Origin of the sequence: Oribacterium sp. P9, from assembly GCF_046365365.1 — a bacterium.
Classification (GTDB): domain Bacteria; phylum Bacillota; class Clostridia; order Lachnospirales; family Lachnospiraceae; genus Oribacterium.
The window spans coordinates 1-57,671 of record NZ_JBKEIS010000008.1; the positions used below are offsets into that span (position 1 = coordinate 1).

General features: G+C 51.2%; 55 protein-coding genes, 5 pseudogenes and 1 other annotated feature (1 of these 61 running past the window's edge). Of the genes and pseudogenes, 50 read left to right on the forward strand and 10 right to left on the reverse strand.

All coding sequences use genetic code 11. The features are described from left to right. Positions 1–421: 421 nt before the first annotated feature. The 18 genes from hisH (at position 422) to acrA (ending at position 17,996) form a co-directional block, all read left to right on the forward strand. Positions 422–1,030, forward strand: a complete 609-nt coding sequence (hisH, locus tag ACK8P7_RS06295; protein WP_410043375.1) for an imidazole glycerol phosphate synthase subunit HisH — start codon at positions 422–424, stop codon at positions 1,028–1,030. A 9-nt stretch (positions 1,031–1,039) separates the two neighbouring features. Continuing rightward, positions 1,040–1,756, forward strand: a complete 717-nt coding sequence (hisA, locus tag ACK8P7_RS06300; RefSeq protein WP_410043376.1) for a 1-(5-phosphoribosyl)-5-[(5-phosphoribosylamino)methylideneamino]imidazole-4-carboxamide isomerase — start codon at positions 1,040–1,042, stop codon at positions 1,754–1,756. 125 nt (positions 1,757–1,881) lie between these two features. After that, positions 1,882–2,640 carry an imidazole glycerol phosphate synthase subunit HisF gene (gene hisF / locus ACK8P7_RS06305; protein ID WP_410043377.1) on the forward strand — a complete coding sequence of 253 codons (759 nt, stop codon included), beginning with the start codon at positions 1,882–1,884 and terminating at the stop codon, positions 2,638–2,640. 112 nt (positions 2,641–2,752) lie between these two features. Then, positions 2,753–3,130: a phosphoribosyl-AMP cyclohydrolase gene (hisI, locus tag ACK8P7_RS06310; RefSeq protein ID WP_410043378.1), complete on the forward strand. Its 378-nt coding sequence runs from the start codon at positions 2,753–2,755 to the stop codon at positions 3,128–3,130. A gap of 74 nt (positions 3,131–3,204) precedes the next feature. Continuing rightward, positions 3,205–3,729 carry an NUDIX hydrolase gene (locus ACK8P7_RS06315; RefSeq protein WP_410043379.1) on the forward strand — a complete coding sequence of 175 codons (525 nt, stop codon included), beginning with the start codon at positions 3,205–3,207 and terminating at the stop codon, positions 3,727–3,729. A 142-nt stretch (positions 3,730–3,871) separates the two neighbouring features. After that, positions 3,872–4,681: a spermidine synthase gene (locus tag ACK8P7_RS06320; RefSeq protein ID WP_410043380.1), complete on the forward strand. Its 810-nt coding sequence runs from the start codon at positions 3,872–3,874 to the stop codon at positions 4,679–4,681. 11 nt (positions 4,682–4,692) lie between these two features. Further along, the gene (locus ACK8P7_RS06325; RefSeq protein ID WP_410043381.1) at positions 4,693–5,646 is read left to right on the forward strand and encodes a PHP domain-containing protein; all 954 of its coding nucleotides are present in this window, start codon (positions 4,693–4,695) and stop codon (positions 5,644–5,646) included. A 100-nt stretch (positions 5,647–5,746) separates the two neighbouring features. Beyond that, on the forward strand, positions 5,747–7,369 hold the full coding sequence (locus ACK8P7_RS06330) for an AMP-binding protein (RefSeq protein ID WP_410043382.1): 1,623 nt from the start codon (positions 5,747–5,749) through the stop codon (positions 7,367–7,369). Positions 7,370–7,489: 120 nt separating this feature from the next. Then, positions 7,490–7,966 (forward strand): PaaI family thioesterase, encoded by a 477-nt coding sequence (locus ACK8P7_RS06335; RefSeq protein ID WP_410043383.1) that lies wholly within the window; start codon positions 7,490–7,492, stop codon positions 7,964–7,966. Between the two features lie 151 nt (positions 7,967–8,117). After that, on the forward strand, positions 8,118–8,786 hold the full coding sequence (locus tag ACK8P7_RS06340; protein WP_410043384.1) for a GntR family transcriptional regulator: 669 nt from the start codon (positions 8,118–8,120) through the stop codon (positions 8,784–8,786). A gap of 335 nt (positions 8,787–9,121) precedes the next feature. Further along, positions 9,122–9,901, forward strand: coding sequence for an acyl-CoA dehydratase activase (locus ACK8P7_RS06345; protein ID WP_410043385.1), 780 nt, complete (start codon positions 9,122–9,124; stop codon positions 9,899–9,901). A 14-nt stretch (positions 9,902–9,915) separates the two neighbouring features. After that, a complete protein-coding gene (locus ACK8P7_RS06350) occupies positions 9,916–11,151 on the forward strand; it encodes a 2-hydroxyacyl-CoA dehydratase subunit D (protein WP_410043386.1) in 1,236 nt (411 codons plus the stop codon). A gap of 2 nt (positions 11,152–11,153) precedes the next feature. Further along, entirely contained in the window at positions 11,154–12,266 is a 1,113-nt protein-coding gene (locus ACK8P7_RS06355; protein WP_410043387.1) for a 2-hydroxyacyl-CoA dehydratase subunit D, read from the forward strand. Between the two features lie 128 nt (positions 12,267–12,394). After that, positions 12,395–13,546: a hypothetical protein gene (locus ACK8P7_RS06360; RefSeq protein WP_410043388.1), complete on the forward strand. Its 1,152-nt coding sequence runs from the start codon at positions 12,395–12,397 to the stop codon at positions 13,544–13,546. A gap of 38 nt (positions 13,547–13,584) precedes the next feature. After that, positions 13,585–14,817 carry a CaiB/BaiF CoA transferase family protein gene (locus ACK8P7_RS06365; protein WP_410043389.1) on the forward strand — a complete coding sequence of 411 codons (1,233 nt, stop codon included), beginning with the start codon at positions 13,585–13,587 and terminating at the stop codon, positions 14,815–14,817. 80 nt (positions 14,818–14,897) lie between these two features. Continuing rightward, positions 14,898–16,040 (forward strand): acyl-CoA dehydrogenase family protein, encoded by a 1,143-nt coding sequence (locus tag ACK8P7_RS06370; protein WP_410043390.1) that lies wholly within the window; start codon positions 14,898–14,900, stop codon positions 16,038–16,040. Between the two features lie 15 nt (positions 16,041–16,055). After that, the gene (gene acrB / locus ACK8P7_RS06375) at positions 16,056–16,856 is read left to right on the forward strand and encodes an acryloyl-CoA reductase electron transfer subunit gamma (protein WP_410043391.1); all 801 of its coding nucleotides are present in this window, start codon (positions 16,056–16,058) and stop codon (positions 16,854–16,856) included. A gap of 33 nt (positions 16,857–16,889) precedes the next feature. Further along, on the forward strand, positions 16,890–17,996 hold the full coding sequence (acrA, locus tag ACK8P7_RS06380) for an acryloyl-CoA reductase electron transfer subunit beta (protein WP_410043392.1): 1,107 nt from the start codon (positions 16,890–16,892) through the stop codon (positions 17,994–17,996). Between the two features lie 249 nt (positions 17,997–18,245). Here acrA and ACK8P7_RS06385 read toward each other — a convergent pair whose 3' ends face one another. Both ACK8P7_RS06385 and ACK8P7_RS06390 read right to left on the reverse strand, forming a co-directional pair. Continuing rightward, positions 18,246–19,508 (reverse strand): cysteine desulfurase family protein, encoded by a 1,263-nt coding sequence (locus tag ACK8P7_RS06385; RefSeq protein ID WP_410043393.1) that lies wholly within the window; start codon positions 19,506–19,508, stop codon positions 18,246–18,248. Positions 19,509–19,638: 130 nt separating this feature from the next. Then, entirely contained in the window at positions 19,639–20,484 is an 846-nt protein-coding gene (locus tag ACK8P7_RS06390; RefSeq protein WP_410043394.1) for a Uma2 family endonuclease, read from the reverse strand. A 320-nt stretch (positions 20,485–20,804) separates the two neighbouring features. Then, positions 20,805–21,075, forward strand: a binding site (T-box leader). A 45-nt stretch (positions 21,076–21,120) separates the two neighbouring features. Between ACK8P7_RS06390 and pheS the strand changes: the two genes are divergently transcribed. Together pheS and pheT are read left to right on the forward strand one after the other, a co-directional pair. After that, the gene (gene pheS, locus ACK8P7_RS06395) at positions 21,121–22,143 is read left to right on the forward strand and encodes a phenylalanine--tRNA ligase subunit alpha (RefSeq protein ID WP_410043395.1); all 1,023 of its coding nucleotides are present in this window, start codon (positions 21,121–21,123) and stop codon (positions 22,141–22,143) included. Between the two features lie 17 nt (positions 22,144–22,160). Next, entirely contained in the window at positions 22,161–24,599 is a 2,439-nt protein-coding gene (gene pheT, locus ACK8P7_RS06400; RefSeq protein ID WP_410043396.1) for a phenylalanine--tRNA ligase subunit beta, read from the forward strand. A gap of 56 nt (positions 24,600–24,655) precedes the next feature. Here pheT and smpB read toward each other — a convergent pair whose 3' ends face one another. From smpB to secG, 3 genes are all read right to left on the reverse strand, one after another. Further along, positions 24,656–25,138: an SsrA-binding protein SmpB gene (gene smpB / locus ACK8P7_RS06405; protein WP_410043397.1), complete on the reverse strand. Its 483-nt coding sequence runs from the start codon at positions 25,136–25,138 to the stop codon at positions 24,656–24,658. A 78-nt stretch (positions 25,139–25,216) separates the two neighbouring features. After that, the gene (gene rnr, locus ACK8P7_RS06410) at positions 25,217–27,391 is read right to left on the reverse strand and encodes a ribonuclease R (RefSeq protein ID WP_410043398.1); all 2,175 of its coding nucleotides are present in this window, start codon (positions 27,389–27,391) and stop codon (positions 25,217–25,219) included. A 73-nt stretch (positions 27,392–27,464) separates the two neighbouring features. Further along, the gene (secG, locus tag ACK8P7_RS06415; RefSeq protein ID WP_410043399.1) at positions 27,465–27,692 is read right to left on the reverse strand and encodes a preprotein translocase subunit SecG; all 228 of its coding nucleotides are present in this window, start codon (positions 27,690–27,692) and stop codon (positions 27,465–27,467) included. Between the two features lie 206 nt (positions 27,693–27,898). Here secG and murI point away from each other — a divergent pair, with 206 nt between their 5' ends. The 21 genes and pseudogenes from murI to ACK8P7_RS06520 form a co-directional block, all read left to right on the forward strand. Then, positions 27,899–28,720 carry a glutamate racemase gene (murI, locus tag ACK8P7_RS06420; protein ID WP_410043400.1) on the forward strand — a complete coding sequence of 274 codons (822 nt, stop codon included), beginning with the start codon at positions 27,899–27,901 and terminating at the stop codon, positions 28,718–28,720. A 186-nt stretch (positions 28,721–28,906) separates the two neighbouring features. Then, positions 28,907–29,842 carry an HPr(Ser) kinase/phosphatase gene (hprK, locus tag ACK8P7_RS06425; RefSeq protein WP_410043401.1) on the forward strand — a complete coding sequence of 312 codons (936 nt, stop codon included), beginning with the start codon at positions 28,907–28,909 and terminating at the stop codon, positions 29,840–29,842. A 3-nt stretch (positions 29,843–29,845) separates the two neighbouring features. Then, positions 29,846–30,847, forward strand: coding sequence for a UDP-N-acetylmuramate dehydrogenase (gene murB / locus ACK8P7_RS06430; protein WP_410043402.1), 1,002 nt, complete (start codon positions 29,846–29,848; stop codon positions 30,845–30,847). Continuing rightward, positions 30,832–31,695, forward strand: coding sequence for an RNase adapter RapZ (rapZ, locus tag ACK8P7_RS06435; protein WP_410043403.1), 864 nt, complete (start codon positions 30,832–30,834; stop codon positions 31,693–31,695). The genes murB and rapZ overlap by 16 nt, the downstream gene beginning before the upstream one ends. 204 nt (positions 31,696–31,899) lie before the next feature. Then, a complete protein-coding gene (gene whiA, locus ACK8P7_RS06440) occupies positions 31,900–32,499 on the forward strand; it encodes a DNA-binding protein WhiA (protein ID WP_410043404.1) in 600 nt (199 codons plus the stop codon). A gap of 89 nt (positions 32,500–32,588) precedes the next feature. Next, complete coding sequence (locus ACK8P7_RS06445) at positions 32,589–32,849, forward strand: HPr family phosphocarrier protein (protein ID WP_410043405.1); 261 nt, start codon at positions 32,589–32,591, stop codon at positions 32,847–32,849. Between the two features lie 122 nt (positions 32,850–32,971). Beyond that, positions 32,972–36,457 (forward strand): DNA polymerase III subunit alpha, encoded by a 3,486-nt coding sequence (locus ACK8P7_RS06450; RefSeq protein WP_410043406.1) that lies wholly within the window; start codon positions 32,972–32,974, stop codon positions 36,455–36,457. A gap of 90 nt (positions 36,458–36,547) precedes the next feature. Then, positions 36,548–37,525: a 6-phosphofructokinase gene (pfkA, locus tag ACK8P7_RS06455; protein WP_410043407.1), complete on the forward strand. Its 978-nt coding sequence runs from the start codon at positions 36,548–36,550 to the stop codon at positions 37,523–37,525. Positions 37,526–37,639: 114 nt separating this feature from the next. Then, on the forward strand, positions 37,640–38,224 hold the full coding sequence (locus ACK8P7_RS06460) for a DUF6145 family protein (protein ID WP_410043408.1): 585 nt from the start codon (positions 37,640–37,642) through the stop codon (positions 38,222–38,224). A 3-nt stretch (positions 38,225–38,227) separates the two neighbouring features. Beyond that, positions 38,228–39,181 carry a tRNA dihydrouridine synthase DusB gene (dusB, locus tag ACK8P7_RS06465; RefSeq protein WP_410043409.1) on the forward strand — a complete coding sequence of 318 codons (954 nt, stop codon included), beginning with the start codon at positions 38,228–38,230 and terminating at the stop codon, positions 39,179–39,181. Between the two features lie 146 nt (positions 39,182–39,327). After that, positions 39,328–39,825, forward strand: a complete 498-nt coding sequence (greA, locus tag ACK8P7_RS06470; protein WP_410043410.1) for a transcription elongation factor GreA — start codon at positions 39,328–39,330, stop codon at positions 39,823–39,825. Positions 39,826–39,847: 22 nt separating this feature from the next. After that, positions 39,848–41,824: a lysine--tRNA ligase gene (gene lysS, locus ACK8P7_RS06475; protein WP_410043411.1), complete on the forward strand. Its 1,977-nt coding sequence runs from the start codon at positions 39,848–39,850 to the stop codon at positions 41,822–41,824. Between the two features lie 332 nt (positions 41,825–42,156). Further along, positions 42,157–42,450: a DUF6462 family protein gene (locus ACK8P7_RS06480; RefSeq protein ID WP_270441751.1), complete on the forward strand. Its 294-nt coding sequence runs from the start codon at positions 42,157–42,159 to the stop codon at positions 42,448–42,450. Next, positions 42,447–42,722, forward strand: a complete 276-nt coding sequence (locus tag ACK8P7_RS06485; protein ID WP_410043412.1) for a DUF6462 family protein — start codon at positions 42,447–42,449, stop codon at positions 42,720–42,722. Before ACK8P7_RS06480 ends, ACK8P7_RS06485 begins: the two co-directional genes overlap by 4 nt. 154 nt (positions 42,723–42,876) lie before the next feature. Further along, on the forward strand, positions 42,877–43,080 hold the full coding sequence (locus ACK8P7_RS06490) for a DUF6462 family protein (protein ID WP_106612541.1): 204 nt from the start codon (positions 42,877–42,879) through the stop codon (positions 43,078–43,080). Continuing rightward, the gene (locus ACK8P7_RS06495; protein WP_410043413.1) at positions 43,080–43,658 is read left to right on the forward strand and encodes a ParB/RepB/Spo0J family partition protein; all 579 of its coding nucleotides are present in this window, start codon (positions 43,080–43,082) and stop codon (positions 43,656–43,658) included. Before ACK8P7_RS06490 ends, ACK8P7_RS06495 begins: the two co-directional genes overlap by 1 nt. Next, positions 43,639–44,013 (forward strand): TnpV protein, encoded by a 375-nt coding sequence (locus tag ACK8P7_RS06500; RefSeq protein ID WP_001129922.1) that lies wholly within the window; start codon positions 43,639–43,641, stop codon positions 44,011–44,013. The genes ACK8P7_RS06495 and ACK8P7_RS06500 overlap by 20 nt, the downstream gene beginning before the upstream one ends. 366 nt (positions 44,014–44,379) lie before the next feature. Next, a complete protein-coding gene (gene tet(O), locus ACK8P7_RS06505; RefSeq protein WP_410043414.1) occupies positions 44,380–46,299 on the forward strand; it encodes a tetracycline resistance ribosomal protection protein Tet(O) in 1,920 nt (639 codons plus the stop codon). Positions 46,300–46,350: 51 nt separating this feature from the next. Continuing rightward, a complete protein-coding gene (locus ACK8P7_RS06510) occupies positions 46,351–46,524 on the forward strand; it encodes a cysteine-rich KTR domain-containing protein (RefSeq protein ID WP_002779755.1) in 174 nt (57 codons plus the stop codon). 550 nt (positions 46,525–47,074) lie between these two features. Continuing rightward, positions 47,075–47,170 (forward strand): annotated as a pseudogene (locus ACK8P7_RS06515) (ParB N-terminal domain-containing protein); the annotation flags it as partial. Next, a pseudogene (locus ACK8P7_RS06520) lies at positions 47,170–48,543 on the forward strand (recombinase family protein); the annotation flags it as partial. The pseudogenes ACK8P7_RS06515 and ACK8P7_RS06520, both read left to right, overlap by 1 nt. Before the next feature lie 61 nt (positions 48,544–48,604). Here ACK8P7_RS06520 and ACK8P7_RS06525 read toward each other — a convergent pair. Next, positions 48,605–48,724 (reverse strand): annotated as a pseudogene (locus ACK8P7_RS06525) (helix-turn-helix domain-containing protein); the annotation flags it as partial. Positions 48,725–49,553: 829 nt separating this feature from the next. On the opposite strand from ACK8P7_RS06525, the gene ACK8P7_RS06530 reads away from it, so the two are divergent. The 4 genes and pseudogenes from ACK8P7_RS06530 to ACK8P7_RS06545 all read left to right on the forward strand — a co-directional run bounded on the left by ACK8P7_RS06530 (position 49,554) and on the right by ACK8P7_RS06545 (position 52,302). Then, positions 49,554–50,126 carry a type IV toxin-antitoxin system AbiEi family antitoxin domain-containing protein gene (locus ACK8P7_RS06530; RefSeq protein WP_410043415.1) on the forward strand — a complete coding sequence of 191 codons (573 nt, stop codon included), beginning with the start codon at positions 49,554–49,556 and terminating at the stop codon, positions 50,124–50,126. Next, positions 50,123–50,968, forward strand: a complete 846-nt coding sequence (locus ACK8P7_RS06535) for a nucleotidyl transferase AbiEii/AbiGii toxin family protein (RefSeq protein WP_410043416.1) — start codon at positions 50,123–50,125, stop codon at positions 50,966–50,968. The genes ACK8P7_RS06530 and ACK8P7_RS06535 overlap by 4 nt, the downstream gene beginning before the upstream one ends. Before the next feature lie 368 nt (positions 50,969–51,336). Further along, positions 51,337–51,849, forward strand: a pseudogene (locus tag ACK8P7_RS06540) (lysine--tRNA ligase); the annotation flags it as partial. Between the two features lie 189 nt (positions 51,850–52,038). Continuing rightward, positions 52,039–52,302: a hypothetical protein gene (locus tag ACK8P7_RS06545; protein WP_410043417.1), complete on the forward strand. Its 264-nt coding sequence runs from the start codon at positions 52,039–52,041 to the stop codon at positions 52,300–52,302. A 19-nt stretch (positions 52,303–52,321) separates the two neighbouring features. On the opposite strand, the gene ACK8P7_RS06550 is transcribed toward ACK8P7_RS06545, so the two are convergent. Together ACK8P7_RS06550 and ACK8P7_RS06555 are read right to left on the reverse strand one after the other, a co-directional pair. Beyond that, entirely contained in the window at positions 52,322–52,609 is a 288-nt protein-coding gene (locus tag ACK8P7_RS06550; protein ID WP_410043418.1) for a hypothetical protein, read from the reverse strand. Between the two features lie 30 nt (positions 52,610–52,639). After that, entirely contained in the window at positions 52,640–52,981 is a 342-nt protein-coding gene (locus ACK8P7_RS06555; protein WP_410043419.1) for a MoaF-related domain-containing protein, read from the reverse strand. 335 nt (positions 52,982–53,316) lie between these two features. Here ACK8P7_RS06555 and ACK8P7_RS06560 point away from each other — a divergent pair, with 335 nt between their 5' ends. The 3 genes and pseudogenes from ACK8P7_RS06560 to ACK8P7_RS06570 form a co-directional block, all read left to right on the forward strand. Next, a complete protein-coding gene (locus ACK8P7_RS06560; protein ID WP_410043420.1) occupies positions 53,317–55,053 on the forward strand; it encodes a [FeFe] hydrogenase, group A in 1,737 nt (578 codons plus the stop codon). A gap of 73 nt (positions 55,054–55,126) precedes the next feature. Beyond that, on the forward strand, positions 55,127–55,354 hold the full coding sequence (locus ACK8P7_RS06565) for a hypothetical protein (RefSeq protein WP_410043421.1): 228 nt from the start codon (positions 55,127–55,129) through the stop codon (positions 55,352–55,354). A gap of 138 nt (positions 55,355–55,492) precedes the next feature. Beyond that, positions 55,493–55,714 (forward strand): annotated as a pseudogene (locus tag ACK8P7_RS06570) (VOC family protein); the annotation flags it as partial. 66 nt (positions 55,715–55,780) lie between these two features. Here the strand turns inward: ACK8P7_RS06570 and ACK8P7_RS06575 are convergent. Beyond that, positions 55,781–56,176, reverse strand: coding sequence for a pyridoxamine 5'-phosphate oxidase family protein (locus ACK8P7_RS06575; protein ID WP_410043422.1), 396 nt, complete (start codon positions 56,174–56,176; stop codon positions 55,781–55,783). A gap of 11 nt (positions 56,177–56,187) precedes the next feature. Then, positions 56,188–56,688, reverse strand: a complete 501-nt coding sequence (locus ACK8P7_RS06580) for a DODA-type extradiol aromatic ring-opening family dioxygenase (protein WP_410043423.1) — start codon at positions 56,686–56,688, stop codon at positions 56,188–56,190. Between the two features lie 268 nt (positions 56,689–56,956). Between ACK8P7_RS06580 and ACK8P7_RS06585 the strand changes: the two genes are divergently transcribed. Next, complete coding sequence (locus ACK8P7_RS06585) at positions 56,957–57,340, forward strand: winged helix-turn-helix transcriptional regulator (protein ID WP_410043424.1); 384 nt, start codon at positions 56,957–56,959, stop codon at positions 57,338–57,340. Between the two features lie 144 nt (positions 57,341–57,484). Then, a protein-coding gene (locus ACK8P7_RS06590; RefSeq protein ID WP_410043469.1) for a histidine phosphatase family protein crosses the window boundary here: on the forward strand, positions 57,485–57,671 show its start. Its footprint extends 362 nt past the window's final position; 187 of the gene's 549 nt are visible here — the first part of the coding sequence; it begins with the start codon at positions 57,485–57,487; its stop codon lies off the right edge, out of view.

Here is a 57,671-nt window from a genome sequence, read left to right on the forward strand (position 1 = left end):
TCTAAAACGGAACAGCGGTACTGTGGCGCCGGAACGGCGGTTCAGAATCGCCCGGAATACTCATTTTTCGCAAAACAGCATTAAATAGATGAGATGACATTATCTATTTTGAAATTTGACACAATAAGGTACTTTTAAAAATTTCGACATTACCTGGTTTGACGCAATAAAGGTTCTAAAGAAATATTGACATTATATTTGACGCAATAGAGCTTGTTTAAAAATAATGACATTAGCTATATCCTTAAATATTTTGCATATGTGTAAGAATTTAACGATAGAGGTAATGTCGAATTTTTCACAAGGCATGTATTGCGTCAAACTTGAAATTACATAATGTCATTCATTCTATAATATGCAGTATTGCGAAAAAGGAAGTACCAGAAAAACCGATTGGGAGAATCAGATTGAAAGGACGACTATGATTGCAATCATCGAATATGGCGTGGGAAATCTCTTCTCGCTGCAGAGCTCTCTCAGAGCGATCGGCGAGGAGGTGGTGGTGACGGCGGATCAGGAGGTCATCCGGCAGGCGGATCATGTGATCCTGCCGGGGGTCGGTGCGTTCGGTGACGCCGTGCAGAAGCTGCGCGACTGCGGGCTCTTCGATTTCGTGAAGGCGCAGGCGGCGACGGGGAAGCCGTTTCTCGGGATCTGCCTCGGCATGCAGCTGCTGTTCGACCGCTCCCTCGAGTATGGGGAGCATGAGGGCCTCGGGCTGATTCCGGGTGAGGTGCGTCCGATCGAGGGTGTGATCCCGGCGCATCTCGACATCCCGCACATGGGCTGGAATGCGTTGCACTTCGTGGATGACTGCCCGCTCTTCCGCGATCTCACGGAGGGCGACTGTGTGTACTTCGTGCACAGCTTCGCGGCCTTCGACTGTGACGCGCATCTGACGGCGACCGCGGAGTACGGTGTGCCGCTGACCGCCGCAGTTCAGAAGGGCAATGTCTATGGCACGCAGTTTCACCCGGAAAAGAGCGGGGCTGTCGGCCTGAAGATCCTGAAGGCGTTTGCTGCACTGTGAGGAGGAACTATGCTGCTGTTTCCAGCGATTGATTTATATGACCATAAGGTAGTACGGCTTCTGAAGGGCGACTACCAGAAGATGACAGTGTACAGCGAGGACCCGGTGGCGACAGCCCGGGGCATCGAGGCGGACGGCGGACGCTGGCTGCATCTCGTGGACCTCGAGGGCGCGAAGGACGGCACGACGCCGAACTTCGATGTGGTGGCGGCAATCTGCCATGAGACGAAGCTCCAGGTGGAGATCGGCGGTGGGATCCGCAGTCTCGAGATGATCGAGCGCTATCTGAATGCCGGTGTCGCGCGGGTCATCCTCGGCACGAAGGCCGTGACGGATGAGGATTTCCTGCGGGATGCGGTGGGGCGCTGGGGCGAGCGGATCGCCGTGGGCGTCGATGCGAAGGATGGCCGGGTGGCCGTCAAGGGCTGGGTCGAGGTCCTCGATGTCGATATGTTCGACTTCCTGTGGAAGCTGCGAAGCCTCGGTGTGAAGACCGCGATCGTCACGGATATCTCGAAGGACGGCGCGATGAAGGGCACGAATCTGCCGTTGTATGAGCGCCTGAGCCGGCTTGACGGCATCGACATCACCGCGTCCGGCGGCGTGTCGACGCTCGAGGACATCCGGGCACTCCGCGACATGGGGCTCTATGGCGCGATTCTCGGCAAGGCGATGTACAACGGCGCCATCAAGCTGAAGGATGCGCTGGACGTCGCACGCGGATGATGTGTCGGGCAGTAGGGATGCTTTGGCAGGCGACATCGGGAGATCGGTGAAGTCTTGCTGACAGAACGCAGCGGACGGTGCCTGTGAAAGTGCATTGGCCGAAGGCAGATGATGAGGTAACAGAGATGATTACGAAACGAATTATTCCGTGCCTGGATGTGCGCGACGGGCGCGTGGTGAAGGGCGTCAATTTCGAGGGACTGCGCGATGTGAGCAGCCCGGTGGAGCTCGGGAAATACTACAGCGATGCGGGCGCGGATGAGCTCGTGTTCTATGACATCACCGCGAGCTTCGAGGGGCGGAAGCTCTTCACGGACATCCTGACCGCGGTCGCGCGGCAGATTTTCATCCCGCTGACCGTGGGCGGCGGCATCAACACCGTCGATGATTTCGACCGTGTGCTGAAGTGCGGTGCTGATAAGGTGTCGGTGAATTCGGGCGCGATCAGGAATCCGGATCTCATCAATGCAGCGGCAGAGAAGTACGGTAATCAGTGTGTGGTGCTGTCGGTGGATGCGAAGCGCGTGGACGGAAGCTATCATGTGTTCCTGAACGGCGGCCGCATCGATACTGGCATGGATGCACTCGAGTGGATCCGGGATGGCGTGAAGCGTGGTGCGGGTGAGGTCGTGCTGAACTCGATCGACACCGACGGGGTGAAGCAGGGCTTCGACCTCGAGATGCTCGCGGCGGTGAATGAGCTCGTGAAGGTGCCGGTCATCGCATCCGGCGGTGCCGGCTCTATCGAGGATTTCGTGAAGCTGTTCCATGAGATTCCGGACATCTCTGCCGGCCTCGCCGCCTCGATCTTCCACTTCGGCGAGGTGAAGATCGGAGACCTGAAGGAGAGACTAGAGGCGGAAGGCATCCCGGTCAGACGTTGATTCACAGAAAGATGGGGGCACATTTTGAAGTGTACATTCAGAGTGTTGCTTCCATTTTTTACGTTCTATAGTACAATGTTGGCAGCGTATCACAGATGAGGAGAGGACAGGAATGGCAGTCGAAACATTTGATATCGAGAAGGTGAAGTTTGACGAAAAGGGGCTGGTGCCGTGCATCGTACAGGATTTTGAGACGAAGCGCGTGCTGACACTGGCGTACATGAACAGGGAGTCGCTTCGTATCTCACTGGAGAAGGGGCTCACCTGCTTCTGGTCCCGCTCGCGGCAGGAGCTCTGGCTGAAGGGCGCGACGAGCGGAAACTACCAGCACATCGTGACGATGGAAGCGGATTGTGACCGTGACGCGATTCTCGTGCAGGTCCGGAAGGATGGCCCGGCGTGCCACCGCGGGAATGACAGCTGTTTCGATGATTCTTTATATAAAGAATGGGCGGAGAACCGGTCGAAAGATAAGCCGCTCGGGAAGTGAAGAGCTGACGCCAGAGGCATTGGCCGAAGAACATGAGATGTGGGGAAGAAGAGATGGATTCAAAAGACGAGCGAATGGATATATATGACAGCGAGAAGCGCCGGACGGGCCGTGTCGTGCCGCGTAGCAGCTTCCTGCAGGCGGGCGAGTTCATGCTCTACGTGCTGGCGCTGATCGAGCGCCCGTCAGACGGGCGTTTTCTCATCACGCAGCGTGCGCTCACGAAGAAGTGGGCGGCGGGGGCCTGGGAGGTTTCCGGTGGCGGAGCACTGGCAGGCGAGGACAGCTTCACCGCGGTGACGCGCGAGGTGCGCGAGGAGACCGGACTCGATATTTCAGCGGTGCCGGCGGTGATGCGGACGCCGATCTACGGGTACCGCAACGAGGACCTGAAGCGCGGCGACAACTATTTCGTCGATATCTATCATGTGAAGCTGGAGTTCGCGGATGCGGACGTGACGATCGAGCAGTCGGAGGCCATCGACTTCCGCATGGCGACGATGGACGAGATCCGCGCGCTGCACGAGGCGGATGAATTCCTGCATTATAAGCGGATTCAGGAAGCACTCGCGGCGGAGAAGAAGGTGACGCAGGCATGATGCCTGGTTTTTGAAGGAAACGTGCCTGCGGTTCATGATGGTGAATTTCGGGAGTGTAGGCATGTTCTGCGGTATTTTCAGGTATCATGCCTGCCAGGCGAGTACCAAGGGGCAAAATCTGTGGGAGAACGAAGAGCTGTACATGGAAGAGTTTATCAAGGAAAAGAAAACAGTTTATAAAACGCGGGACCCGCTCGGGCAGTCGATCGAGGTCTGTGAGGGGCTCTACAACGAGGAACACATGCGGCTGCTGCTCGTCGATGGGGCGATGCAGTCGGCGCAGTACCTGGATCCGCTGCGTCCGGATGAGCTCGCGTTCGAGTATATGCGCGAGTTCGAGTGGGCGTTCCGCCTGCATCCGTCGGCGCGGCGGGTACTGCTGATCGGGGGCGGCGGCTTTGCCTACCCTCGGTTTTTTCTGAAGCAGTATCCGGAGAAGTCGATCGACGTGGTGGAGCTTAGCCCGACGATCGTCGAGGTCGCTCGGGATTATTTCGGTCTGCGCGCGCTGGAGGCACAGTATTCGGACCGACTCCGCGTCATCGTCGGCGACGGCCACCGATATCTGGAAAAACTGTCCGCAACCTTTGCCGCTACGGATGCGTCTGTGAGGGTGGCCAATGCAGGCGACCGCGAGGCTCATACCGCTGCGGAGGAAGATTCACTCCGCTACGACGCCATCCTGAACGATGCATATATCGGCTATAAGTCGAGCGCATCCATGCAGGCGTCGGCGCAGCTGTTCCACCAGTGCCTCACGGATGGTGGCCTCTACGCCGCCAATATGGTGACGGCGCTTCGTGGCCTCCACTCGATTCAGATGCGCCGCGAGCGGAAGAATTTTCAGAAGGTGTTTGCATACACCTTTCTCATGCAGTGCGACGACGAGATCAGTCCATTCGTGCCGCAGAACAACATTTTCTTCGCCTCGGATACGGCGTTTGAGATGTGACAGGAGTTCTCATGAGAAACTTAAAAGCAAATTATCATACGCATACCACCTTCTGTGATGGCTCCGACGCGGCGGAGGCCGTGGTGCAGGAGGCGCTTCGAAAGGGCTTCACGCATCTCGGCTTCAGCGGGCACATGGATCCGGGCGTCTCGATGGACTACGTGGCCTACGCACAGGAAATCTGCCGTCTGCAGGTGGCGTACCGCGACCGAATCGATATCCTCCGAGGTGCGGAGCTGGACAATGTCTACGATCCGTCGTGTGTGGCCGGTGCGGAATACACCATCGGTTCGACGCATTTCGTGCCGGTGCCTGGCTCTTCTGTGTGGTCGACACCGGCTGCCTTCGGGACACACCTTGAGGGCTCCGAAAACTGGGATCTGATCGGCGTGGATGGAGACATTGGCATGCTCCATGACCAGTGCAGGCAGTACTATGGCGGCGACTTCTACGCCCTGTCCGCGGACTACTACCGCTTCGAGGCGATGGTGGCGACACGGCTGCACCCGACGTTTATCGGGCACTTCGATCTGATCACGCGCTTCAATGATCTCTCGCGCGCAGATGGTGGCCACTTCCTCGATGAGATGAGTGAGCGTTACCTTCTGCCGGCGCAGCGGGCCATGGAGGCGCTCGTGCCGTACGGGCTGCCGTTTGAAATCAACTGCGGCGCAGTGAACCGCGGGCGGAAGAGGGAACTGTATCCACGACCGGAGCTGCTTCGGCATCTCCATGCGCTCGGCGGAGAGATCCTGATCTCCGCGGATGCGCATCAGAAGGAGCTGCTCGACGGCGGCTTCGAGGAGGCGATGGAGCTCGCACGCTGGGCAGGGTTCACGCACACAAACCTCCTCGTGCGTGCGGTGGGCGCCGATGATGCTTCTCGACCTGCGAAGAATACGAAGCCGGATGCGGGAGGAACACTGTACTGGCGGACGGCAGCATTTTGTCCAAAATTCATTTAGTTTCTGCTTGATATATTTATATCAAGGATGTAGACTTGTATACAACTCAACAAGATGAATAACTTTGATAGGGTAAAAGTTGATTCAAGGAGGATGTTACATGGAACTGGTGAATCGGACAATCGCAGACTGTCTGAGAACGATGGCGGAGAAATATCCGGATCATATTGCACTCGAGCAGGCAGAATGGACCTGTACGTTTCGTGAACTCGATGAAATTACAGATGCCTATGCCGGACGCTTGATGAATCAGTATGGTGTGAAAAAGGGACAGCACATCGGTATCTGGAGTGTGAATACCCCTAGCTTCGTGTTCACGGCGCTTGCACTTGCAAAAATCGGTGCAGTGGTCTGCACATATAATACCTATTATCGTGTAGAAGAAATGAGCAGTATTCTTCACCAGTCCGATGTTGAACTCCTGTTTTATGGTAGTGGCTGTAAGGATACAGTATATGATGACCTGATCCCGGACATTAAGCGCCGTACACCGTCAGTGAAACACTTTTATCATATTGACGAAAAGGAAGGCGGCATCTGGATGTCGCTCGACAGCTTTTCGGAGAACGAGAAGAGTGCGGAGACGATCCAGCAGGTGCGGGATGCAGAAAAGCAGGTAGATACACAGGATCCTGTGTTTATCATTTTTACATCCGGAACCACCGAAATGCCGAAGGGCGTCGTGCTGACACACTATAGCGTCATCAACGATGCACTGCATACGAAGCATTATATGCGCTGGACAGAAGAAGATAAGATGTGTGTTTCGGCTCCGATGTTCCACTGCTTCGGCCTGATCACGGCACTTGTCGGCTGTGTAACCACCGGCTTTACGATGCATCTGCTTCCGTATTTCCGTACAGCGACCGTATGGAGAGCGATTACAGAGTATCACTGTACCATTATGATCGGTGTACCGAGTATGTATCTGGCACTGATTCATAAGAGTGAATATGCTGATCTGAACGGAGAGAGTCTGAAGTCTGGTGTCGTTGGAGGATCGCCGCTGCCACCGGATGAGTATGAAGAAATCAGTGCACGTTTTTCGAATATGCATTTGCAGCCTTCGTTTGGTATGACGGAGATGTCAGCTGCGGTATCGTTCGCCGGATGGGATGACCCGATTGAAAAGAAGGCGGTGACCGTCGGACGACTTATGGAGGATGTAGAAGGACGAATCGTTGATCCGGAATCCGGAAAAGTTCTGGGACCGAACCAGCGTGGCGAGATCCAGTTCCGTGGCTTCAATGTCATGAAGGAATACTATAAGCGTCCGGATAAAACCGCGGAAGCGTTTACCGCTGACGGGTGGTTCCGCTCGGGAGATATCGGCTATTTCAATGATGAAGAGGAGCTGTGTATCACCGGTCGCCTGAAAGATATGATCATTCGTGGTGGTGAAAATATTTCGCCGATGGAAATCGAAGAAGTGATTTTACGTTCCGGTATGGTAGAGAACGTAAAGGTCGTTGGTGTGCCATCGAAATTCCGTCAGGAAGAGGTGGCTGCCTGCGTGATTCCGAAAAACGGAAATATACTGAATATGGAAAGCTTTTATGCCTTCCTGAAGCCACGTATTGCGTCCTATAAAGTTCCGAAGTTTGTGCTTAGCTTTCATGAATTTCCGATGACTGCGTCTGGGAAGATCGATATCGCTGAAATCAAGCATCAGGCCATCGAACTGACGAAGACGCCGAATGAGCGGTGCTATGTCAATGCATAAGGCGAAGCATCATCACTCCGCGGGCGCGGTTTAAGATCGTCTGGCGATGATGAAAAGGCAGAAGCATTGGCCGCAGGCAGAAGATGATTCATTTTAAAACAGGCGATGTGAGGTTGATATATGAAGAAAATGGATGAAGCATTTTATAAAAAGGTGATGGATTATCGAAATTCCGAGAATAATCCTTATGGTCAGCTGCTGCAGCTGCGTGTCGTTGATATCAAAGAAGGATATGGTCGGGTAGAAATCGATCTTCATCATGAGCTCATGAATTCTGTTGGTATCGTGCATGGGGGACTTCTGTTCTCCATCGCGGATTCTGCAAGCGGTGCCGCTGCAGCTTCCAGGGGAACGAAGAGCGTGACGCTGAGTGGCGGCTTGAATATTATTCGTAAGAGCGTAGGCTTTCAAAAGCTGATTGCGGAAGCCTATGTGGTACAGAATGGCGGAACGATTTCCGTGTACGACACGAAGATTCATAACGAGAATGGTGATCTGATTGCAGAAGGCATGTATACCTACTTCGATCTGCATCGCCCACTGTTTGAAGATGAGGAAAGTACATCCGAATCTCCGGAAGGTTCTGAGAAGAAATAAAACGATAGAACCGTATGGATACATCCGAGAGGGAGGACAGACGCTTTACTTATCCTACTAATTTGGTATACTATAAAACGGGTTTACCAGCAATGAAGGATATCAAATGAATAATAAAATAAATCTGAATCAGATAGCAGCGATAAAAACCATGAATAGTGACGAGATCTATGAAGAAATCCGAAAGCAGATCATCGATCTGAGCTATGAGCCCGGGCAAATGCTGAGCGAGAACCAGATGGTAGAGCAGTATAAAGTCTCCCGTACGGTGATACGTGCTGCTTTTTCCAGACTTCAGCAGACAGGATTTCTGGAAGTATATCCGCAGCGAGGTACCTTCGTTTCACTGATTAATCTGAATTATATTGCGGATCTTCTGATGCTGCGAACGGCCATCGAAAAAGAAGTCATCTTCGAGCTGATATCCTATTTGTCAGACGAGAGACTGAATGCATTGATTGAGAAGCTTGAAGAGAATATGATGAAGCAGGAATTATGCTCTCATGAAATCGACTACCATGGTAACTTCCCGAGGTTGGACAGTGAATTTCATGAGGCGATGATCCAGTCTGTACGAAGAGAGTCGCTGGTTGCACTACTTGGCCCGTACATGGGGCACATCGCGCGGTGGAGAAACTTTGACGTTTCCTTCGATAATCGTATTCCTGAACTTATAAAGGAACATCGACATATTCTGGAGGCAGTAAAAAGTAAAGATATTTTTCTGGCACAGAAAGCACTGGCAGAGCATCTGGAAACCATCACGACGATCGCAGATCGTGCGATGAAGGAGTATCCATCCTACTTTATACGACAGTAATATTTAAAGCGTACTGACATGAATCCCCAAACGGATGAATTTACGTAATGTAAACCATCTCTTTGGGATTTTTTATATTGAAGCGTAGAATCGTTATGAAGTTGATCAATAGTCATCATTGAAACTTGAAAAAGAAACGTTGGGTAAAAATACAAGTTTAAAAATTAACAAATTTTCGAAATATTATCAGTTAAATGCACAAAACAGGAAACACCATGCAGATTACTATTTACATAATGCACAAGCCTTGATAGAATAATAACAATGTATTTTGCCCTTTTGATATTCACTAGTATACAAGTAGACAAAAGAACAAGATTACATAAGGAGGGACAATGTTTACATTAGGCGTTGATATAGGATCAACAACTGCGAAAGCGGTTATCCTTCAGGATGGAAAAGATATCGTAGCATCTTCGATTATCGTAGCGACGGTTGGTACCAGTGGTGTCCAGCGAGCAGTAGAGGATGTTCTGAAACAGACAAATTTAACATTATCGGATATAGAAGCAACGGTTGCCACCGGATACGGACGGCAGACCTATGACGATGCGGATTATCAGGTCAGCGAGTTGAGCTGCCATGCCATCGGAGCACACTTTGTATTTCCTTCTGTTCGAACCGTGATTGACATCGGTGGTCAGGATGCGAAGGTGCTCGCACTGAATGAGCAGGGACAGCTCGATAACTTTGTTATGAACGATAAGTGCGCAGCAGGCACCGGTCGTTTCCTGGATGTCATGGCGAACATCCTGAACCTGAAGATCGATGATCTCGAGGTGGAAGCGGCGAAGGCGCAGCATCCGGCACAGATTTCCAGTACCTGTACCGTATTTGCAGAATCTGAGGTGATCTCACAGCTTGCAAACGGAACAGATATTGCGGATGTGGTGGCAGGTATCTGTAACTCCGTTGCCACCAGAGTGGCGTCTCTTGCAAGACGCGTCGGCATCCGCGAAGAGGTCTGTATGACCGGCGGCGTGGCCAATAACGGCGGCGTACGACATGCACTCGAGCATGAGCTTGGTGTCACGATCGCATATGACGAGAAAGCACAGCTTATGGGAGCTTTAGGCGCTTCTATTTATGCTTTTAAAAAATCTTTAAATAAATAAAGGAGGTTTTATCTATGGGAGAGGAAATCAAGAAACAGAGACCGGCACCAGATCCAAATTCTGCGAAGGTACTGCTGAGAAACATCGCAGCAGCTGCATATGATAATGCAGTCGAAGCGAAAAAGCGTGGCGAGTTAGTCGGCTGGTGCTCGAGTAACTTCCCGGTAGAAATTCCGGAGACGTTAGGGCTTACCGTTTGCTACCCGGAGAACCAGGCAGCTGGTATCGCAGCCAGAGGCGGCGGAGAGAGAATGTGCTCCGAGGCAGAGAGCGAAGGCTACAGCAACGATATCTGCGCATATGCCCGTATCTCTCTTGCATACATGAAACTGAAGAGTGCACCTGAGCAGGATATGCCGCTTCCGGATTATGTACTCTGCGCAAACAATATCTGTAACTGTATGATCAAGTGGTATGAGAATATCGCGAAGGAACTCAATATTCCGATGATCATGATTGATATTCCGTTCAACCCGGATTATGAAGTATCCGAGGCTGAGATCGATTACATCGAGGGACAGATGTGGGATGCCATTCATCAGCTTGAGGGAATCACCGGTCATAAGTGGAGCGATGAGAAGTTCAAGCAGGTACAGGAGATTTCTGGAAAAGCAAGTAAGGCATGGCTCGATGCCACCGCAACAGCAAAGTATGTTCCATCACCATTTAATGGCTTCGATCTCTTAAATCACATGGCGGTTATGGTTACCGCAAGAGGTAAGGAAGAAGCAGCCAAGGCGATGGCAACTCTGAACAGAGAGTATGAGGAGAACCACGTAAACGGAACTTCTACTTTCCGTGCAGAAGAGAAGTACAGAATCATGTTTGAGGGTATCGCCTGCTGGCCATGGCTGAGAGCAACCTCCAGCGGTCTGAAGAACCGTGGCATCAACATGGTTACCACCATTTATGCAGATGCCTTCGGATTCATCTATAAGGACTTCAGAGATATGTGCAGAGCATACGCAGAGGTACCGAACTGCATGAATCTTGAGCATGCAAGAGATAAGAGAATCCGTCTCTGCAAGGCAGATTCAGTAGAAGGCTTACTGGTACACACCAACCGTTCATGTAAGCTCTGGTCCGGATTCATGCCGGAGATGTCACGTCAGATCGGTGAAGCATGCGGTATTCCGGTTGTTTCCTTCGATGGTGATCAGGCCGATCCGAGAAACTTCTCTGAGGCACAGTACGATACGAGAGTTCAGGGACTGATGGAAATCATGGATACAAATAAGGAGGCGAAGTAATTATGACATCAAGTGAAATTTTTGCGAAGCTTCATGAAGTGGCTTCCAATCCGAGAAAGCAGCTCGATCAGTATCTTGCAGAAGGTAAGAAGGTGGTCGCGGTTACCTACTATACACCGAATGAAATCATCCATTCGATGGGCCTCGTTCCGATGGGTGTATGGGGCGCAGACGTTCAGATCAATCAGGCGAAGAAGTACTTCCCTGCATTTATCTGCTCTATCATGCAGTCGATCCTCGAGCTTGGAATCAACGGTGAGTACAAGGGCATTTCTGCGATCGTCATTCCTTCGCTCTGCGATTCACTGAAGTGCATCGGTCAGAACTGGAAGTACGCCGTAAAGGATATTCCGTTTATCCCGATGACCTATCCGCAGAACAGAAAGCCGGAGTATGGCAAGCGCTTTACGAAGGCCGGCTATGAGCGAGTGGTTTCTGACCTCGAAGCTATCACAGGTGCGCATTTCTCAACCGCAAGCCTGGCAAACTCAAATCATATCTACAACGAGCATAATGCAGTGATGCGTGAGTTCGCGGAAGTAGCATCTGAGTATAAGATGACGGCACAGGAGAGATCCGATGTATTTAAGAGTGCATGGTTCATGCTTCCGGAAGAGCATACCGCTCTTGTAAAGGAGCTGATTGCAGAGCTTAAGCAGGGTCCGAAGGATGAGCGTAAGGTAAGAGTTCTTGTAAGTGGAATTCTTGCAGATGCGCCACAGCTCCTCGAGATCTTCGAGAAGTACGGCATCAAGATTGCATTTGATGATGTATGTAACGAGTCCAGACAGTATAAGGTAGACGTTCCTGAGACAGTTCAGAATGCGATGGACGGTCTCGTTGAGAAGTACTGTGCGATGGATGATGACACACTTCTTTATGATTCGAAGAAGTCCAGAGTCGATTACATCGTGGATCAGGCGAAGAAGCATAACGCAGACGGTGTCATCGTACTGATGACAAAGTTCTGTGATCCGGAAGAGTTTGACTATGTTCCGATCAAGAGAGCCTGCGAGGCTGCCGGACTTCATCAGGTAAATATCGAGGTTGACCGTCAGATGGTGAACTACGAGCAGGCTGCAACACAGTTAGAGGCGTTCAGCGAGTTATTCTGATGTAAGCGAGTACTCGTCGGGTGCATGTCCATGCACCCGCATGAGTGCCGTGCATAGCATAAGAAATTCGAAAGGCGGTTTCTTATGTTTATAAAGTTTTATAAAGCACTTTTTAGGAGGAAGTAGTAATGGGAAGCAGTAAAAAAGAGAGTCGCCTGGCCATCGAGATCGGCGTAGCATTCGTATGGTTCACGACACAGTTTGGTGGTGGTTTCGCATCAGGTAACCAGCTAAGACAGTATTTCGTACAGTTTGGTAACTGGGCATTCTTAACCTGCCTGATTTCACAGTTAATCGGTGCATTCTATCAGTGGTATGCACTTCGTTATGCGAAGAGACACAATGTATATGACTACAGAAGCTACAACAACAGCTTTTATGGCAAGTATTCACCGATTTTCTCAAACCTGTACAAGCTTGTATATGTCGTAACCCTTTGCGTAGCACCTGCAGCAGCATTCGCAACCGGTGTTGAGACCATGAAGGCATCCTTCGGTGTGAATCACTGGGTTGGTACCGCATTCGTAGGTATCTTCATTTTCATCGTTGCTGTTTATGGAACAAACGTTGTTCGTAAGGTTGCATCGGTTCTTTCCATCGCCATCGTAGCAGGTCTGTTCCTGGTTTATATTCCGAACATCGTTGTACAGTGGGGTGACATCCAGGCAAACATCGCAGCAAGCGCAGCTGCACCGGCACCGATGAGCAAGGCTTTATGGCTGAGTATTGTTTACTCTGCATTCCAGCTTGCATCTCTGGGCCTTCTTGTTCAGCATGCAGCACCGTTTGAGGAGCCGGATGATGCGAAGGCTTCGATGACCATCGGTTTCTTCGTCAATGGTCTGATCTGCATCATGGCCGTTCTCGGTCTTACCGCTATTACAAACGATCCGAACTTCGCTAAGGAGTCCATCCCTCTGATGATCCTCGTGAACAAGGGACCGGCACCAGACGTTCTTCGTCCGATCATTTCGATCCTGATCATCCTCGGCTCTGTATCCACTGCCGTAAACATGATCGCTGGTATGTCGAACCGTGTATGTAAGGGCCTCAACCCGAACTTCGATCCGACTGCAAAGCCTGGTAAGGATGTTATCATCGTAACCCTGATCTGTACCGTTGTTGCATTTGCAATCGCACAGCTTGGTCTTAATAAGATCGTAGCCGTAGGTTACAAGTACCTCGGATACCTCACCATCCCTGTAATCGTCATCCCATATGTAATCCATATGATCGTTACAAAGTTCGATTCTCTTCCACTGGAGAATGAAAATAAGTAATTGAATAAAAACTATAATTTTAAAAGGAGAATATGACTATGAGCAAGTTACTTGAAGGCGTAAGAGTTGTAGAGCTTGCGAACTTTATTGCAGCAGCTACAGCAGGAAGATTCCTCGCCGATTGTGGCGCCGATGTCATCAAGATCGAAGCTCCAAATGGAGACCCGCTTCGTTACACAGCACCATCCGAGGGTAGACCTCTCGACTGGCTGGAGAATACAACCTGGGAGCTGGAGAATGCAAACAAGAGAGAGGCATCCATCAACCTGAAGTCCCCGGAAGGTATGGAAGCATTCTATAAGCTGCTTGGAACAGCTGATGTACTGATCACAAACTGGAGAATTCAGGCTCTTGAGAAGCTTGGCCTCGACTATGACCACCTGAAGGAGAAGTTCCCGAAGCTGGTTTATGCGATCTGCACAGGCTATGGTGAAAAGGGTCCGGACAAGGATCTTCCAGGATTTGACTTCACCGCATTCTTCGCACGTGGCGGATATCTTCACTCCTTACATCAGGGCAGTGATCGTCCGATGAACGTTGTTCCTGGCCTCGGCGATCATAACGTAGGTATGAACCTTGCGGCTGGTATCCTCGCTGCACTTTATCATGCAAAGGTTACCGGACAGGGTGAGAAGGTAGAGACCTCCCTTTTCGAGACCTCCGTTTACAACATGGGTATGATGGTACAGGCTGCAAACTATGATGGCATCGCAAGAAAGTATCCGATCGATGCACGTAATGCAGCAAACCCGGTAAACAACTGCTTCAAGACCAGTGATGGCCGTTATATTCAGCTCTGCACACCGGATTACAATACCTACTATGAGAGAGTTATGCGCTCCATCGGTCGTGAGGACCTGATCGGCAATGCTGACTTCTTCCCGATTCTTGATTGCCAGAAGAACGGAAAGACCCAGGAGGTATACGACATCGTGACCACTGAGTTTGCGAAGTATACGAAGGACGAGATGGCACACAATCTTACTGAGAATGATGTTCCGTTCGGCCTCGCACAGAGCTGGGAGGAAATCCTTCAGGATAAGCAGGCAGAGGCAAATAATTGCTTCTATGATATGACCTTCCGTACAGGTAACACCAGAAGACTCGTACGTCTCCCGGTTAAGTTCACCAACATGGGCACACCGGATTACAACAGAGCTCCTGATCTCGGTGAGCAGGGCCCAGAGGTTCTGAAGGAGTTAGGTTATACCGACGAAGATATCAAGAGAATGCTTGAGAGCAAGGCTCTGTATATTCGCGATAACAAATAACAATTAAATAAGGGCAATGATGCTTAGACCTAGACGCCTAACCGGTCATTGCCCGACTTTTTTATGAAGGAGGAATACGAATGGTTCTTTCAGAAAAATACGAGATGCTGAGAAAAAATTTCCGTAATTTTGCTGAGACGGAATTCACGAAGGAAATTCAGGATCGACTGGATGCTACAGGTGAGTTCGATTTTGAGCTCTATGCGAAGATGGCGAAGTATGGATTCACTGGTGTCAAGATTCCTAGAGAGTATGGCGGACAGGGTGGTGATACCCTTACCTATATGCTGATGGGTGAGGAGTTCGCAAGAGTAATGCCAGTTGCAACCATCTATGTAAACACACCGAACTCTCTTGGTGCTGGTCCTGTTCTTATGTGTGGAACAGAGGAGCAGAAGCAGGCGATTCTTCCAGACGTTGCGGCTGGTAAGAAGAATATCGTTTTCGCTTTAACTGAGCCGGGTGCAGGTTCTGATGCAGGAAGCCTTCAGACCTACGCAGTTGAGGATGGCGATGATTTTATCATCAACGGACGTAAGTGCTTCATTTCCGGTGCACCGTTCGCAGATTATGCTGTTGTATATGCAAAGACTGATCGTACACAGAAGGGAAGCAAGGGCATCTCTATGTTTATCGTCGATATGAAGCTTCCGGGTATCAGCACCGGTAAGCCAGAGGCGAAGATGGGTATCGGCGGTTATCCGACCTCAGATATCAGCTTTGATAATGTTCGCGTAAACAAGAAGTGGTTACTTGGACCGAAGGATAAGGGATTCCAGACCGCGATGAAGACCTTAAATGGTGGACGTCTCGGTGTTGCTGCTCAGTCACTGGGTCTCGCTCAGGGCTGTCTCGAGGAAGCGATTAAGTATTCGAAGGAAAGAGTACAGTTTGGACGTCCGATCGCAAAGAATCAGGCCATCAGCTTCATGCTCGCTGATATGGCAACCGAGATCGAGGCTGCAAGATGCATGATCTATACTGCTGCACAGGAGATGGACGCGAATGATCCTAACACCCCTATGAAGTGTGCGATGTGTAAGTTATATGCTGCTGAGATGGCAAACAGAGTGGCTTATAAGGCACTGCAGATCTTCGGCGGATATGGCTACATCAAGGAGTACAAGATCGAGAGAATGTACCGTGATGCCAGAATCTTCAGTATCTATGAGGGAACCAGCCAGGTACAGCAGATGGTTATTTCTGGTGCACTTTTACATTGATGGGAGGAATCGAACATGAGAATTTTTGTTTGCGTTAAGCAGGTTCCGGATACATCGGGAAAGGTTGCAGTAAATGCAAATGGTACATTGGATCGTGCATCTATGGCAACTATCACCAATCCGGATGATATGAATGCAGTTGAGGCAGCTCTCCAGTTAAAGGATGCTACCGGTTGTCAGGTAACCGTTGTTACCATGGGACCACCTCCAGCAGCGAAGATGTTACGTGAGCTGATCGCAATGGGCGCAGATGATGGCGTACTGATTTCTGCAAGAGAGTTCGGTGGTTCCGATACTTTCGCAACATCCCAGATCATCGCCGGCGCACTCCATCATATGGGTATCGGTAAGGATGACCTGATTTTCTGTGGAAGACAGGCAATCGACGGTGATACCGCACAGGTTGGCCCACAGATCGCAGAGAAGCTCCACCTTCCGCAGGTTACCTACGCAGCCGACATCAAGAAGGATGGCGATGTCCTCGTTGTCAAGAGAATGCTCGAGGATGGCTATATGCAGGTTGAGGTACAGACACCATGTCTCATCACCTGCATCAAGGAGCTGAACACACCGAGATATATGACCGTAAAGGGCATCTTCGACTGCTTCGATAAGCCGATCACGGTTCTCGATTACAATGCACTGAAGGATGAGCCGCTCATCGAGCCGGATACCATCGGCTTAAAGGGCTCCCCGACCAACATCTTCAAGTCATTCACACCGCCTCAGAAGGGGCAGGTTGAGATGATCGAAGGCAGTGCAGAAGAAGCGGCTGCAGCGCTTGCGTCGAAGCTTGCGAAGCAGCATGTAATCTGATGTCGTACACGAGTCGTACAGAAAGGAATAGATATGGCTTACAATAGTGCAAATATTGAAGAATTTCATGATATCTGGGTCTTCTGTGAGCAGCGTGACGGCAAGCTTCAGAACACAGATTTCGAGTTGATCAGCGAAGCAAGAAAGCTCGCAGATCAGAGAGGCTCAAAGCTCATCGGCGTATTACTCGGCCACAACGTAGAGGGTATCGCAAAGGAGCTCGGTGGCTATGGTGCAGATAAGGTGATCGTCTGTGATGATCCTTCCCTCGCCGTCTATACCACCGACGCCTACGCAAAGGTTCTCTGTGATGTCGTGATGGATAAGAAGCCGGAGGTTCTCCTCATCGGTGCTACGACCATCGGTCGTGATCTCGGACCTCGTTGCGCAGGTAGATTACATACTGGTTTAACCGCAGACTGTACACACCTTGATATCGATATGAACAACTATGTACAGTTCTTAAGAGATGCTTCGACGATCGACGTTGATTCTCAGAAGTTTGATATGGAAGATACCAACCTCAAGATGACACGTCCGGCATTCGGCGGTCACCTTATGGCAACCATCATCTGCCCGAGATTCAGACCTTGCATGTCTACCGTACGTCCAGGCGTTATGAAGAAGGCAGCGTTTGATCAGGCAAAGGCTGATCAGTGCGAGATCGAGATGTATCCGGTACAGATTTCCGAGGCTGATCTCAGAACCAAGGTTCTCGAGGTTGTGAAGTCTGCAAAGAAGACCGTTGATCTCGTAGGCGCGGATATCATCGTCGCTGTCGGTATGGGTATCAGTAAGGACGTCGAGAAGGGTAAGCAGCTCGCAGAGGAGCTTGCAGAGGCGCTCGGTGGCGGTGTCGTCGCTGGTTCCAGACCGACCGTTGAGAACGGCTGGCTGACAGAGGATCGTCAGGTTGGACAGACCGGTAAGACCGTTCATCCTAGAATTTATGTTGCACTTGGTATCTCCGGTGCAATTCAGCACAAGGCTGGTATGCAGGACTCCGATATGATTATCGCAGTCAACGCAAACGCCAATGCGCCGATCTTCGAAGTTGCAAACTACGGTATCGTCGGTGATCTTTACGAGGTCGTTCCGAAGATGATCGCAGCCATCAATGACGAAAAGGCAAAGAAGTAATTCGTAGAATACGTCGTTATCTTTTAGATCAATCTAGCGAAAGAGGGGCAGGTCGTTGGACCTGTCCCTCTTGCTTATTAAGACGGAATAAATAGGAAAAGCGCTGATCTGCGGGGTTGCAGGTCAGCGCTTGATTGCGATGATGTACAATTTATGAAACGAAGAATCTTCGTGATATCCGTACCGTTCGATAAAAAATCTGGCAAAATAGACACGGACTTCCTGGAGCGTGGGGAATCTTTCTGTGTATCAGGATGTGATAAATCGGTTCCGATACTGAGGCGACGTCTCCCGTAGGTGGGCGATGATCGGCTTCATGAGATCCACCACTTCATCGACATCCTCTAACGTCGTCTCCGGTCCGATCGTGAGGCGGAGGCTTCCGTAGGCGTCCTCATGGGCGATGCCGATGGCGGTCAGTACATGACTCGGCTCGAGGGAGCCGCTGGCGCAGGCGGAGCCGGCACTGGCATAGATGTGCTTCTCGTTCAGGAGCAGCAGGAGCGTCTCGCCTTCGATATATTTGAAGCAGACGTTTACGTTATTCGGGAGACGATGCGTCGGATCCCCGTTCAGGCTGGTGTACGGAATCTCGACAAGCAGGCGCTTTATGAGGTGGTCGCGGACGGCGCTTTCCTGCGTATTCACACCGCAGGCGAGCTCTGCAGCGCGTGCGAAGCCGACGATGCCGGCGACATTTTCCGTGCCGGCGCGACGCCCCCGCTCCTGTTCACCGCCATGCAGGAAGCTCGGAAGCTTCACGCCACGGCGCACATAGAGGAAGCCGACGCCCTTCGGGCCGTTCAGCTTGTGACTGCTCGCCGACATGAGGTCGACCTTCAGTTCATCGACATCGAGTGGGATATGGGCGTACGCCTGGACGGCATCCGTATGGAAGAGGATGCGCTGGCCGGTTTCCGCTGCATGCTTCTGAAGGCGCGCACCGATCTCTGCGATCGGCTCGAGGGTGCCGATTTCGTTGTTCGCCACCATGATGCTGACGAGCAGCGTATCCGGACGGATCGCCGCCATCACCGCATCCGGATCGACATGGCCCTCATGGTCGACCGGAAGATAGGTCACATCGAAGCCCCGCTTCTCGAGATACGCGCAGGTATGGAGGATCGCGTGATGCTCGATCTGGTCGGTGATGATATGACCGCACTTCATCAATGCTTTACTGCTGCACCGGTATTTCTGGTCGACTGCGGCTGCAGTAGCCTGCGGCTGCAGAGTTTTCGAAAGCTGTTCACGTCCAGCCTCGCATGTGCTGATCAGCGCCCAGTTGTCCGACTCGGTGCCGCCGCTCGTGAAGTAAATTTCAGATGGCTTCGCGCCGATGGTGGTCGCGATGGTACGACGACTGCGCTCGATCGCCGCCTTCGCGCGCTGGCCATAGGTGTAGACGGTGGAAGCATTGCCATACTCCGTGGTGAGGTAGGGCATCATCGCCTCCAGTGCTTCTTTCGAAAGCGGCGTGGTCGCCGCATGATCCATGTAATAATCCTTCATTCTGGCCTCTTCTAATCTAAGCCCTCGAGCGACAATGCATGTCGGAGGGTGATGTGGTTTTTATCTGCTTCGGATATATGCCCTCGGATGACATATGCAAATTGGAAGGCGATGCGTATGCTGATTTTCTTTAGAGAAATCCGTCTTCTGCCAGCTCATTATAAATCAAATCGAAGTCGATTTCACACTTTCCTTCGCTGATGCCGACTGGAATCTGATCGTGAAAACCATAGATGAAGATGTCGTCCTCTGCGAGATCCTTGAAATAATAGAGGATGATTTTCTGCCGTTCCGGGTCGATCAGCCAGTACTCGCGTACACCGGCGCTTTCGTACTTCAGTTTCTTGATTTCCTGGTCGTACTTCCGGTTCGATGGCGAGAGGATTTCCATGACGAGGTCCGGGGCACCATCGATGTAGCGGTACTGCAGCATTGACCTGTCACAGAAGAGGATGATGTCCGGGGAAATCAACGTCTGGTCGTCGCGGTCGAGGCGCACGCCGACATCCGAAACCATGACCTTACAAGGCGCTTTATGGCGATCGATGCAGGCCCAGAGCTGACGGTAGATGCCCTGCATGATCAATACATGCGGAATCGACGGTTGCGACATCTCATAGATGTACCCATCGATGAGCTCAAAGCGCTTATCCTTCGGCAGTGATTCGAGATCTGAAATCGTAAAATTTCCCTGCAGTTTTTCTGCAGCGCTCTGATCACCATACCCGCCGGCGTACTCGCGCAGTGCCTGATCCGGAACGAGATTCGTATAGTGCACGGTGTTCCTGTGCGTCCGGTGGAACTGGGACGGGGCGAGCACCAGTGTCAGTCGCTCGATCGTCTCCAGCCGTGGAGCCTTCGTGTAGCCACCGAAAATCTTTCGTATCGTTCCGACCGGTACCCCGCTCAGCTCGGACAGCTTCTCGTAGCTGAAGCCCAGCTCGCGTCGTCGCGCACACATCTCTTCAAGCGTCATAGTGATGATCTCCCTTCGTTCGGATATTCGGGTATTCATAAATCTGGATAAACATATAATTCAGCTTCAGATATTCATATTATACTATGGAACGGATAAAATGGGTACTATAAGAATAATATACGAGCGGTATACGGATAGTTAATTACGGATTGTGAGCGGATACGGAGAAGAAACGGTAGGGGCAATGATACAGCATGACAGGAGAAGTCGGGACGCCCTGTAAGCCCCCCTTGACTTTTCTGTGGTCAGGAAATAAACTATAGAAAGTTTGATTTTCTTCCATATAATGTGGTGGAGCGTCAGACAGCCTATAGTGAATAAATACATGGAAGGTGTTCAGTAGTTCAGAATCGTTTCTCCTGAGAGAGTGACCGTGACACGCTGCGAGCGGTCTGAGAAATCTCTGATACGAATTTTCGCACTGGAGTTGTCCGGGGGAAGGCCTGCGTAAAGGCGCGGTGCTGGTAGTTCGGAACGTGGATGCGCGTTAAGCATAGTGAGTGCCTGTGGGTGAAGCTTCGTGACGATGTCGTGACGGAAGCATTGGCTGCGGGAACAAGGGTGGTACCGCGATGATTCGTCCCTGTGTGTCGTAAGACATGCAGGGATTTTTTTATCATGAAGGAGAGAAGAATGGATAATTCAAAGCTTGAAGAGCTGAAAAAGCTTGCGCAGGAGAGTATCCGCGAAGCGCAGGACACGAATGCACTGAATGATGTGCGTGTTCGTTTCCTTGGTAAGAAGGGTGAGATCACCTCGCTGCTGAAGTCCATGAAGGATCTGAGCGCAGAGGAGAAGCCGAAGTTCGGTCAGCTGGTCAATGCACTTCGCCAGCAGGTCGAGGAGGAGCTTCAGGAGCATATGACGGAGCTTCAGAAGAAGGCACGTGAGGCGAAGATGGCAGCCGAGACGATCGATGTGACGCTGCCGGCGAAGAAGATGCAGTATGGTCACGCGCATCCGAATACGAAGGCCCTTGAGGAGGTCGAGCGTATCTTCATCGGTATGGGCTATGAGGTCGTCGAGGGTCCGGAGGTCGAGTACGACGAGTACAACTTCGAGAAGCTGAACATCCCGAAGGGCCACCCGGCGAGAGATGAGCAGGATACCTTCTATATCGGAAACAATATCCTGCTTCGTACACAGACGTCGTCCGTACAGGCGCGTGTGATGGAGAAGGGCAAGCTTCCGATCCGTATGATCTGTCCGGGCCGTGTATTCCGTTCGGACGCCGTGGATGCTACCCACTCCCCGTCCTTCCATCAGATCGAGGGTCTCGTCATCGATAAGCACGTGACCTTCGCAGATCTGAAGGGCACCCTCGATACCTTCGCGAAGGAGCTGTTCGGACCGGAGACGAAGACCAAGCTTCGTCCGCACCACTTCCCGTTCACGGAGCCGTCGGCAGAGGTCGATGTGAGTTGCTTCAAGTGCGGTGGCAAGGGCTGCCGTTTCTGTAAGGGTGAGGGCTGGATCGAGATCCTCGGCTGCGGTATGGTACACCCGCACGTACTCGAGATGTGCGGTATCGATCCGAACGAGTACCAGGGCTTCGCCTTCGGTGTGGGCCTCGAGCGTATCGCGTTGCTCAAGTATGAAATCGATGACATGCGTCTTCTCTATGAGAATGATACACGTTTTCTGAATCAGTTCTAAGAAGGGGAGGAAATAGCATGAATACATCCATGAACTGGATCAAGGAGTATGTTCCGGAGCTCGACTGTACACCGAAGGAGTGGACAGATGCCATGACGCTGACCGGTACGAAGGTCGAGACCTGCACCATTTTAAATAAAAACCTCGATAAGATCGTGACCGGACAGATCAAGTCCATCGAGCCGCATCCAGATGCGACGAAGCTTGTCATCTGCCAGGTCGATGTCGGTGCGTCCGAGCTCATTCAGATCGTGACTGGCGCGTCGAATATGAAGGTCGGCGATGTGGTGCCGGTCGTGCTCGACGGTGGTAAGGTCGCCGGCGGACATGACGGCGGTGCGCTTCCGGAGGATGGCATCGAGATCCATGCTGGTAAGCTGCGTGGCGTAGAATCCTACGGTATGATGTGCTCCATCGAGGAGCTCGGCTCCAGCCGTGAGTTCTATCCGGAGGCACCGGAGTCTGGTCTCTACATCTTCCCGGAGGGCACCGCGGTCGGCCAGGATGCGCCGACGCTGCTCGGACTGAACGACGCGATCCACGAGTATGAGATCACCTCAAACCGTGTGGACTGCTACAGTGTGATCGGTATCGCACGTGAAGCTGCGGCGACCTTCGGCAAGTGCTTCCATATGCCGGCAGAGGAGAAGTCGGGCAATGCTGAGGATATCCACGATTACCTCAAGGTGTCCGTCGAGGATACGGATCTCTGTCCGCGCTATACTGCACGCATGGTGAAGAACATCCAGCTCGCACCATCACCGAAGTGGATGCAGATCCGCCTTGCGAGTGCCGGTATCCGTCCGATCAACAACATCGTCGACATCACGAACTATGTGATGCTCGAGTACGGTCAGCCGATGCACAGCTATGACTACGATAAGATCCGTGGCCACGAGATCATCGTGAAGCGCGCACAGGACGGTGACGAGTTCGAGACCCTCGACGGTCAGATGAGAACCCTCGATCACAGCATCCTGACGATCTGCGATGCAGAGGGCGCGATCGGCCTCGCCGGTATCATGGGCGGGGAGAACTCGAAGATCACCGACGATGTGAAGACCATGGTCTTCGAGGCAGCGACCTTCGACGGTACCAACATCCGCTTAAGTGCACGTAAGGTCGGCAACCGTACGGATGCGTCCGGCTACTTCGAGAAGGGCCTCGACCCGAACCTCGCAGAGTCCGCGATCAACCGTGCATGTGCCCTGATCGAGCAGCTCGGCGCGGGTGAGGTGGTCGGTGGCATCATCGACGTCTATCCGGTGAAGCGGGAGCCGTCGGTCGTGGTCTGCAAGGCATCCGAGATCAATCACCTGATCGGCTTCGAGCTCACGGCAGAGGAGATGAAGGCCTACCTCGAGAAGATCGAGCTCTCGACCGAGATCGGTGCGGATGGCGACACCCTGACCGTGACCGCGCCGACCTTCCGTCAGGATATCCACCGCATGTGTGACGTCGCGGAGGAGGTTCTCCGTTTCTACGGTTATGCGAATGTCTCCATGACCCTTCCATCGGGTGGCGATGTCGCCGGCGGACTGGCTCCGGACCTCGCGGTCAATGAGCGTGTACGTCACTACGCACAGGCGCTCGGCTATTCCCAGGCCTTCATGTACAGCTTCGAGTCTCCGAAGGTATATGATAAGCTCCTGTTCCCGGCCGATGCGATGGAGCGTCAGCAGGTGAAGATTCTGAACCCGCTCGGTGAGGACTTCTCGGTGATGCGTACGTCCAGCATGAACGGTATGCTGACATCCCTCAGCACGAACTATAACCGCCGCAATCGTGATGCACGTCTCTATGAGATGGCGTCCATCTACATCCCGAAGGCACTGCCGCTGACGGAGCTTCCGGATGAGCGTATGACGCTGACCCTCGGTGAGATCGGCGAGGGCGACTTCTTCACGATGAAGGGTGATGTCGAGGTGATCCTGAACCAGCTCGGCCTCACGGGCCGCTACCACTATGATGCAGCCGGCTGTGCGAAGCCGTTCCTGCACCCGGGCAGACGCGCAAATATCATCTACGATGGTCATGTGATCGGTTACCTCGGTGAGGTTCACCCGGAGGTTCTTGAGAACTACGCCATCGGCGAGGCGGCGTATGTCGCGGTCGTTGATATGCCGGAGGTATATCCACTGGTCAATGATGACACCAAGTACGTTCCGCTGGCGAAGTTCCCGTCGGTAAGCCGTGACTTCTCGATGCTCGTGCCGCACGCCGTAACCGCTGGTCAGATCGAGGATATCCTCGTACAGCGCGCCGGTAAGCTCTGTGAGCGCGTCGAGCTCTTCGACGTATACGAGGGCGCACAGGTGCTCGCGGGCTTCAAGTCGATGGCCTACAAGGTGACCCTTCGTGCACAGGATCACACCCTCACCGACGACGAGATCGGAAGTGTCGTAAAGAAGATTCTGAACGGACTCGAGCGCCTCGGCGTAAGCCTTCGTTCGTAAAACATTTGAACACAAAAAAAGACTTCGGAGAAATCCGAAGTCTTTTTTTGTTAAGATCAGATGCGAAGGTTCGCGCCCTTGAAGTCGCGCTCGAGTTCGCGCTTCTGTTGCTTTTTCGCGAGGTCCGCGCGCTTGTCGTAGAGCTTCTTGCCTCGGCAGAGGCCGATTTCGACCTTCACGAGGGAGCGGCGGAAGTAGACGCGGAGCGGGACGAGGGCGTAGCCGTCCTCCTTCAGCTTGCCGAGGATTTTATTGATCTCGGACTTATGGAGGAGGAGCTTGCGGTCGCGCAGCGGGTCCTTGTTAAAGATGTTGCCCTTCTCGTACGGATTCACGTGCATGCCGTAGATGAAAACCTCTCCGTTTTTTATGTTGCAGAAGGATTCCTTGATGGAGCACTGGCCGAGGCGGAGGGACTTGACCTCTGTGCCCGCGAGCTCGATGCCGCACTCGAAGGTCTCATCCACGAAGTAGTCGTGGTAGGCCTTCTTGTTGTTTGCGATGAGCTTGGTGCCTTCTTCTTTTCCATGATTTGCCATGATAGTACCTCTGTGCTTACTGATGAACAGTCCTAGTATGACAGGAATTTTACAGAATTTCAATCAACCTGTGGTTTCTCACGCCTCGCTGTCTTCCGGGCCCAGGAGCTGGAAGTCGATGGTACGTGTGAGTTTGTCTGCATTGAGCACCCGTACACGGACGTGGTCACCGAGACGATAGGTACGGCCGGTGCGTTCACCGACTAGCTCGTACTTGTCTTCGCGGAAGATGTAGTAGTCGGAGTCCATGAGGCGGACAGCACACATGCCTTCGACGGTGTTCGGGAGCTGGACATAGATGCCGTAGTTCGTGATGCCGGAGATGACGCCGTCGAACTCCTCATCGATGTGGTGACGCATCCACTCGCATTCCTTCAGCTTGTCGGTCTCGCGCTCCGCTTCGTCAGCGCGGCGCTCGAGGGTAGAAGAGCGGTCGGCGACGGCCGGGAGCAGATTCTTATAGTGCTCGAGGCGGCGCTTGTCGAGCTCGCCGCGGAGGTCCTCCTTGATGATGCGGTGGATCTGGAGGTCCGGATAGCGGCGGATCGGAGAGGTGAAGTGACAGTAGTACTTCGCCGCGAGGCCGAAGTGTCCGGAGCACTCGGTGGAGTAGCGGGCCTGCTTGAGGGAGCGGAGGGTCATTGTCTTGATGATCGGCTCCTCCGGAGTGCCGACGATGGCATCGAGGAGCTTCTGCACCTCCTTCGGGCGGATGCTTTCGTCATCGCGGATACGGATGAAGTGACCGAAGTTCTCGATGGCGAGGCTGAGCTGCTGGAACTTCTCGGCATCCGGCTTCTCGTGTACGCGGAAGACGAACGGAACCTGCTGCCAGAAGAAGTCCTCGGCGACGGTTTCATTGGCCGCGAGCATGAAGTCCTCGATCAGCATGTGGGCTTCGTTTCGCTCGTATGGGTGAATGTCGGTGACGTGGCCCTGTGCATCGAGGATGATCTTCGTCTCCGGGAAGTCGAAGTCGATGCCACCACGCTCATAGCGGCGCTTGCGGAGGAGCTGCGACAGCTCGTACATGCGCTCGAGCAGCGGCTTATACGGCAGGTAGGATGCGATGTCCTCGCCGTTCGTGAGCTCCGTGTTCGTGAGGATCGCGTGCACGCCGCTGTAGCTCATGCGCTTGTCGGAGCGGATGACAGACTCACAGATCTCGTGGTTCAGAATCCTGCCGCTGGCGTCGATGTCCATGACGCAGGAGAGGGTCAGGCGATCCTCCTCCGGGTTCAGGGAGCAGATGCCGTTGCAGAGCACACGTGGCAGCATCGGGATCACGCGGTCCGTGAGGTAGACGGAGGTGCCGCGGTTCAGGGCTTCCTGATCGATCAGCGAGTGCTCCTTCACATATTCCGTGACATCCGCGATGTGGACATAGAGGCGGTACTGCTTCGTCGCCTCGTCATACTCGAGGGAAACGGCGTCGTCTAGGTCCTTCGCGTCCTCACCGTCGATGGTGATGGTGGTAAGCGGACGGAAGTCGTGCTGCCGGCGACGCGCGATGGTGTCCTCCGGTACGGTCTCCGGGATCGCCTGGGCAGCGCGCATGATGTCCTTCGGAAAGGCTTCCGGGAGCCCGTATGCCCGGACGATGGAGAGAATGTCGACGCCCGGATCATTGACATGGCCGAGAATCTCGGTGATGACACCCTCCGGACTGTGTTTCTCATCCCCGTAGTTCACGATCTTCACGACGACCTTGTGTCCGTTTACGGCGTGCATGTCCTTACCCTGCGGGATGTAGATGTCCTTCAGGATCCGCTGGTTGTCCGGCTCGACGAAGCCGACGGATTTATTCTTATGATAGAAGCCGACGATTTCCTTATGGGCATGCTCGAGGATCTGGGTGATGTGTCCCTCGGAGCGATGGTTCGCGTCTGCACTTCGTGTAATGATGATGCGCACGCGATCACCGTCGAGCGCCTCACCGACATAATCGGCCGGGATAAAGATGTCCGGCTCATTTTCGTGGCCCTCCATCGACACGAAGCCGAAGCCACGTGGATGCGCATGGAAGGTGCCGACATGTGTGAAATTTTCTGTGCGGCCATACTTTCCCTTCTGGGAGATGCCGATGCGGCCCTCCGATACGAGACGGTCCAGCACCTCCTGGAGGGCGGCACGCTCCGGCTTCGGAATACCGATCAGCATGGCCATTTCCTTCGCTTTCATCGGCTGATAGATCGGATCCTTCACGAGATCCACGATCAGCTTCGCGAGTTTTTCCTTTTGATAATCCTGCATAAGTTTCCTCATAAAAAAATAAAACCTGCATACAAAACGTATGCAGGTACATCGTATCAAATCTTATTCGTCATTACCAGATAACGTCGAGAACAAGCGCTACGACGAAGAAGAGCACAGCTGCGATCTTCGTGAACTTCTCCAGTCCGCCCTCGATGGAACGGCCTTTGTTCTTGCCCCAGTAGGTGTCGGCCATACCGGAGATGGCACCGAGACCCTGGCTCTTACCTTCCTGCATCAGAATGATAGCGGAAAGAGCAACGCCTAAAATACAGAATATAATGACAAGTGCGATTTTCATAAATCCTCACCACCTCATACATAGTTTTACAAATACCTATGGACTATAACACACTCGTCCGGAATGTGCAAGTGGAAGTTCTACGCATTTCAGCCGCATTTCACGGTGACCGAAGCCCTGTGAGTTGCGGAACCACACCAAATGAACTAAGATACGAATATTAGTACGAATGCAATATAACAGCAATATAACAGGAAGTAAATCATATGAATTCAAGCTCTCCGATCGGCGTTTTCGATTCTGGTGTCGGTGGGATCTCCGTCCTTCGGATCCTCCGCCACGATATGCCGAACGAAAATTATATATTCTTTGGGGACAGCATCCACGCGCCCTACGGCGATAAGCCGGAGGCGCGTATCCGTGAGATGTCGGATGCCAATGTTCAGTTCCTTCTGGCACATGGCTGCAAGGCCATCGTCATCGCCTGCAACACAGCGACCTCTGCCGCGGCTGACTGGCTCCGTGCGAAGTATCCGGAACTCATCATCATCGGTATGGAGCCGGCGGTGAAGTCTGCGGTGGATCACGCCGAAACGAAACATCCGCGCGTACTCGTGCTTGCGACCGCATCCACCATTCACGGCGAGCGGCTGCACCACCTGATCGGTCGCTTCCGTGATGCTGCCGAGATCCATCCGGTCGCCGCGCCAGGCATCGTCCCGCTCGTGGAAGCCGGAAAGGAAAACTCAGACGAGCTCCTCGACTATCTTCAGGACCTTCTTCGCCCGTTCCGTAAAAAAGAAGACGGCGGTGACGGCCTCCTCGTCGACAGCGTCGTCCTCGGGTGCACCCATTTCCCGTTCGCGATGGATGCCATCCGAAACGCCCTCGGCTACGACTTCACCTTCTATGACGGTGCCTATGGAACCGCCCGCGAAACGAAGCGCCGCCTTCAGGAAGCGCATCTCGTCAATGCTTCCGCCGCTGCAGGCACGATCACTCTCTACTCCAGCGTTCCCGGACAGGAAGCCGTCGCGCTTCAGCAGAAGCTCCTCGACCTGCCATTTACATACGCGCCGGAAAACTGAAACGTAGATTCCGAAGCCGGCCCTCCGTTCCACCACGGCCCGGCTTCGGTTATAGCATAGTGTGCTGTGTGCCCCTCGCAGTTGATTTTTACCCTTCAACAAAATATACTAACTTTAGTATGTCGACAGGCAGAACCTGGTTCGGATGAAATCGGCCAGAGGAAGAGACATGAAGGAGAGACGAAGATGCAGACAGTAGATAAGGTGAGTGTTACAGAGCTGATCGAGAAGGAAGGACTCAAAAATCTGACACCAGATATCGATACAGACCATAAATATATCACGATTCCGGATGTGAACCGTCCGGCGTTACAGCTTGCGGGCTTTTTCGACCAGTTTGATTCTGAGCGTGTGCAGATCATCGGTAATGTAGAGACGGCGTACCTGATGACCTTCGATGCACCGGAGCGCCGTGCGAAGTATGCAGCGCTGTCGAAGTATCCGATTCCGGTCATTATCTATGCACGTGGGATCGAGCCGGACAGCTGCATGATCGATGCGTGCCGCAATGCGGGGATCCCGCTGCTGCAGTCGACGCGTATGACGACGGAGCTGGAGGCGACGATCATCAGCTGGCTGAAGGTCCGGATGGCACCGATGATTTCCGTGCACGGCGTGCTTGTCGATGTATATGGTGAGGGCGTGCTGATCATGGGCGATTCCGGTATCGGTAAGTCTGAGGCCGCGCTCGAGCTCATAAAGCGTGGACATCGTCTCGTGGCGGATGACGTCGTCGAGCTCCGCAAGGTCTCCGATGATACCCTCGTCGGCAGTGCGCCGGATATCACACGTCACTTCATCGAGCTGCGCGGCATCGGGATCATCGACGTCAAGCAGATGTTCGGTGTCGAGTGCGTGAAGGATACCCAGAGCATCAACATGGTCATCAAGCTCGCTGACTGGTCGAAGGATAAGGATTACGACCGTCTCGGCCTCAAGGATAATTACACCGAGTTCCTCGGCAACAAGGTGATCTGCTACGATATTCCGGTTCGCCCGGGGCGTAATGTCGCCATCATCGTCGAGTGTGCTGCGGTCAACAACCGTGCGAAGAAGATGGGCTACAACGCGGCGCAGGTGCTCTACGAGCGTGTCACCGCAAACATGAAGAACGGAAACTGATTTATGAAAATACTGAAAAATGAACCTCTGAAGCAGCATACGAGCTTTCGGGTCGGTGGCCCGGCAAAGGTCTATGTGGTTCCGGAGGATATCGAGGAGCTTCAGAAGCTGATTCGCTTCCTCCACGAAGAGAAGCTCCCGTATGACATCATCGGAAACGGCACGAATCTGCTGGTAAGCGATGCCGGCGTCGATCATGTCGTCGTAGAGATCGGCCGTGCGCTGGAGGGCATCGAGCTTCTTCCAGAGGCCAATGCTTCCGACGCGGCATCACCGCTTCGCGGGTTGTCGTCCTCGATCGGAACAGCTGCGCGCGTGGCGTCGGACGCTGCGGAATCTGAGAACAGTGCTGCAGTGAACGAAGCAGCCGAAGAGAAAATCTACTATCTCCGTGTGCTGGCCGGCACCCTGCTCAGTAAGGCGGCGCAGTTTGCAGCGACGCAGGAGCTCAGCGGTATGGAGGCACTCCGCGGCATCCCGGGCACCCTCGGCGGTGCGGTGACGATGAATGCGGGTGCGTATGGCACGGAGATGAAGGATGTGCTGTACTCCGTGGACGTCCTGACACCGGAAGGGGAGCTTCGGACCCTGACGCCGGCGGAGCTTGCGCTCGGCTACCGGCATAGCGTGATCCCCGAGAGAGGGTATATCGTCGTGGCGGCGACATTGGCACTGCGAAAGGGAGACCCGGCGGAGATAAAGGCGCGGATGGCCGATTTCCAGAACCGGCGGAAGGAGAAGCAGCCGCTCGACAAGGCTTCGGCGGGATCGACCTTCAAGCGGCCGGAGGGTTACTTCGCCGGCAAGCTGATCGAGGACACAGGACTCCGTGGCTTCCGGCACGGCGGTGCGCAGGTGAGCGAGAAGCACTGCGGCTTCGTCATCAACGACGGAACCGCGCGGGCAGCAGACATCTACTGGCTGATCGGAGAGGTTCGGAAGCGGGTCCTCCTGGAGCAGCACGTAGAGCTGACACCGGAGGTGAAGCTATGGGGAAACTTTTAATCGTGACGGGGATGAGTGGCGCCGGCAAGACGATCGCACTGAAGTCCCTCGAGGATATGGGGTACTACTGTGTCGACAATCTGCCGATTCCGCTGATCGATAAATTCGCGGAGCTGATCGTCGACGGTCATGAGCAGATCACGAAGGCGGCACTCGGGATCGATGTGCGCTCCGGCAGGGATCTGCCGCTGCTGAAGGAGGTGCTCGACACCTGGGACATCCGGGGACGCATCGACTACGAAATCGTATTTCTCGATGCCTCCGACGAAACCCTCCTCAAGCGCTTCAAGGAGACCCGGCGTGCGCACCCGCTCAGTAAGGATGGCCGTGTCGAAACCGGCATCGAGGCGGAGCGGAAGGAGATGAGCTGGCTCAAGGAAAAGGCCGACTACATCATCGATACCTCGCATCTGCTCACGAAGGAGCTGCGCGGACAGCTCGCGGATATCTTCGAGGGTCAGAAGGCATATGAGAATCTGCAGGTGACGATCCTCAGCTTCGGCTTTAAGAATGGGATTCCGGAGGATGCAGATCTGCTGTTCGATGTACGTTTCCTGCCGAATCCCTACTACGATCCGGAGCTTCGGAGCCATACCGGCCTCGAGCAGAGTGTGCGCGATTACGTCTGTCAGGACGGCGTCGCAGAAGAATTTCTCCAGAAGCTCTATGATATGATCTGCTTTCTGATCCCGCATTATATCGAGGAGGGAAAGAATCAGCTCGTGATCGGCGTCGGCTGTACGGGCGGTCATCACCGCTCCGTCACCATCGCAGAGCTCCTCTATGAGCGCCTGAAGAAAACGGCGGATTACGGACTGCGCATCGACCACCGGGATATCGAACGCTGAGCGGTGCGGAGCAGCACAGTCCAGACCGGTGCGCGCAGGACCTGGAACAGAAGCCGTTCGGAGAGGACGTGTAAAATATACCAGAACGAACAGTGTATGGAGGCAGAGTTGGGCGCAGAAGCGAAGACGAGAACATCTTTTTCAGCCAGAGTGAAACAGGAGCTACGCAAAAAAGACTTTACAGTCTCTGAAAAAGACATTAATATGGTTAGCAATGGTTCGAAGGATCTCGAGATGCGGGACTTCATTCGGGAGCGCTTCCTGAGTGCGGGGTCGATCACGGATCCGACGAAGGATTATCATCTTGAGCTGGTCTGCGGTGGAGCAGAGGAGGCGGATCGGATCATCGACGTCTTCCGAAGCTTCGGCCTCGAGCCACGTATCATGGAGCGGGGCGGGCATCTGGTTGTGTATCTGAAGGATGCTGCGCAGATTTCGGATGTACTGAAGCTGATGGGTGCTGTGGATGGCCTCATGGAGCTTGAGAATGTCAGAATACTCAAGGAGGTCAGTGAGAAGATCAACCGCCAGGTGAACTGTGAAACAGCCAACCTGCAGCGGACGGTATCCGCCGGCATTCGCCAGGTGGAGGATATCGAACTGATCGACCGGGAGATCGGGCTTCAGAACCTGGAGCAGGGACTGCGTGAGATCGCGGAGAAGCGTCTGGAGAATCCGGATGCCACCCTCACCGAGCTTGCAGCCTGCCTCTCGGAACCGATTGGAAAGAGCGGTGCCAATCATCGACTTCGGAAGCTTTCCAGGATCGCGTCGGAGTTAAGGGGAAAAACCGCGGGTATATAGTGTAAAGATAGCGAAGAGCGTTCGGTGAAGTGATGCTTGCATCCAGGGAGGAGCGTTTAACGCGAGTTCTATCTTCGAGGAAGGATTATATGAAGGATACAAATGTAGTAGTTCAGTTACCGAAAAAACCGGATGAGCATCCGATCGCGATGCTTGTTCAAATTGCCAGCCGTTTTGAATCACGCATTTATATGGCTGATGGTCCACGTAAGGTCAACGCCAAGTCGATCATGGGGATGATGGCACTGGGACTTGACAACGGACAGGAGCTGGTAGTCAGCGCAGACGGTGAAGATGAGGATGCTGCACTGAAGAGCATCACAGAGTATCTCTGCGGAGCGGAGGCTTAAGAGCTGAATATTACGGAGGGAGACGCCGAAAGGCGTCTCCCTTAATTTCTGTACAAAAAAGAACAAGCATTCGCGTATATTCTATGCTACAATAGAGGCATCTGTTTTTACTGGAGGGTATGATGGCCTTTACGCATTTACATGTTCATACAAGCTACAGCCTTCTCGATGGCGCCGGTCGGATCCCGGAGATGATCGCGCGCTGCCGGGAGCTCGGGATGGATTCGATGGCCATCACCGATCACGGTGTGATGTACGGTGTCATCGACTTCTATAAGGAGGCGCAGAAGCAGGGAATCAAGCCGATCCTCGGCTGTGAGGTCTATCTCACGGGCGGCTCCCGCTTCGATCGGGAGGTCGGAAAGGGCGAGGACCGCTACTACCATCTCGTGCTGCTCGCCGAGAATAACCAGGGCTACGCGAACCTCATGAAGATCGTGTCGACGGGCTTCATCGACGGCTTCTACTATAAGCCACGTGTCGACTTCGAGACGCTCGAGCGCTACCACGAGGGCATCATCGCCCTGTCCGCCTGCCTCGCCGGCGAGGTGTCACGAAACCTCACCCGGAATATGTATCCGGAGGCGAAGAAGGCGGCGCTGCGCTACCTCTCCATCTTCGGGCCGGAGCACTTCTACCTCGAGCTTCAGGATCATGGCTATCCGGAGCAGCGGAAGGTCAATGCAGGCTTACTTCAGTTACATGAAGAAACCGGGATTCCGCTGGTCGCCACAAACGATATCCACTACACCCGGAAGGAGGATGCAGAGCCGCACGATATCCTGCTCTGTCTCCAGACCGGAAAGAAAATCACAGACCAGGATCGTCTGCGCTATCCGGGTGGGCAGTTCTATATCAAGTCCGAGGAGGAGATGCGGGCTTTATTTCCGTATGCGGAGGAAGCCCTCGACAACACCCATAAAATCGCAGAGCGCTGTAATGTAAGCATTGAATTCGGACACTACCATGTGCCTGGCTATCAGGTGCCGGCGGGCTATGACACGACGGGCTATCTCCGAAAGCTCTGTGAGGATGGCCTCCGGGCGCGCTACGGCGCGGATGGCGAGCAGTACCGGGCACGTCTCGACTATGAGCTCGATACGATCGCGAGCATGGGCTTCGTCGAGTACTTCCTGATCGTCTGGGATTATGTGCACTATGCAAAGACGCACGATATCGCGGTGGGGCCGGGCAGAGGCTCGGCGGCGGGCTCCCTCGTCGCGTACTGCATCGGCATCACGGATATCGACCCGATGCGTTACAATCTCGTCTTCGAGCGTTTCCTGAACCCGGAGCGTGTCACCATGCCGGATGTCGATATGGACTTCGAGTATGAGCGCCGGCAGGAGGTGATCGAGTACGTGACCCGGAAGTATGGTAAGGACTGTGTGTCGCAGATCATCACCTTCGGTACGCTCGCCGCGCGCGGTGTCATCCGTGATGTCGGGCGTGTACTGGATATTCCATATGCGAAGTGTGATATGATCGCGAAGCAGGTGCCGAATGAGCTGAACATCACGCTCGATAAGGCACTTCAGTCGAATCCGGAGCTTCGAAAGATGTATGAGGAGGATCCGGAGACGCATCGCCTCATCGATATGAGTAAGCGTCTCGAGGGACTGCCGCGCCACAGCTCCATGCATGCGGCCGGCGTCGTGATCTCCGGAAAGCCGCTGGTGGAGTACGTGCCGGTATCGCGGGCGGCAGATGGCACCCTCACCACGCAGTTTACGATGACGACGATCGAGGAGCTGGGGCTTCTCAAGATGGATTTCCTAGGACTTCGGAATCTGACGGTCATCAAGGATGCCATCCGGGATGTGAATAAGCTGCATCATGCAGACCTGAGTGTCGAGAACATGAACTATGCCGATCCGAAGGTGTACCAGATGATTTCGGGCGGGCACTGTGAGGGCGTGTTCCAGCTCGAGTCAGCCGGCATGAAGAATTTCATGAAGCGGCTGAAGCCGGAGGGCATCGAGGACATCATCGCCGGTGTCGCACTCTACCGACCGGGTCCGATGGACTTCATCCCGAAGTACATAAAGGGCAAGGAGCACCCGGAATCGATCAGCTACGACTGCCCGGAGATCCGTCCGATCCTCGAGACGACCTATGGCTGTATCGTCTACCAGGAGCAGGTCATGCAGATCGTGCGTGATCTCGCCGGCTACTCGATGGGACGCTCGGACCTCGTGCGCCGTGCCATGAGCAAGAAAAAAACGAAGGTCATGGAGGAGGAGCGGAAGAACTTCGTCTATGGTAATCCGGAGCAGCACATCCCGGGCTGCATCGCGCGGGGCATCGATGAGGCGACGGCGAACCACATCTATGACGAGATGATCGACTTCGCGAAGTATGCCTTCAACAAGTCGCATGCGGCCTGCTATGCCGTCGTTTCCTACCAGACGGCTTACCTTCGCTGCTACTATCCGGCCGAGTTTTTTGCGGCGCTCATGACCTCCTATATGGATAACATGGGGAAGACCGCCGAGTACTTCGATGTGGCACGCACGCTCGGCATCGCGATCCTGCCGCCGGATGTGAATCAGGCGGAGATCGGATTCTCGGTCTCCACAGAAGGGGCGATCCGCTATGGTCTGAGTGCCGTAAAGGGCGTCGGTCGGAGCGCTGCGCAGGCTATCGTGAAGGAGCGGCAGCAGCACGGATCGTATAAGGACTTCGAGGATTTCGTCGTCCGTGTCTCGGAGAAGGGGATCAACCGCCGCGCCATCGAGTACTTCATCCAGGCGGGCGGGCTCGATCCGTTCCCGGGCAACCGCCGGGAGAAGATCGCGATCCTTCCGACCATCATCGAAGGCCGTGTGAAGGAAAAGCAGAATTCGATGGCGGGTCAGATGACCCTCGCGGATCTCCTCGGGGAGGATAATCAGGAGGCGGGCGAGTTCCGTATCCGCATGCCGAAGCTGCCGGAGTATTCGAAGGAGGAGCTGCTGCAGTACGAGAAGGAGGCGCTCGGTTTCTATCTGAGCGGCCATCCGCTGGATGCCTATCGCGCCGTGATGGATGCCAATGTCTCTGCCACGAGTGCGGACTTCCGCCGGGACGATGAGACAGGCACCGTGCCGCTTCGTGATCAGCAGAAGGTGACGATCGGCGGGATCCTCACGGAGCTGCAGATGAAGACCACCCGGAAACAGCAGCAGATGGCCTTCCTGCAGCTCGAGGACCGGATGGGTACCGTGGAGGTCGTCGTCTTCCCGAAGACCTACCAGACGATGCGTGCACTGCTCGCGCCGGATGCGAAGCTCTTTATCGAGGGACATGTCGACGGCTCCGGCGAGAAGGACAGTAAGCTGATCGCCGATCGGATCTATACCTTCGCGGAGGCACCGAAGGAGCTCTGGCTGCAGCTCCAGGATAAAAACCAGTACTTTGCTGAGCAGCAGGCGCTGGAACGGCTCCTGAGAGCACACCCCGGGGAAGATGGCGTGGCGATCTATCTCCGTCAGGAAAAGGCCGTGAAACGCCTCGACCGTCAGCATGCGGTGCAGCTCGATCCGGTGTTGATGGAAAGCCTCGATCAGCTTCTCGGCGAAAAAAACGTTCGAGTTTCATATAAGGTATTGAAAAAAGTACAAAACTAAACTATTATAAGTGCGAGTTTGTGAAAGCTATCACAATCTCGCTTGCTGGTGTGTTTAGGGAGAATGTAAATATATCTGGAGGATAGGATTATGGCGACGAAAGCTGTGAAGACGATTGGTGTACTGACATCCGGTGGTGATGCGCCAGGTATGAATGCCTGTGTACGTAGTGTTGTTCGTACGGCGATTCACGAGGGCATCAAGGTAAAGGGTATCATGAGAGGATATGCGGGTCTTCTGCAGGAGGAGATCGTCGATATGGATACGACCTCTGTATCCGATATCATCAGCCGTGGTGGTACCATCCTCTATACGGCGAGATGTCAGGAGTTTACAACGCCGGAGGGTCAGGCACGTGGTGCCGAGATCTGCCGTAAGCATGGCATCGATGGCATGGTCGTCATCGGTGGTGACGGCTCCTTCCGTGGCGCGGGTAAGCTGAGTGCACTCGGCATCAACACCATCGGTGTGCCGGGCACGATCGACCTCGATATCGCATGTACGGATTATACGATTGGTTTCGATACCGCCATCAATACCGCGATGGAGGCCATCGATAAGCTGCGTGATACCTCGACCTCACATGAGCGCTGCTCGATCATCGAGGTCATGGGTCGTCGTGCCGGTTACATCGCACTCTGGTGTGGTGTGGCGAACGGCGCGGAGGAGATCCTGCTTCCGGAGCGCTACGATGGCGATGAGCAGGCGATCATCAACCGTATCATCGAGGCACGTAAGAGAGGCAAGAAGCACTATATCATCATCAACGCCGAGGGAATCGGCCACAGCACATCGATGGCGAAGCGCATCGAGGCAGCGACGGGTATCGAGACGAGAGCAACCATTCTCGGACATATCCAGCGTGGTGGCTCACCGACCTGTAAGGATCGTTACTATGCATCGATGATGGGTGCACGTGCCGTAGAGCTTCTGCATGAGGGTAAGTCGAATCGCCTTGTGGCTTATAAGCATGGCGAGTTCGTCGATTATGCTATCCAGGAAGCACTTCAGATGAAGAAGGATATCAACGAGGAGCAGTATCGAATCGCGAAGCTGCTGGTTCGCTAAATCATACGCACAGGAGGGCGACTGCATCTGCAGTCGCCCTTTTCCTTTTTCTTAACTTTGCAGAACGGTGAATGGATGTTATAATGCGGATGATTTTTAGAACAGTGAGGTGCGATGATGAGAGAAGATGTGGTGCTGTGTGCGGCGAATGCCTATCATCAGAAGTATTATCTGAATCCGGAGTATGGGAATCTGCCGGAGGATGTGCAGAAGGAGCTGAAGCTGATCGCGGTGGATTATGTCGAGGAGATCGGTGGGGTCTTTCTGATGTCGTTTAATGCGGAGCAGAAGCTGGTACTGAAGTCGATGCACGAGGAGGATGATCTTCGTTTCGATGATGCGAAGGCACAGAAGAAGATCGGGGAGCTGGCGACGCGCTATGAGGCGCTGTTTACGAAGCTGGAGACCTACTACCAGGCGCTGGAGATGCTGCATGGGAGAGGACGGTCTTCCGAGGAGCTGACAGAGGCGGACATGCAGGCGGAGCCGGGTGCGAATAATCCGGAGGGCCATGCGGAGGTGCGTCGAGCGACTTCGGAAGAGGTGAGGACGTCCGCGGCGGAGACATCGAACCAGGATGTCGTCGCGGAGTCGGAGCAGGGCGGGATCCGGATGACGGGTTCCTGGGACATGCCGGTGATGCCGGATGACCCGAATGCGGAGCAGACCGCGTACCATACGCTTTTTGGGGATGATTAATATATGAAAATTGGAAATGTGGAGCTCCCAAGCAATGTGGCGATGGCACCGATGGCGGGGGTGACGGATCTTCCGTACCGGACGATCCTGCGGGAGATGGGGGTCGGTCTTACGACGACGGAGATGATCAGTGCGAAGGCGATCCTCTACCATAATAAGAATACCGAGGAGCTGATGCGGACCGGGGCGGATGAGCATCCGGTGGCGGTGCAGCTCTTCGGCTCCGATCCGGAGATTATGGCGGAGATTGCGTCCCGGATCGAGGATCGTTTCGATATCCTCGACGTAAATATGGGCTGTCCGGTGGCGAAGATCGTGAACAATCATGAGGGAAGTGATCTGATGAACCATCCGGAGCTGGCGTATGAGATTCTGCATGCGATGGTAGAGCGTTGCCATAAGCCGGTGACGGTGAAGTTCCGAAAGGGCTTTCAGAAAACGGACGATACGGCGGTCGAGTTCGCGAAGATGGCGGAGCAGGCCGGCGTGTCGGCAGTGACGGTGCATGGCCGGACGCGGGCGCAGCTCTACAGTGGGGCAGCGGACTGGGAAGTGATCCGGCGGGTGAAGGAGGCGGTGAAGATTCCGGTGTTCGGAAACGGCGACATCTTCACACCAGAGGACGCGAAGCGCATGATGGACGAGACGGGCTGTGACGGCGTGGCGATCGCGCGCGGGGCCCAGGGAAATCCGTGGCTCATCCGACGGACGGTCGAGTATCTCCGGACGGGCGAGCTTCTGCCGGCACCTTCCATCGAGGAGGTGATCGCGATGATCCACCATCATACGGAGCTGATGCTTCAGTATAAGGGTGAATTCACGACGGTCCGGGAGATGCGGAAGCACATCGCCTGGTATACGGAGGGCTACCCGGACTCGTCGAAGCTCCGTGGTAAGGTGAATACCGCCGGCAGCATCGAGGAGCTGTATGCGCTGGTGGACGCGATGAAATGTTGACAAGTGGAGCTGATTTGCTTTACAATATGCAATCGTGAAAATGGATGATAGGCGGTTTCCGGCCATTCGGAAGCGGCCTGTTTTATAATGCTGATTCATCGCGGGTGGATGAGCAGAAGGAAGTCTTGAAAGGAGCTATGGGAAACATGGCAGAAGAGCAGGTAAAGAAGAATTTACTGACACGTGCAGGTCTTAACAAGTATGAGGCGGAGCTTCATGATCTGAAGGTCAACAAGAGACAGATGATCGCAGAGAAGATCAAGGAAGCGAGAGAGCAGGGCGATCTTTCCGAGAACGCAGAGTACGATGCAGCGAAGGATGAGCAGAGAGACATCGAGGCGAGAATCGTCGAGCTCGAGGCACTGCTGAAGAACGTTGAGGTCGTGGATGACTCTGTCGAGGGTGAGATCAATGTCGGCTGCCGTGTAAAGCTCTATGATGAGGAGTTCGATGAGGAAGTGACCTACTTCATCGTGGGTTCCTCGGAGGCGAACAGCCTGACCGGAAAGATTTCCAACGAGGCACCGGTCGGTAAGGCCCTTCTGCACCACAAGGCAGGCGATGAGGTGACCGTTGAGACCGAGGCGGGTGATCTCAAGTTCCGCGTACTTGAGGTGGAGCGCGTCAACGATCACGAGGCGTAAGCATAAAAAGCAAGGAGAAGCTATGGCAGAGAATCAGGAAAACCAGAAGAACCAGGCGCCGGTAGAGGATACGAACCATATCGTTCGTACGCGCCGGGAGAAGCTTGCAGAGCTGCAGGCTGCCGGACAGGATCCTTTCGAGATTACGAAATTCGATCAGGAGCAGCACAGCCAGGAGATCCGGGATGATTTCGAGAAGTTCGAGAATCAGCAGGTATCGATCGCTGGCCGTATCATGCAGAAGCGTGTGATGGGTAAGGCGTCCTTCATCCATATTCAGGATAAGCAGGGCCGTATCCAGGCATATATCACCCGTGACGAGCTGGGTGAGGATGAGTACAAGAAGTTTAAGAAGATGGATATCGGTGATATCGTCGGTGTAAAGGGCTTCGTATTTAAGACGAAGATGGGCGAGGTTTCTGTCCATGCACAGTCACTTACACTTCTGTCGAAGTCGCTTTATCCGCTTCCTGAGAAGTTCCATGGTCTGCAGGATACCGATACGAGATATCGTCAGCGCTATGTTGACCTCATCATGAACGAGGATTCGAAGAATGTCTTCATCAAGCGTTCGCAGATCATCCGTGAGATTCGTAACTTCCTCGATGGACGTGGCTTCATGGAGGTGGAGACACCGATGCTGGTGGAGAATGCCGGTGGTGCCGCTGCCCGTCCTTTCGAGACCCACTATAACGCATTGAACGAGGACGTAAAGCTTCGTATTTCCCTCGAGCTTTATCTCAAGCGTCTCATCGTCGGTGGTCTCGAGCGTGTGTTCGAGATCGGCCGTGTATTCCGTAATGAGGGTGTCGATACCCGTCATAATCCGGAGTTCACACTGATGGAGCTGTATCAGGCCTATACCGATTACAACGGTATGATGGAGCTCACGGAGAGCATGTTCCGCTACCTCGCAGAGAAGGTATGTGGGAAGACCCTCATCAGCTACCAGGGCACCGAGATCGATCTCGGCAAGCCGTTCCGCCGTCTGTCGATGACGGATGCCATCAAGGAGGAGTGCGGTGTTGATTTTAACACGGTAAAGACCCTCGAGGAGGCACGTGCACTGGCGGATCAGCATAACGTTCCGTACGAGGCACACCATAAGATCGGTGACATCGAGAACGGTTTCTTCGAGACATTCTGTGAGGAGAAGATGATTCAGCCGACCTTCATCATGGATCATCCGGTAGAGATTTCGCCGCTGACGAAGAAGAAGCCTTCCGATCCGACAAAGGTAGAGCGTTTTGAGCTCTATATCTACGGACGTGAGATGTGTAACGCATACTCCGAGCTGAACGACCCGATCGATCAGCGTGAGCGCTTCAAGGCACAGGATGCACTGGCGGCTGCCGGTGATGAAGAGGCTAACCACACCGATGAGGACTTCCTTCATGCGATGGAGATCGGTCTGCCGCCAACTGGTGGTATCGGCTATGGTATCGATCGTCTCGTGATGCTGCTGACCGATACGCCGGCGATCCGTGATGTTCTCCTCTTCCCGACAATGAAGACCCTCAAGGCGGATAACAAAGAAGCACATGCGGGTGAAAAGGACGGCGAAGAGAAGAGTTCCGAGGCTGTTTCTGATCAGTCCGGGTTCTTCACGCCGAACGAAAAGATCGATTTTGCCGGTGTGAAGATCGAGCCGCTGTTCCAGGATTTCGTGGATTTTGACACCTTCAGCAAGTCCGATTTCCGGGCGGTGAAGGTAAAAGAATGCTCGGCTGTTCCGAAGTCCAAGAAGCTCTTAAAGTTCGTTCTGGATGACGGTACGGGCACGGATCGCGTGATTTTAAGCGGTATTCACGCCTATTACGAGCCGGAAGAGCTGGTCGGAAAGACCTTGATTGCCATCACGAATCTCCCGCCGAGAGCGATGATGGGGATCGACTCCTGCGGCATGCTCCTGTCCGCGGTGAACGAGAAAAACGGCGAGGAAGAGCTTCATCTTCTGATGGTGGACAACCACATCCCGGCCGGCGCGAAGCTGTATTGATCCGGGGAAAATCACGGGCGGAAAACCTGCGGATTTATACAACAAATCCAGGCCGATTTTTTGCAGTGACACCGGATTTACAACATTTGTGCAACAAAAAGTCAAATGACGGTACATCGTAACAGATGACAGTATAAAGTAAAGCGTACGTCCCAGTTCCAAAAACATTAAAGGCACTCCTTTTCAGAATCAATCTGAGAGGGGGTGCCTTTTTGCGTGCAAACAGCAGGAAAAGAGGCTGAAAAGCCTTTTATCCCTGTTTGAATAGAAACCAGATGACGCAGATGCCTGTTATCCGGGCATCTGCCCACAAATCCACAAGGAGGAAATGTATGGAACAGGAGTATCAGGACATCACAAGACCAAGAGAAGTCCGAGAAGAGGTGAAGAAGCTGCGGAAAAAGTTTCTTCGCTATCAGGAAGCGGAGGTCGTGTACAGCATCTCGCACCGCAAGCTCATCGAGCTCGCGGATCGGGCAGGAGCGCTGTACCGGATGGAAGGGACGGTGCTGATCAACCGCGATATTTTCGATGCCTATCTCGAGAATTTTCATGAGAAGACCAGGGGAATCGGTAAGCGCGGTTTGAGCAAAGAAGAGAGGCGGCGAAAGGAGGAGAAGCAGTGAGCGGGAAACTCTGGATGTTCTCGGATCAGCTGGACGATGAGGATCTGGAATTTGCAAGGCACAGTTTCTTCCGCTATGCAGATGGAATCGCATACTACAGGCTGAGGGAGAAGACGATTACCCGACTGGCAAAAGAAGCGGAAGCCATTTACAAGATTGACGGAAAGATGGTTCTTGTCCGGCGTGATCTCTTTGAGTCGTATCTCAGAAAACAGTACAGGAAAACCGGAAGAGGACCGGGATTGGAGGAGAAGGATGAAAGCAGCAAATAAGGAAAAAGCGATGGCTAAAATGGAACGAAGGCTGGCGCCTGGAATGAAACCGGCAGCTTATGCAACATCAGAGGAAAAACCGATCAGCAGAAAAACCGGGAGAGGCAGAACAGGAAACGGCAAAACGCAAGAGAAGAAAACCGGGAAAGAAGCCGTGAGGGAAACGCTGGCAGCGAGAAAAAAGATTTACGTCAGGTATAAGGAAGGAGCGGCACTATACAGCATGGGGCTGTCCAAGTTTCAGCAGATGGCGCATGCTGCCGGAGCAGTTTATAAGGCAGACAAAGCCTGCTTTGTAAATCTGGAAATATTTGATGCATACTTTCAGACCTTCCGGCTTGACGAAGGAGACAGATGATGGACAAGGAGAAAACGATGAACGCACAGGATAAAAGTGCAGCGACGCAGATTTCCATTCGTCAGATTCATCCCTTCCGGAATCATCCCTTCAAAGTACTCGATGATGACCGGATGAAAGACCTTGTTCAGAGCATCAAGGACAATGGGATCCTGAATCCGGTTCTGGTGCGTCCTGATGAACAGGACGGATTTGAAATGATTTCCGGCCATCGGAGAATGCACGCGGCAAAGCTGGCGGGTCTGACCACTGTTCCGGCGATCATCAAGGAGATGACGGATGATGAAGCCGTCATCGCGATGGTTGACTCCAATATGCAGCGGGAGGAGATCCTTCCGAGTGAGCGGGCATTTTCCCTGAAGATGAAGATGGACGCGATGCGCAGACAGGGGAATAGAACGGATTTGAGTCAGGATGCGGCATCAGAGTCAATGAAAAGGATGACTGAGAAAACTTCTGGAACTGAGTTCCAGAAGTTGGAGGACTCTTGGAGTCGGGAAGATGTAGGACGGATTTTGCGGACATTCAAAATAAAAAAGAATGTGGAGGTAACAGACAATGGCAAAATCATTATTTGAGGAACTGGGCGGCAAATACGAAAGGCAAGGGGATTATTTGATACCGTGCTTAACTGTACCCGCCGAAGAAGAACAGGCAATAGGCATCTGGGGGCAACGGCATTTAGATTATCTAAAACAGTACCGTAAAGTTACATACACCAATCTTCTTACAAGCGGCAGGCTAAACGCCTACCTTGCCGACATCAACAGACAGGCACAGGAACGCTTTGAAAGGCTCATAGAGGGTATGAAACAGGCACAGGGCATAACGGAACAGCTAAAGGCAGAAAACGCCTTAGAATGGACAGGATGCCTCAATAACATAAGGGCTTGTGCGAGGGAGATTGTGGAAAAGGAAATTATTTTTGCATAAACAGATGATTAGTGGCAGGGGGAAATCCTGCCGCTTTTTCTGCTTTAGTTTGTCAGCTTGACAAATAAAGGGTTAAGGAATATAGTTAGATTCAGTATTATACAAGGAGTTAATAAATATGCGGCAAGGTATTCTTAAATAAACTGTCAATTTGATAGTGGGAACAAAAAGTAGCAGTCCCGTTTCACTTTTAATATGGGGCTTAGTTTTTTGTACCCAGTTTAAGAATACTTTTATCATGTAATTTTATATGCCCGAAAACATATAAGTGTTTTGGGGCTATTGGAGTTATTTACCCAGTGATAGGAGTATTTATCACTGGGTATTTTTATGCCCTTTTTTGGGTGTTGATATGAGGAAAATCACATGAAAATAATTAACTTAGGCATTCTGGCTCACGTTGACGCAGGAAAGACAACATTAACGGAAAGTTTATTGTATACCAGTGGTGCAATTGCAGAACTAGGGAGCGTAGATGAAGGCACAACAAGGACAGATACAATGAATTTGGAGCGTCAAAGGGGAATCACTATCCAGACAGCAGTGACATCTTTTCAGTGGGAGGATGTAAAAGTCAACATTATAGATACGCCAGGCCATATGGATTTTTTGGCGGAAGTATACCGTTCTTTATCCGTATTAGACGGAGCAGTATTATTAGTTTCTGCAAAGGATGGCATACAGGCACAGACCCGTATACTGTTTCATGCACTACAGATAATGAAGATTCCGACAATTTTTTTCATCAATAAAATTGACCAAGAGGGGATTGATTTGCCAATGGTATATCGGGAAATGAAAGCAAAGCTTTCTTCGGAAATTATAGTGAAGCAAAAGGTTGGGCAGCATCCCCATATAAATGTAACGGACAATGACGATATGGAACAGTGGGATGCGGTAATTATGGGAAACGATGAACTATTAGAGAAATATATGTCAGGGAAACCGTTTAAAATGTCAGAACTGGAACAGGAAGAAAACAGGAGATTCCAAAACGGAACGTTATTTCCCGTTTATCACGGAAGCGCTAAAAACAATCTGGGGATTCGGCAGCTTATAGAAGTAATTGCCAGTAAATTTTATTCATCAACGCCTGAAGGTCAATCTGAACTATGCGGGCAGGTTTTTAAGATTGAATATTCAGAGAAAAGGCGGCGTTTTGTTTATGTGCGTATATATAGCGGAACATTGCATTTGAGGGATGTTATTAGAATATCTGAAAAAGAGAAAATAAAAATCACAGAGATGTATGTTCCGACAAACGGTGAAATCGTCCCGGCTGACCATGCCTGTCCGGGAGAAATTGTTATTTTAGCTGATGATACTTTGAAACTGAACGACATTCTGGGAAATGAAAAACTCCTGCCTCACAAAACATGGATTGATAATCCCATGCCATTACTTCGGACAACGGTAGAGCCGCAAAAGCCGGAGCAAAGGGAAGCCCTGTTAAATGCCCTCGCAGAGATTGCTGATACAGACCCTCTTTTGCATTTTGACATTGATACTGTTACAAATGAGATTATGTTATCTTTTTTGGGGAATGTGCAGATGGAAGTCATTTGTGCCATCCTTGAGGAAAAATATCATGTGGAGGCAGAAATAAAAGAGCCTACTGTTATATATATGGAAAGACCGCTTAGAAAAGCAGAATATACCATCCACATAGAAGTCCCGCCAAATCCTTTCTGGGCTTCTGTCGGGTTGTCCATAGAGCCGCTCCCTATTGGAAGCGGAGTGCAGTATGAAAGCAGAGTTTCACTTGGATATTTAAATCAATCGTTCCAAAATGCGGTTATGGAGGGGGTTCTTTATGGCTGCGAGCAGGGGCTGTATGGATGGAAAGTGACAGACTGTAAAATCTGTTTTGAATATGGATTGTATTATAGTCCTGTAAGTACCCCCGCAGACTTTCGGCTGCTTTCCCCTATCGTATTGGAGCAGGCTTTAAAAAAAGCAGGGACAGAACTATTAGAGCCATATCTCCACTTTGAAATTTATGCACCGCAGGAATATCTCTCACGGGCGTATCATGATGCTCCAAGGTATTGTGCAGATATTGTAAGTACTCAGATAAAGAATGACGAGGTCATTCTGAAAGGAGAAATCCCTGCTAGATGTATTCAAGAATACAGGAACGATTTAACTTATTTCACAAATGGGCAGGGAGTCTGCTTGACAGAGTTAAAAGGATACCAGCCAGCTATTGGTAAATTTATTTGCCAACCCCGCCGCCCGAATAGCCGTATAGATAAGGTTCGGCATATGTTCAACAAGTTAGCTTAACAGCTTGCAAAAGTCATATAAAATGAGATTTGAAAGGATTAGAGACTAATTATGATGAAATGCGAATGGATATTGTGTCCTGTTTGTGGGAGCAAAACCCGTAATAAAATTAGGAAGGACACTGTTTTGGAGAATTATCCCCTTTATTGTCCAAAATGCAGACAAGAAAGATTGATTAAAGTTGACAACTTGAAGATAACTGTCATCAAAGAGCCAGACGCTTAAGACGCAGAGCCGATGAAATTGTGGAACAATTCACGAATCATCGGCTCTTTTTGTTTCGTATTTGAAAGAACAAACTCACCAAATAAAAAAAACGATATTCGGGTGGGTTATTTTGTTATACCCTAAATTACCCTCTGAATTTGTTTTTAAATTTGGAGGGATTTTTTTATGTCCTTTTTTCGGGCAGTTATCTATCTGCTCATACGAAGCAAAATTTATCAATACATAGCATATCAGAGAACGGCAGGAAACCAGTTAAAAAAATTTCTGCCAGTGCAACGGTACTTCTCACCTTGAAAGTAGAAGTACAATCTCCATACAATAGAATTACTATTTCCTATAACCGTAAAGGTCACAGAGCCTTTGCGGTTTTTCTTTTGTCGATTTTTGTTGGAAAGTGCCGTAGGGCTGTTTCTGATATGCGGTGTCGTTCTCCGCCTCTCCATCTGGATTTTTTACATTTCAAAAATTCAGATGGGAGGTATTTATGGTGAAATATGCACCAAGAAAGGTATATATCAGAGAAAGTGGCGGCTATGTGGAATTATCCCATGAAGTGATTGCAGGACAGCGGCGTGTCCGTGCTTCTGAACTTGCAGGGATAAATACCGTGCCTGCGTTTGTCCTGCCCTTAGACCGTGACCGAAATTCATGGGAACTACCGCCCCTTATGGCTATATCAAAGACCCTGCCGACCACAACCATCTGCTGATAGATGATAAAGTGGCACATGTTGTAAAAGAGATATTCGACCTTGCATTAAAAGGGAATGGAGTTGCCAAAATTTGCAGACATCTTAATAAACAGCATATCCTACGCCCTGCCGCTTATGCGGCGGAGCGTGGCGAAACAGGCTTTGAACGTCATTTTGAGGGGAACGAGGACAAACGCTATATTTGGAGTGGGAACAGCGTGAGGAGCATTTTAAGAAGCCCGATATATGCGGGAAATCTTGTAGGCTACAAACGGATTGCCGCCAATATGAAAAGCAAGAAACGCCCCTCTAAGCTGCCCGAAGAATGGGAAGTGATACCCAATACCCATGAGGGAATAGTCACGCAGGAGGAATTTGATATTGTCCAACAGCTTATTACAAGTCGTAGGCTTCCACAGAACAAGGGAGGATTTGTAAATATTTTTGCAGGCGTTATCAAGTGTGTGGACTGCGGATGTGCTCTGCGGGCAATGAACGTACACAGGAGGAAACGCCCAGAGATTATCGACTGTGTACAGTATTCATGTAATAATTATGCAAGAAACGGAAGAAGCGAGTGTAGTGCCCACAATATAGAAGCAAGGGATTTATTCAATGCCGTTCTTGCCGACATCAACTGTTTTGCGGATATGGCAGTGAATGATGAAAAGGCGGTCAGGGCCATAGAAAAGCGGCTCACGGAAACAGACCAGAGCAGGGCGAAAGCATTAGAGAAAGAACGTAAGAAGCTGAACAAACGCCTTGCGGAACTGGACAGGCTGTTTTCCTCTCTCTACGAGGATAAGGTCATGGAGCGTATTACCGAGCGGAATTTTGAGATGATGTCGGGGAAATACCAGAAAGAGCAGCTTGAAATTGAAGCAAGGCTGAAAGAGGTGACGGAAACTCTTAATGAAAGCTACGAGAAATCACGGGGAATCCGTGACTTCCTCGCCCTTATCCGAAATTATCAAGGCTTAAAAGAACTGGATGCAACAGTTATAAACGCACTCATAGACAAGATACTTGTTTCGGAGCGTGAGAAGATGGCAGACGGAACAGTGAAGCAGGAAATCAAGATTTACTATAAATTCATCGGCTTTGTCGATGAATTACATATCATACCTACAAAACGGTGGGCAGCAATGCCCGCTAAAAATTGTACGGTGTGCGGCGTTGAATATGTCCCGGGCTCTGGTGCATCAAGGTATTGTCCTGCTTGTGCCAAGAAGATACGGAGGGAGAAATCAAACGAGAGCAAACGCAGGAGCAGAGAACAGAAAAGGATAGCATGTATGAACTGTCCGCAAAAAATGACCGACTGATTCTGAACGGACGTCCGTAAGCACCGGTCTTCCTGAAAACCATATGGGAACGAATCTCCTTGGAGATAGTGGAGCAATCCTTACCTATCTTTTCACCAATCTCCTTGAACGACTGCCTGTTATTCAGACCAGTCTCGATGTGAGAACGGTCTTCGCTATTCAAATGCCTATACTTAGCCATCAGGTCCTCCTGTTCTGGTCGGAGCAACAGGTGGTGGACCAACAGTGGCTATTGTAGTCCTATTTTGGAAGAATTAACCTCCAGTATTTTTTTGGAAGGATTAACTTCCAGTTTTAAAGTTTACGAGTGGAACTTCGTTTAGCAATTCACCCTTGTGATGCCGTCGTTGCAATGATGGATGAACTTGTTTCCAGGCAGTAGATCGAGGAATCCTTCAATGTCAGGAATTCTGACACGAAAGTATTCTGTATTTCCCGTTCAGCCTCGTATAATCAGAAATGAAGGAGAGCAAATCGTCGCAAGGCATAATACGGAATAGGAATGTGTCAATAGCAGAACGACGTGCGTTGAACGATTCCGTCAGATGCCGTGATTGATTCTGGCAGAAGGCAGAACTGGGAAGTACAACACTCTGTAACAATGGATTCGATGTACAACAATCTGACAACTGGTGCATGAGGCTAAAAATTTTTTCTGTTACGCATGAAGTCTGCCAGGTTAATGTGTTCGACGCCAGTGCGCTGTTGGAGAAGAGAGCTGGCTGTAGCTGCATATTTGAGATAATTGTCCTTTATTGAATCCAAAGGTCTGTATTCGCGGTATTTCGTATCTTTAGACAGAGCTATTGCATAGGCATTCTTGGCTCAAGTAGAACTCGAACATTTCTCGCTATGGTTGCTTCGATGATAGGTGTCCCCATCTGTTCGATGGATTTCTTTTTAAGGTCAAAATGTAAAAACGGTTTTACATTCTTGCTTATGACCAGTACAATTAAAAGCAAGAAAGTAAAATAAAGGGAGGTGGATACATGATCCCTTCACAACAGATTTTGAAACTTGCGAAAGCCAATAACGGTGTGATCACTACTGCCATGATAGCCAACGCCGGACTACCAAGAGGAAGTCTTAAATATTTATCTGATAAAGGAATCCTTGAACGTGTCGCACGTGGTGTCTATACTTTACCGGAAGTTTGGGAGGATGAGTTTGTAAATATTCAGTGCCGCTACAAGAGAGGTATTTATTCTCTTGATACAGCATTGTTTTTATGTGATCTCACAGACAGGACTCCTGCAAAGTTTCATATGTTTTTCCCGTCCAATTACAATCTGACAAATCCAAAACGGGAAGGTATCCTATGCAAAGGTATGAAGGAGCCGCTATATGGTTTAGGAGTAACAGATCTATTCACACCAAGTGGCCATAAGGTGAAAGCCTATTCAGCTGAGCGGACATTGTGCGATGTTTTAAATCCTAATAATCATACAGATGTCCAGGTGATAACAGACGCTTACAAGCGGTATATGTCAGGCAAGGAGAAAAATATTCCTCTTTTGTCCGAATATGCTGTGATATTGCATGTAGAAGAAAAACTAAGATCTTATCTGGAGGTGCTGCTGTGAAAAACGCTATGCAGTTGAAGGCAATCATAAAAAACATTGCGAAGGATAAAAATATTTCTGCGGCACTTGTTCTTCAGAACTATATGTTGGAACGTTTTTTGGAAAGAGTTTCCTTATCCAGATATCATGACAACTATATCATCAAAGGCGGATTTTTGATTGCGTCTATGGTCGGACTTGATTCAAGAGCAACGATGGACATGGATGCGACAATAAAAGGGTATCCGGTAAATGAAGAAGCAATACGAAAAATGGTGGAAGACATTATTGCTGTCCCTGTAGAAGATGCTATTCATTTTTGCTTGAAAAGTGTTAGAGAAATCCGGGAAGGCGATGAGTACACCGGTTATCGTGTTGCATTGACTGCTGATTATGAGAAGATGGCGGTTCCGTTGAAACTGGATATAACGACTGGAGATAAGATTACACCGCGGGAGATAGAGTATTCCTATAAGCTGATGATGGAAGATCGCAGCATTCGTGTTCTGGCATATAATTTGTCGACAATTCTGGCTGAAAAACTGGAAACGGTTGTGTCAAGAGGCGACCAGAATACCAGACCGAGAGATTATTACGACATCTATATTCTAAGCAAATTGCAGGCGGAGAATATTGACATAGGTAATCTTAAAGCAGCTTTGTCAGCAACAACAGCCAAGAGGGGGTCTTCAGAGCTTATGATGCAATATGTAAAAATCATGAAGACTGTGAAGAACAGTGACGTTATGAAACGACAGTGGGACAATTACAGAAAGAATTTTGACTACGCCGCAGGAATTGAATTTGAAGAGACTTGTGATGCCGTCGTTGCAATGATGGATGAACTTGTTTCCGGGCAGTAGATCGAGGAATCCTCCAATGTCAGGAATTCTGACACGAAAGTATTCGGTATTTCCCGTTCGGCCTCGTATAACCAGAAATGAAGGAAAGCAAATCATTACAAGGCACAATACGGAATAGAAATGTGTCAATAGCAGAACGACGTGCGTTGAACGATTCCGTCAGATGCCGTGATTGATTCTGGCAGGAGGCAGAACTGGGAAGTACAACACTCTGTAACAATGGATTCGATGTACAACAAATTGACAACAGGCGCATGGCAGGAGATAAACAATAAACCATGGTGACAGACAGGCGGTTTCAGGCAGCAACGGGACGAAAACTATGATAACAGGCGGGAACAGATCATCAAAACAATATCGGAGATGGATTCCCGACAATGAAGACCCTCAAGGCGGATAACAAAGAAGCACATGCGGGTGAAAAGGTCGGGGAAGAGGGCGGATCTGAAACCACCGAAGAGGCTGTTTCCGATCAGACCGGGTTCTTTACACCGAATGAGAAAATTGATTTCTCGAATGTGAAGATCGAGCCAATGTTTGAAGAAGAAGTGGATTTCGATACCTTCTCTAAGTCCGATTTCCGTGCAGTGAAGGTAAAGGCTTGCGAGGCAGTAAAGAAGTCCAAGAAGCTCCTTCAGTTCACTCTGGATGATGGAACAGGCACAGACCGGATCATTCTTTCCGGTATCCATGCTTACTATGAGCCGGAAGAACTGGTCGGAAAGACATTGATCGCCATCACGAATCTCCCGCCGAGAGCGATGATGGGGATCGACTCCTGCGGCATGCTCCTGTCCGCGGTCAACGAGAAAAATGGCGAGGAAGAGCTGCATCTTCTGATGGTGGACAACCACATCCCGGCCGGTGCGAAGCTGTATTGATCCGGGGATAATAACAGGCGGAAAACCTTCAAGGCACTCCTTTTCAGAATCAATCTGAGAGGGGGTGCCTTTTTGCGTGCAAACAGCAGGAAAAGAGGCTGAAAAGCCTTTCATCCCTGTTTGAAATAACAGCCAGATGGCGCAGATGCTTATTATACGGGCATCTGCACACAAATCCACAAGGAGGAAATGTGTGGAACAGGAGTATCAGGACATTACAAGGCCAAGAGAAGTCCGGGAGGAGATAAAGTAAAGCTAACAGAGGAGCAGGCGCTCTTCACCCGTAACGAGGAGTGCATCGCGGCCCTGCGCAAAGAGCTGGAGGCCAGTAAGGGTGATGCCTTGGCTTATGATGACAAGCTCGTCCGGGACTTCATCGAAAAGATTGAGGTCTTCCCGGAGATGATGAGGTTCACCATGAAGGCGGGGATGGTAACAGAAGTGGCGATGTGATTATCCCTCTATCCCGGCATTAATAAATCTGCCAAGGGGAGGATGCCTTTGTGAACTCAATAGCCTTCTGTAAATATTCCTTCGTAGCAGAAAGCGCCTTTTTGTCAAAGGAAGCATTCAGATCAGCATGGCTTGGAATTACAATTTCCGGATTCAGAGCTTCAAGAGAAGTCAGCCTGTTGATCCATGCCTGCAGCTTCTCTTCGGATCCTGTGTCTGCAAGGATGACTGCGGTTACATTGAAACTGTTGTCATCTGTGCCGAACACATGAATCTTAAAATTCTCTGTGGATAATGTTTTTCTCATTGATTTGTTCCTTTCTCCTGTCATCAGACATCAGTCCATGATTTTCAGTGTGCCTTTGTGAAGAAGTTCAGCCCTTTTACCGCGCGCATTCTCATCCGGCCAGGTCATAAAGGCATAAACCCTGCCATTTGCAAAATCTGCAATCTGGGATACTACAAGACCGGACGCCTCAATCCAGTTGACCATGTATTTTCCATCGCCGAGGTCATAAGAAGTATACGGCTCGTCCTCATGTGCCGGAGCGCCCTCGGCGGTCTTTGAGAGTGCGTCCCAATGCAGTTTATTCTCACTGAGATAGGTAATTACAAAGTGGTAGCCTGTCTCATAATCTACATCGACCTTTTTCCCCTTAGTAAATTCATAAATAGACATCTTTGTTTTCTCCTTTGTTGATGTTAAAAAGCTGAAATACTATTAAAAGTAAAACAAGTATTGATTTAATACTACACTTACTATATAGCATTTACAGAAATTAAAAAGTACGATTTTTTTGGTGACCAAGTCACCTGAAAATTACCGCCTGGGGAAAAATCGGTCTCTGATATTTGAAAAAGTTCGGTCGGTGAAATATTTAATGCGGGGAAACACAGGCAGGTGTATAATGGTTGCAGGATCGATCTTTCCTGCAGCCATTTTCTGATGAGCTGACCCGGAAGGATGACAGAACAAGAAAAGGCGTAAGTTTCAATAAAAAAAGGAGGCGCGCAGTGGGAAAACATTTATCAGAAAGCATCCGTGTTCCAATTGAGGCAGACAATCCTGCCATCCGCCGCATAGAAAATATCTGTATTAAGTGTGGTCAGTGCAGAGACATCTGCCGGGATTATATCAGCGTGCTCGGCTATTATGACCTGTCAAAGACCAACGACACTGCCGTCTGTATCCATTGCGGCCAGTGCGCGAATGTCTGTCCGGTCAGCTCGATAACAGAGACACCGGAGATGGACGCCGTAATAGCCGCAGCAAAGGATCCGGATAAGGTTCTTATCGTCAGTACATCACCATCCGTCAGGGTTTCCCTGGGCGAAGCTTTCGGAATGCAAAGAGGAAGCTTTGTCGAAGGAAAGATGATAGCACTCCTCCGGAAACTGGGCGCAGATTATGTGCTCGACACAAATTTCGCGGCAGATATGACGATTGTGGAGGAGGCCAGCGAACTTGTGGAGAGGCTTACAACGCACAATAAGCCACTTCCTCAGTTCACATCCTGCTGTCCGGCCTGGGTGAAGTTTGCCGAGATCTATTACCCCGAGCTTTTGCCGAATATTTCGTCCGCAAAGAGCCCTATAGGGATGCAGGGTCCTACGATCAAGACCTATTTTGCAAAGAAAATGGGGATAGATCCAAAGAAAATTGTAAATGTGGCGCTGACGCCCTGTACCGCTAAAAAATTCGAGATCCGCCGCGGAGAAATGAATGCTTCCGCCAGGTATCTGAATCTTCCCGGTCTCAGAGATATGGATCATGTCATCACAACGCGTGAGCTCGCAGACTGGGCGAAAAAGGCTGACATTGATTTTTCAACGCTGGAGGATTCAAAATTCGACAAGCTGATGGGAGAGGCCTCCGGCGCAGGCGTAATCTTCGGCAACACAGGCGGCGTCATGGAGGCTGCCGTCCGCACTGCCTACGAATTTGTCACACATGAACCTGCTCCAAAGGAACTGTACACACTCGAGCCCGTCCGCGGCATGCAGGAAATCCGTGAAGCGGCCGTAGAAATCGGAACACTGCGCCTTCAGCTGGCCGTGATCTATGGCACATCGAATGTCCGCAGATTCCTTTCCATGGCAAAGGAATCCGGAAAACATTATGATTTTATTGAGGTCATGACCTGTCCGGGAGGATGCATTGGCGGCGGAGGACAGCCGAAAGCCGATGTGGAAGAGCGCAGAACTATGGTGGATTCCCGTATTGAAAGTCTTTACAAGCGGGATGCGCAGATGAAGTTGCGAAAGAGTCATGAGAATCCAGAGCTGAAGCAGCTGTACGAAGAGTTTTACAGAAAGCCTCTCTCGCCGATCGCTGAAGAAATGCTCCATACATCCTACACGGACAGGAGTGGGCTGCTCGGTGAAGATGCCGGAAAATATAAGACACTACTGACATTTGACGTAGATGGAGCAGAAGCGAAAAACGGTGCAGCAGCCTTTTTCGGAGAAGAAACAGGCAAAAATGCAAGGTCAGAAGGCACCGGCGATTATGAGGAAGTGACAACGCCCGGATCTGCAACACGAAAATGGAAATGTCGTGTCTGCGGTTATATCTATGAAGGAGATAATCCGCCGGCTGAGTGTCCGATTTGTCATAAGGACAGCTCCTACTTCGATCCTGTTAAGAAGTGGAAGTGCCGCATTTGTGGTTATATCTGCGAGGCCGTCAATCCACCGGCTGAGTGTCCGATCTGTCACAAGGACAGCTCCTACTTCGATGAGATCGAATGACACCGTGACCGGCGCGCAGTCACCAGCGCGCCGGTCACAATGTGCTGAATCTACAATGAGGATGACAAAAGAAATGGTCCAGGCAGATTTGGATGCCCTGCCGGAATCTTACAGAACAAAAGATGTGGATGCCCTGATCATGCGATATGTAAAGAATAACGCCGATGTATCTGCCCTGCGTGGGTATGTGCTGACCGAGCAGCAGTTTCATCGCATCTATTTCTATGTGACACTGGATCAGATCGGAAGCGTGAATGATCGGATGTCATTTATCAATCACAACCTGTTGTTTGATGACTAGTGGCATACTGACGAACTGATTAAATATGTTGCGGACCTGGATTTTAAAACAGCCCTATCCTATGCGGGAAAATATGTGCTTTCAGACCATCCGTTTATCCGCAGATGGGGATATGCCATGTACATGGGAGGACAGACAATGAAAATTGAACATATCGCCATGTATGTCAATGATCTGGAAAAGGCGAGATCCTTCTTTATGCAGTATCTGGGTGCCAGATCAAACGAAGGATATCATAATCCAAAGACAGATTTACGGTCATATTTTCTTAGTTTTGATGACGGTGCCCGCCTCGAGATCATGAATAAGCCGGGAATGAAAGATGAAGAAAAAGCGCAGGCGCGCACCGGATACATTCATTCGCTCTGAGATGTCCAGAGAGCTGTTTCCTTTATATTTGTAGTTCTGAACGATCAGAACCGCAGATCAGAAACGGATAACTTCTGGCTCTGCTGTAAAGCTGCAGATCTCCGCTGTCGCATTCTTCAGGTAGAAGACAGCCGTATTACCGTCACCTGCGGCATACATAGACTTCAGGCTGGGATTGGCATCCAGCATGGACTGCTGTGCCTCTATCCGATCGTCGTGTACTGCCTCTGCGTTCAGGCGGATCCACTTGCCGTCGGCCATCCCACTGATCGCAATCTGCGGATGAGCCAGCATCTGCTTTGCCACCTTCTTCTTCAGACCTGTCTGGATGTACAGTTTTCCTTCAAAAATATTCTGTGCGCCGAACGGGCGAACCTGCGGATTACCTTCCTCATCGACCGTTGCAAGATACCAAACGCCGGCCTTTTTTAAAAACTCAAGTACTTTCTCCATTTCTGCCTCCTTCATGCATTAGCATTTGTCTCAAATATTGTCTCAAATAAATAACCTGTCATTGCCATAGATCCCAGATTGCAGATATTGTTGAAGACCTTTACCTGATTTCCCTCCGTCGCGCCAAGGCAGTAAAGGAGGGGAAGAAAATGATCCGGTGTCGGCGCAGCATAGGACGCATCCTGCAGCTGATCATAACGAATCACAATGTCCTTTTTCGCTGATAGAACTGCATCCGTGATTTCCTTATTAAAGCGCAGTGTCATCGGTGTGCCGCCGTCATTGTCCCATTCCACACGCATCAGGTTATGCACGACATTTCCACTGCCGAAGATCAGGTATCCCTCATCCCTCAGCGCTGTGAGTTTTTTGCCGATCGCATAGCTCTGTGCAGCGGAGAGCCTTCCGTTTACGGAGAGCTGAACCACAGGGATATCGGCCTTTGGAAACATATGTACCAGAACCGTCCATGTGCCGTGCCCGGAGAAAACTACCGGCATTCTTGTACTCATGATGTTTCCCTTCCTGCCATCTAATTTTTTGAAAAAATATCAGATGCGCTTTAAATCGTTGACATAGTCAATTAATTGAAGTAACTTAAGAATATCACATAGAGTGCAATCGTCAATCAGGATTTTTTACAGGACTAAGTCATTTTCAAGTGACTGGATACTGAAAATACAAGCAAGTTAATGAATAACCGCGTAAAGGCCGTGCAGAGTGTTCTCCCAAGTATGCCTTAATCTATCATTATTCCGACAGTGAAGGAGATATGCAGAAATGGAAATAGAACAAATAGAAGAGACGACAAAAAAGCAGGGAAAGGAATTGTTCGGCATCTGTCCTTATGTCACCACGCAGACAGTGCTGCAGGGGAAATGGGCAATTCTAATCCTTTATCAGTTGGAAAATGGTCCAGTGCGCTTCAATGAATTGCTCCGTAGAATTGATATCGCCCAGGGAACACTTTCCAACCAGCTCAAATACCTGGAAAAAGAAGGGATGATCCGCCGCAATGTGTACACGGAAGGCGTACTGCGCGTGGAATATGAGCTGACACCGATCGGAGAGAAATTCAGAACAGTATTGCAGTCGATCGAAAAATGGGGGAATGAATATATCACTTATCTGAAAGCAAAGAATGCATCAACAGATAATGAATAAAGAGTTATGGAGAATAAAAATGTTCATTTTCGATTACATATTCTGATTCTTTGCTGAATGCAGTATATCCGGCTCTTCAAGATTGATCATGCATTCAAGGATTATTCTCAATATTATTTTATCAAGGGAGCCTTAAACACAACTATGGGTAAATTTTACTTCGTCCGGCACGGCCAGACAGTATGGAACGTTGAAAATAAGATCTGCGGCGCAACAGACAGTCCCCTGACAGAGCTGGGGCATGAGCAGGCCAGAGAGACAGGAAGAATCCTGAAGCTGAAGATGGATGCCGGAGAAATCACCATCGATGAAATCCTGACATCACCGCTCA

Excerpts from the sequence above, each read along its gene's own strand:
- hisH (WP_410043375.1), top strand. The coding sequence starts at position 422 with ATGATTGCAATCATCGAATATGGCGTGGGAAATCTCTTCTCGCTGCAG.
- hisA (WP_410043376.1), top strand. The coding sequence starts at position 1,040 with ATGCTGCTGTTTCCAGCGATTGATTTATATGACCATAAGGTAGTACGG.
- hisF (WP_410043377.1), top strand. The coding sequence starts at position 1,882 with ATGATTACGAAACGAATTATTCCGTGCCTGGATGTGCGCGACGGGCGC.
- hisI (WP_410043378.1), top strand. The coding sequence starts at position 2,753 with ATGGCAGTCGAAACATTTGATATCGAGAAGGTGAAGTTTGACGAAAAG.
- ACK8P7_RS06315 (WP_410043379.1), top strand. The coding sequence starts at position 3,205 with ATGGATATATATGACAGCGAGAAGCGCCGGACGGGCCGTGTCGTGCCG.
- ACK8P7_RS06320 (WP_410043380.1), top strand. The coding sequence starts at position 3,872 with ATGGAAGAGTTTATCAAGGAAAAGAAAACAGTTTATAAAACGCGGGAC.
- ACK8P7_RS06325 (WP_410043381.1), top strand. The coding sequence starts at position 4,693 with ATGAGAAACTTAAAAGCAAATTATCATACGCATACCACCTTCTGTGAT.
- ACK8P7_RS06330 (WP_410043382.1), top strand. The coding sequence starts at position 5,747 with ATGGAACTGGTGAATCGGACAATCGCAGACTGTCTGAGAACGATGGCG.
- ACK8P7_RS06335 (WP_410043383.1), top strand. The coding sequence starts at position 7,490 with ATGAAGAAAATGGATGAAGCATTTTATAAAAAGGTGATGGATTATCGA.
- ACK8P7_RS06340 (WP_410043384.1), top strand. The coding sequence starts at position 8,118 with ATGAATAGTGACGAGATCTATGAAGAAATCCGAAAGCAGATCATCGAT.
- ACK8P7_RS06345 (WP_410043385.1), top strand. The coding sequence starts at position 9,122 with ATGTTTACATTAGGCGTTGATATAGGATCAACAACTGCGAAAGCGGTT.
- ACK8P7_RS06350 (WP_410043386.1), top strand. The coding sequence starts at position 9,916 with ATGGGAGAGGAAATCAAGAAACAGAGACCGGCACCAGATCCAAATTCT.
- ACK8P7_RS06355 (WP_410043387.1), top strand. The coding sequence starts at position 11,154 with ATGACATCAAGTGAAATTTTTGCGAAGCTTCATGAAGTGGCTTCCAAT.
- ACK8P7_RS06360 (WP_410043388.1), top strand. The coding sequence starts at position 12,395 with ATGGGAAGCAGTAAAAAAGAGAGTCGCCTGGCCATCGAGATCGGCGTA.
- ACK8P7_RS06365 (WP_410043389.1), top strand. The coding sequence starts at position 13,585 with ATGAGCAAGTTACTTGAAGGCGTAAGAGTTGTAGAGCTTGCGAACTTT.
- ACK8P7_RS06370 (WP_410043390.1), top strand. The coding sequence starts at position 14,898 with ATGGTTCTTTCAGAAAAATACGAGATGCTGAGAAAAAATTTCCGTAAT.
- acrB (WP_410043391.1), top strand. The coding sequence starts at position 16,056 with ATGAGAATTTTTGTTTGCGTTAAGCAGGTTCCGGATACATCGGGAAAG.
- acrA (WP_410043392.1), top strand. The coding sequence starts at position 16,890 with ATGGCTTACAATAGTGCAAATATTGAAGAATTTCATGATATCTGGGTC.
- ACK8P7_RS06385 (WP_410043393.1), bottom strand. The coding sequence starts at position 19,508 with ATGAAGGATTATTACATGGATCATGCGGCGACCACGCCGCTTTCGAAA.
- ACK8P7_RS06390 (WP_410043394.1), bottom strand. The coding sequence starts at position 20,484 with ATGACGCTTGAAGAGATGTGTGCGCGACGACGCGAGCTGGGCTTCAGC.
- pheS (WP_410043395.1), top strand. The coding sequence starts at position 21,121 with ATGGATAATTCAAAGCTTGAAGAGCTGAAAAAGCTTGCGCAGGAGAGT.
- pheT (WP_410043396.1), top strand. The coding sequence starts at position 22,161 with ATGAATACATCCATGAACTGGATCAAGGAGTATGTTCCGGAGCTCGAC.
- smpB (WP_410043397.1), bottom strand. The coding sequence starts at position 25,138 with ATGGCAAATCATGGAAAAGAAGAAGGCACCAAGCTCATCGCAAACAAC.
- rnr (WP_410043398.1), bottom strand. The coding sequence starts at position 27,391 with ATGCAGGATTATCAAAAGGAAAAACTCGCGAAGCTGATCGTGGATCTC.
- secG (WP_410043399.1), bottom strand. The coding sequence starts at position 27,692 with ATGAAAATCGCACTTGTCATTATATTCTGTATTTTAGGCGTTGCTCTT.
- murI (WP_410043400.1), top strand. The coding sequence starts at position 27,899 with ATGAATTCAAGCTCTCCGATCGGCGTTTTCGATTCTGGTGTCGGTGGG.
- hprK (WP_410043401.1), top strand. The coding sequence starts at position 28,907 with ATGCAGACAGTAGATAAGGTGAGTGTTACAGAGCTGATCGAGAAGGAA.
- murB (WP_410043402.1), top strand. The coding sequence starts at position 29,846 with ATGAAAATACTGAAAAATGAACCTCTGAAGCAGCATACGAGCTTTCGG.
- rapZ (WP_410043403.1), top strand. The coding sequence starts at position 30,832 with ATGGGGAAACTTTTAATCGTGACGGGGATGAGTGGCGCCGGCAAGACG.
- whiA (WP_410043404.1), top strand. The coding sequence starts at position 31,900 with ATGGTTAGCAATGGTTCGAAGGATCTCGAGATGCGGGACTTCATTCGG.
- ACK8P7_RS06445 (WP_410043405.1), top strand. The coding sequence starts at position 32,589 with ATGAAGGATACAAATGTAGTAGTTCAGTTACCGAAAAAACCGGATGAG.
- ACK8P7_RS06450 (WP_410043406.1), top strand. The coding sequence starts at position 32,972 with ATGGCCTTTACGCATTTACATGTTCATACAAGCTACAGCCTTCTCGAT.
- pfkA (WP_410043407.1), top strand. The coding sequence starts at position 36,548 with ATGGCGACGAAAGCTGTGAAGACGATTGGTGTACTGACATCCGGTGGT.
- ACK8P7_RS06460 (WP_410043408.1), top strand. The coding sequence starts at position 37,640 with ATGATGAGAGAAGATGTGGTGCTGTGTGCGGCGAATGCCTATCATCAG.
- dusB (WP_410043409.1), top strand. The coding sequence starts at position 38,228 with ATGAAAATTGGAAATGTGGAGCTCCCAAGCAATGTGGCGATGGCACCG.
- greA (WP_410043410.1), top strand. The coding sequence starts at position 39,328 with ATGGCAGAAGAGCAGGTAAAGAAGAATTTACTGACACGTGCAGGTCTT.
- lysS (WP_410043411.1), top strand. The coding sequence starts at position 39,848 with ATGGCAGAGAATCAGGAAAACCAGAAGAACCAGGCGCCGGTAGAGGAT.
- ACK8P7_RS06480 (WP_270441751.1), top strand. The coding sequence starts at position 42,157 with ATGGAACAGGAGTATCAGGACATCACAAGACCAAGAGAAGTCCGAGAA.
- ACK8P7_RS06495 (WP_410043413.1), top strand. The coding sequence starts at position 43,080 with ATGGACAAGGAGAAAACGATGAACGCACAGGATAAAAGTGCAGCGACG.
- ACK8P7_RS06500 (WP_001129922.1), top strand. The coding sequence starts at position 43,639 with ATGGCAAAATCATTATTTGAGGAACTGGGCGGCAAATACGAAAGGCAA.
- ACK8P7_RS06510 (WP_002779755.1), top strand. The coding sequence starts at position 46,351 with ATGATGAAATGCGAATGGATATTGTGTCCTGTTTGTGGGAGCAAAACC.
- ACK8P7_RS06545 (WP_410043417.1), top strand. The coding sequence starts at position 52,039 with ATGTGTGGAACAGGAGTATCAGGACATTACAAGGCCAAGAGAAGTCCG.
- ACK8P7_RS06550 (WP_410043418.1), bottom strand. The coding sequence starts at position 52,609 with ATGAGAAAAACATTATCCACAGAGAATTTTAAGATTCATGTGTTCGGC.
- ACK8P7_RS06555 (WP_410043419.1), bottom strand. The coding sequence starts at position 52,981 with ATGTCTATTTATGAATTTACTAAGGGGAAAAAGGTCGATGTAGATTAT.
- ACK8P7_RS06565 (WP_410043421.1), top strand. The coding sequence starts at position 55,127 with ATGGTCCAGGCAGATTTGGATGCCCTGCCGGAATCTTACAGAACAAAA.
- ACK8P7_RS06575 (WP_410043422.1), bottom strand. The coding sequence starts at position 56,176 with ATGGAGAAAGTACTTGAGTTTTTAAAAAAGGCCGGCGTTTGGTATCTT.
- ACK8P7_RS06580 (WP_410043423.1), bottom strand. The coding sequence starts at position 56,688 with ATGAGTACAAGAATGCCGGTAGTTTTCTCCGGGCACGGCACATGGACG.
- ACK8P7_RS06585 (WP_410043424.1), top strand. The coding sequence starts at position 56,957 with ATGGAAATAGAACAAATAGAAGAGACGACAAAAAAGCAGGGAAAGGAA.